General features: G+C 64.3%; 58 protein-coding genes (1 of these 58 running past the window's edge). 28 read left to right on the top strand and 30 right to left on the bottom strand.

The window, feature by feature from the left end; all coding sequences use genetic code 11:
* The first annotated feature begins 69 nt into the window (after positions 1-69).
* Positions 70-627, top strand: a complete 558-nt coding sequence (locus NEK97_RS12475; RefSeq protein WP_257370223.1) for a hypothetical protein — start codon at positions 70-72, stop codon at positions 625-627.
* 4 nt (positions 628-631) lie between these two features.
* Entirely contained in the window at positions 632-1,219 is a 588-nt protein-coding gene (locus NEK97_RS12470; RefSeq protein ID WP_257370222.1) for a TetR/AcrR family transcriptional regulator, read from the top strand.
* An 84-nt stretch (positions 1,220-1,303) separates the two neighbouring features.
* On the opposite strand, the gene NEK97_RS12465 is transcribed toward NEK97_RS12470, so the two are convergent.
* The 6 genes from NEK97_RS12465 to NEK97_RS12440 all read right to left on the bottom strand — a co-directional run bounded on the left by NEK97_RS12465 (position 1,304) and on the right by NEK97_RS12440 (position 6,631).
* On the bottom strand, positions 1,304-1,579 hold the full coding sequence (locus tag NEK97_RS12465) for an HPr family phosphocarrier protein (protein ID WP_257370221.1): 276 nt from the start codon (positions 1,577-1,579) through the stop codon (positions 1,304-1,306).
* Between the two features lie 37 nt (positions 1,580-1,616).
* Positions 1,617-3,692 (bottom strand): fructose-specific PTS transporter subunit EIIC, encoded by a 2,076-nt coding sequence (locus NEK97_RS12460; RefSeq protein ID WP_257370220.1) that lies wholly within the window; start codon positions 3,690-3,692, stop codon positions 1,617-1,619.
* 2 nt (positions 3,693-3,694) lie between these two features.
* Positions 3,695-4,681: a 1-phosphofructokinase family hexose kinase gene (locus tag NEK97_RS12455; protein ID WP_257370219.1), complete on the bottom strand. Its 987-nt coding sequence runs from the start codon at positions 4,679-4,681 to the stop codon at positions 3,695-3,697.
* Complete coding sequence (locus NEK97_RS12450) at positions 4,678-5,469, bottom strand: DeoR/GlpR family DNA-binding transcription regulator (protein WP_235520246.1); 792 nt, start codon at positions 5,467-5,469, stop codon at positions 4,678-4,680. The genes NEK97_RS12455 and NEK97_RS12450 overlap by 4 nt, the downstream gene beginning before the upstream one ends.
* 452 nt (positions 5,470-5,921) lie before the next feature.
* Complete coding sequence (locus NEK97_RS12445) at positions 5,922-6,125, bottom strand: hypothetical protein (RefSeq protein ID WP_257370218.1); 204 nt, start codon at positions 6,123-6,125, stop codon at positions 5,922-5,924.
* A gap of 74 nt (positions 6,126-6,199) precedes the next feature.
* Positions 6,200-6,631 carry a hypothetical protein gene (locus NEK97_RS12440; protein WP_257370217.1) on the bottom strand — a complete coding sequence of 144 codons (432 nt, stop codon included), beginning with the start codon at positions 6,629-6,631 and terminating at the stop codon, positions 6,200-6,202.
* A 177-nt stretch (positions 6,632-6,808) separates the two neighbouring features.
* Between NEK97_RS12440 and NEK97_RS12435 the strand changes: the two genes are divergently transcribed.
* From NEK97_RS12435 to NEK97_RS12425, 3 genes are all read left to right on the top strand, one after another.
* Positions 6,809-7,582, top strand: coding sequence for a GAF and ANTAR domain-containing protein (locus NEK97_RS12435; RefSeq protein WP_257370216.1), 774 nt, complete (start codon positions 6,809-6,811; stop codon positions 7,580-7,582).
* Positions 7,583-7,798: 216 nt separating this feature from the next.
* Complete coding sequence (locus tag NEK97_RS12430; protein WP_235520243.1) at positions 7,799-8,257, top strand: hypothetical protein; 459 nt, start codon at positions 7,799-7,801, stop codon at positions 8,255-8,257.
* Between the two features lie 39 nt (positions 8,258-8,296).
* Entirely contained in the window at positions 8,297-9,436 is a 1,140-nt protein-coding gene (locus tag NEK97_RS12425) for a glutamate--cysteine ligase (RefSeq protein ID WP_257370215.1), read from the top strand.
* Between the two features lie 89 nt (positions 9,437-9,525).
* On the opposite strand, the gene NEK97_RS12420 is transcribed toward NEK97_RS12425, so the two are convergent.
* Both NEK97_RS12420 and NEK97_RS12415 read right to left on the bottom strand, forming a co-directional pair.
* Complete coding sequence (locus NEK97_RS12420) at positions 9,526-9,927, bottom strand: VOC family protein (RefSeq protein ID WP_235520241.1); 402 nt, start codon at positions 9,925-9,927, stop codon at positions 9,526-9,528.
* Positions 9,928-9,946: 19 nt separating this feature from the next.
* Complete coding sequence (locus NEK97_RS12415) at positions 9,947-10,387, bottom strand: helix-turn-helix transcriptional regulator (RefSeq protein ID WP_235520240.1); 441 nt, start codon at positions 10,385-10,387, stop codon at positions 9,947-9,949.
* A gap of 26 nt (positions 10,388-10,413) precedes the next feature.
* On the opposite strand from NEK97_RS12415, the gene NEK97_RS12410 reads away from it, so the two are divergent.
* The 3 genes from NEK97_RS12410 (at position 10,414) to NEK97_RS12400 (ending at position 14,525) form a co-directional block, all read left to right on the top strand.
* On the top strand, positions 10,414-11,031 hold the full coding sequence (locus NEK97_RS12410; protein WP_235520239.1) for an alpha/beta hydrolase: 618 nt from the start codon (positions 10,414-10,416) through the stop codon (positions 11,029-11,031).
* Between the two features lie 383 nt (positions 11,032-11,414).
* Positions 11,415-12,140, top strand: coding sequence for an HAD family hydrolase (locus NEK97_RS12405; RefSeq protein WP_374111530.1), 726 nt, complete (start codon positions 11,415-11,417; stop codon positions 12,138-12,140).
* 30 nt (positions 12,141-12,170) lie between these two features.
* Positions 12,171-14,525 carry a glycoside hydrolase family 65 protein gene (locus tag NEK97_RS12400; RefSeq protein WP_257370213.1) on the top strand — a complete coding sequence of 785 codons (2,355 nt, stop codon included), beginning with the start codon at positions 12,171-12,173 and terminating at the stop codon, positions 14,523-14,525.
* 16 nt (positions 14,526-14,541) lie between these two features.
* Here NEK97_RS12400 and NEK97_RS12395 read toward each other — a convergent pair whose 3' ends face one another.
* A complete protein-coding gene (locus NEK97_RS12395) occupies positions 14,542-16,191 on the bottom strand; it encodes a CdaR family transcriptional regulator (protein ID WP_257370212.1) in 1,650 nt (549 codons plus the stop codon).
* A gap of 128 nt (positions 16,192-16,319) precedes the next feature.
* On the opposite strand from NEK97_RS12395, the gene NEK97_RS12390 reads away from it, so the two are divergent.
* The 5 genes from NEK97_RS12390 to NEK97_RS12370 are packed head-to-tail and all read left to right on the top strand — an operon-like array spanning position 16,320 to position 20,678.
* The gene (locus NEK97_RS12390) at positions 16,320-17,606 is read left to right on the top strand and encodes an alpha-hydroxy acid oxidase (protein WP_257370211.1); all 1,287 of its coding nucleotides are present in this window, start codon (positions 16,320-16,322) and stop codon (positions 17,604-17,606) included.
* Positions 17,607-17,616: 10 nt separating this feature from the next.
* A complete protein-coding gene (locus tag NEK97_RS12385) occupies positions 17,617-18,558 on the top strand; it encodes an ABC transporter substrate-binding protein (protein ID WP_257370210.1) in 942 nt (313 codons plus the stop codon).
* Between the two features lie 26 nt (positions 18,559-18,584).
* A complete protein-coding gene (locus NEK97_RS12380) occupies positions 18,585-19,505 on the top strand; it encodes an amino acid ABC transporter permease (RefSeq protein WP_257370209.1) in 921 nt (306 codons plus the stop codon).
* Positions 19,505-20,269, top strand: a complete 765-nt coding sequence (locus NEK97_RS12375; RefSeq protein WP_305082607.1) for an amino acid ABC transporter ATP-binding protein — start codon at positions 19,505-19,507, stop codon at positions 20,267-20,269. The genes NEK97_RS12380 and NEK97_RS12375 overlap by 1 nt, the downstream gene beginning before the upstream one ends.
* A 28-nt stretch (positions 20,270-20,297) precedes the next feature.
* A complete protein-coding gene (locus NEK97_RS12370) occupies positions 20,298-20,678 on the top strand; it encodes a RidA family protein (protein ID WP_257370208.1) in 381 nt (126 codons plus the stop codon).
* Here NEK97_RS12370 and NEK97_RS12365 read toward each other — a convergent pair whose 3' ends face one another.
* Positions 20,679-21,035, bottom strand: a complete 357-nt coding sequence (locus NEK97_RS12365; protein WP_257370207.1) for a hypothetical protein — start codon at positions 21,033-21,035, stop codon at positions 20,679-20,681. It abuts the gene before it with no gap.
* Positions 21,036-21,371: 336 nt separating this feature from the next.
* On the opposite strand from NEK97_RS12365, the gene NEK97_RS12360 reads away from it, so the two are divergent.
* The gene (locus NEK97_RS12360; RefSeq protein ID WP_257370206.1) at positions 21,372-22,490 is read left to right on the top strand and encodes a hypothetical protein; all 1,119 of its coding nucleotides are present in this window, start codon (positions 21,372-21,374) and stop codon (positions 22,488-22,490) included.
* Here the strand turns inward: NEK97_RS12360 and NEK97_RS12355 are convergent.
* Positions 22,477-23,268, bottom strand: a complete 792-nt coding sequence (locus NEK97_RS12355; RefSeq protein WP_257370205.1) for a tryptophan-rich sensory protein — start codon at positions 23,266-23,268, stop codon at positions 22,477-22,479. The two genes, NEK97_RS12360 and NEK97_RS12355, sit on opposite strands and share 14 nt — an antisense overlap.
* A 111-nt stretch (positions 23,269-23,379) precedes the next feature.
* Here NEK97_RS12355 and NEK97_RS12350 point away from each other — a divergent pair, with 111 nt between their 5' ends.
* Positions 23,380-23,895 (top strand): MarR family winged helix-turn-helix transcriptional regulator, encoded by a 516-nt coding sequence (locus tag NEK97_RS12350; RefSeq protein WP_257370204.1) that lies wholly within the window; start codon positions 23,380-23,382, stop codon positions 23,893-23,895.
* Here NEK97_RS12350 and NEK97_RS12345 read toward each other — a convergent pair.
* Genes NEK97_RS12345 through idi form a run of 6 tightly spaced genes read right to left on the bottom strand, consistent with a single transcriptional unit; the run spans position 23,890 to position 29,653 of the window.
* A complete protein-coding gene (locus NEK97_RS12345) occupies positions 23,890-25,119 on the bottom strand; it encodes a prenyltransferase (protein WP_257370203.1) in 1,230 nt (409 codons plus the stop codon). The two genes, NEK97_RS12350 and NEK97_RS12345, sit on opposite strands and share 6 nt — an antisense overlap.
* Complete coding sequence (locus tag NEK97_RS12340; RefSeq protein WP_257370202.1) at positions 25,116-25,466, bottom strand: lycopene cyclase domain-containing protein; 351 nt, start codon at positions 25,464-25,466, stop codon at positions 25,116-25,118. Before NEK97_RS12340 ends, NEK97_RS12345 begins: the two co-directional genes overlap by 4 nt.
* On the bottom strand, positions 25,466-27,118 hold the full coding sequence (gene crtI, locus NEK97_RS12335) for a phytoene desaturase family protein (protein ID WP_257370201.1): 1,653 nt from the start codon (positions 27,116-27,118) through the stop codon (positions 25,466-25,468). The genes NEK97_RS12340 and crtI overlap by 1 nt, the downstream gene beginning before the upstream one ends.
* Complete coding sequence (locus NEK97_RS12330) at positions 27,115-28,020, bottom strand: squalene/phytoene synthase family protein (protein WP_257370200.1); 906 nt, start codon at positions 28,018-28,020, stop codon at positions 27,115-27,117. The genes crtI and NEK97_RS12330 overlap by 4 nt, the downstream gene beginning before the upstream one ends.
* Complete coding sequence (locus NEK97_RS12325) at positions 28,017-29,102, bottom strand: polyprenyl synthetase family protein (RefSeq protein ID WP_257370199.1); 1,086 nt, start codon at positions 29,100-29,102, stop codon at positions 28,017-28,019. The genes NEK97_RS12330 and NEK97_RS12325 overlap by 4 nt, the downstream gene beginning before the upstream one ends.
* On the bottom strand, positions 29,099-29,653 hold the full coding sequence (idi, locus tag NEK97_RS12320) for an isopentenyl-diphosphate Delta-isomerase (RefSeq protein ID WP_257370198.1): 555 nt from the start codon (positions 29,651-29,653) through the stop codon (positions 29,099-29,101). Before idi ends, NEK97_RS12325 begins: the two co-directional genes overlap by 4 nt.
* Before the next feature lie 95 nt (positions 29,654-29,748).
* Here idi and NEK97_RS12315 point away from each other — a divergent pair, with 95 nt between their 5' ends.
* From NEK97_RS12315 to NEK97_RS12300, 4 genes are all read left to right on the top strand, one after another.
* Entirely contained in the window at positions 29,749-30,312 is a 564-nt protein-coding gene (locus NEK97_RS12315) for a MarR family winged helix-turn-helix transcriptional regulator (RefSeq protein WP_257370197.1), read from the top strand.
* 125 nt (positions 30,313-30,437) lie between these two features.
* Positions 30,438-31,544, top strand: coding sequence for an EAL domain-containing protein (locus NEK97_RS12310; protein WP_257370196.1), 1,107 nt, complete (start codon positions 30,438-30,440; stop codon positions 31,542-31,544).
* Positions 31,545-31,656: 112 nt separating this feature from the next.
* Positions 31,657-32,961, top strand: a complete 1,305-nt coding sequence (locus NEK97_RS12305; RefSeq protein ID WP_257370195.1) for a glycosyltransferase family 87 protein — start codon at positions 31,657-31,659, stop codon at positions 32,959-32,961.
* Between the two features lie 25 nt (positions 32,962-32,986).
* Positions 32,987-34,240 carry a glycosyltransferase 87 family protein gene (locus NEK97_RS12300; protein WP_374111533.1) on the top strand — a complete coding sequence of 418 codons (1,254 nt, stop codon included), beginning with the start codon at positions 32,987-32,989 and terminating at the stop codon, positions 34,238-34,240.
* On the opposite strand, the gene mptB is transcribed toward NEK97_RS12300, so the two are convergent.
* From mptB to NEK97_RS12270, 6 genes are all read right to left on the bottom strand, one after another.
* A complete protein-coding gene (gene mptB, locus NEK97_RS12295) occupies positions 34,237-35,847 on the bottom strand; it encodes a polyprenol phosphomannose-dependent alpha 1,6 mannosyltransferase MptB (RefSeq protein WP_257370193.1) in 1,611 nt (536 codons plus the stop codon). The genes NEK97_RS12300 and mptB overlap by 4 nt on opposite strands.
* Positions 35,848-36,016: 169 nt before the next feature.
* The gene (locus tag NEK97_RS12290; protein ID WP_257370192.1) at positions 36,017-36,913 is read right to left on the bottom strand and encodes an SGNH/GDSL hydrolase family protein; all 897 of its coding nucleotides are present in this window, start codon (positions 36,911-36,913) and stop codon (positions 36,017-36,019) included.
* Positions 36,914-36,967: 54 nt separating this feature from the next.
* Positions 36,968-37,687, bottom strand: a complete 720-nt coding sequence (locus NEK97_RS12285) for a maleylpyruvate isomerase family mycothiol-dependent enzyme (RefSeq protein ID WP_257370191.1) — start codon at positions 37,685-37,687, stop codon at positions 36,968-36,970.
* Positions 37,687-38,523 carry a fumarylacetoacetate hydrolase family protein gene (locus tag NEK97_RS12280; protein ID WP_257370190.1) on the bottom strand — a complete coding sequence of 279 codons (837 nt, stop codon included), beginning with the start codon at positions 38,521-38,523 and terminating at the stop codon, positions 37,687-37,689. Before NEK97_RS12280 ends, NEK97_RS12285 begins: the two co-directional genes overlap by 1 nt.
* The gene (locus NEK97_RS12275; protein ID WP_257370189.1) at positions 38,520-39,659 is read right to left on the bottom strand and encodes a cupin domain-containing protein; all 1,140 of its coding nucleotides are present in this window, start codon (positions 39,657-39,659) and stop codon (positions 38,520-38,522) included. The genes NEK97_RS12280 and NEK97_RS12275 overlap by 4 nt, the downstream gene beginning before the upstream one ends.
* A 189-nt stretch (positions 39,660-39,848) precedes the next feature.
* Entirely contained in the window at positions 39,849-40,670 is an 822-nt protein-coding gene (locus tag NEK97_RS12270) for an IclR family transcriptional regulator (RefSeq protein WP_257370188.1), read from the bottom strand.
* Positions 40,671-40,718: 48 nt separating this feature from the next.
* Between NEK97_RS12270 and NEK97_RS12265 the strand changes: the two genes are divergently transcribed.
* The 3 genes from NEK97_RS12265 (at position 40,719) to NEK97_RS12255 (ending at position 44,309) form a co-directional block, all read left to right on the top strand.
* On the top strand, positions 40,719-42,017 hold the full coding sequence (locus NEK97_RS12265; RefSeq protein ID WP_257370187.1) for an aromatic acid/H+ symport family MFS transporter: 1,299 nt from the start codon (positions 40,719-40,721) through the stop codon (positions 42,015-42,017).
* Positions 42,010-43,260, top strand: coding sequence for an FAD-dependent oxidoreductase (locus NEK97_RS12260; RefSeq protein ID WP_257370186.1), 1,251 nt, complete (start codon positions 42,010-42,012; stop codon positions 43,258-43,260). Before NEK97_RS12265 ends, NEK97_RS12260 begins: the two co-directional genes overlap by 8 nt.
* Positions 43,261-43,358: 98 nt before the next feature.
* Positions 43,359-44,309, top strand: coding sequence for a cation diffusion facilitator family transporter (locus NEK97_RS12255; RefSeq protein ID WP_257370185.1), 951 nt, complete (start codon positions 43,359-43,361; stop codon positions 44,307-44,309).
* On the opposite strand, the gene NEK97_RS12250 is transcribed toward NEK97_RS12255, so the two are convergent.
* Positions 44,304-45,149: a helix-turn-helix transcriptional regulator gene (locus tag NEK97_RS12250; protein WP_235520210.1), complete on the bottom strand. Its 846-nt coding sequence runs from the start codon at positions 45,147-45,149 to the stop codon at positions 44,304-44,306. The genes NEK97_RS12255 and NEK97_RS12250 overlap by 6 nt on opposite strands.
* Positions 45,150-45,235: 86 nt before the next feature.
* Between NEK97_RS12250 and ilvD the strand changes: the two genes are divergently transcribed.
* Both ilvD and NEK97_RS12240 read left to right on the top strand, forming a co-directional pair.
* Positions 45,236-47,098 (top strand): dihydroxy-acid dehydratase, encoded by a 1,863-nt coding sequence (ilvD, locus tag NEK97_RS12245; RefSeq protein ID WP_235520209.1) that lies wholly within the window; start codon positions 45,236-45,238, stop codon positions 47,096-47,098.
* A 350-nt stretch (positions 47,099-47,448) separates the two neighbouring features.
* Complete coding sequence (locus tag NEK97_RS12240) at positions 47,449-47,670, top strand: hypothetical protein (RefSeq protein ID WP_257370184.1); 222 nt, start codon at positions 47,449-47,451, stop codon at positions 47,668-47,670.
* A gap of 87 nt (positions 47,671-47,757) precedes the next feature.
* Here the strand turns inward: NEK97_RS12240 and NEK97_RS12235 are convergent, their stop codons facing one another.
* The 3 genes from NEK97_RS12235 to NEK97_RS12225 form a co-directional block, all read right to left on the bottom strand.
* The gene (locus NEK97_RS12235; protein ID WP_257370183.1) at positions 47,758-48,552 is read right to left on the bottom strand and encodes a TIM barrel protein; all 795 of its coding nucleotides are present in this window, start codon (positions 48,550-48,552) and stop codon (positions 47,758-47,760) included.
* Positions 48,549-49,706, bottom strand: a complete 1,158-nt coding sequence (locus NEK97_RS12230; RefSeq protein WP_257370182.1) for a Gfo/Idh/MocA family oxidoreductase — start codon at positions 49,704-49,706, stop codon at positions 48,549-48,551. Before NEK97_RS12230 ends, NEK97_RS12235 begins: the two co-directional genes overlap by 4 nt.
* Before the next feature lie 79 nt (positions 49,707-49,785).
* A complete protein-coding gene (locus NEK97_RS12225) occupies positions 49,786-50,073 on the bottom strand; it encodes a hypothetical protein (RefSeq protein WP_257370181.1) in 288 nt (95 codons plus the stop codon).
* Between the two features lie 430 nt (positions 50,074-50,503).
* Here NEK97_RS12225 and NEK97_RS12220 point away from each other — a divergent pair, with 430 nt between their 5' ends.
* On the top strand, positions 50,504-51,490 hold the full coding sequence (locus NEK97_RS12220) for a LacI family DNA-binding transcriptional regulator (protein WP_257370180.1): 987 nt from the start codon (positions 50,504-50,506) through the stop codon (positions 51,488-51,490).
* Positions 51,491-51,501: 11 nt separating this feature from the next.
* On the opposite strand, the gene NEK97_RS12215 is transcribed toward NEK97_RS12220, so the two are convergent.
* Both NEK97_RS12215 and NEK97_RS12210 read right to left on the bottom strand, forming a co-directional pair.
* Positions 51,502-51,909, bottom strand: a complete 408-nt coding sequence (locus tag NEK97_RS12215) for a DUF6855 family protein (protein ID WP_257370179.1) — start codon at positions 51,907-51,909, stop codon at positions 51,502-51,504.
* Between the two features lie 84 nt (positions 51,910-51,993).
* Positions 51,994-52,158: a hypothetical protein gene (locus NEK97_RS12210; protein WP_257370178.1), complete on the bottom strand. Its 165-nt coding sequence runs from the start codon at positions 52,156-52,158 to the stop codon at positions 51,994-51,996.
* A gap of 200 nt (positions 52,159-52,358) precedes the next feature.
* Here NEK97_RS12210 and NEK97_RS12205 point away from each other — a divergent pair, with 200 nt between their 5' ends.
* Genes NEK97_RS12205 through NEK97_RS12195 form a run of 3 tightly spaced genes read left to right on the top strand, consistent with a single transcriptional unit; the run spans position 52,359 to position 54,779 of the window.
* Entirely contained in the window at positions 52,359-53,189 is an 831-nt protein-coding gene (locus NEK97_RS12205; RefSeq protein ID WP_257370177.1) for a hypothetical protein, read from the top strand.
* Positions 53,173-53,922 carry a 5-oxoprolinase subunit PxpA gene (locus NEK97_RS12200; protein ID WP_257370176.1) on the top strand — a complete coding sequence of 250 codons (750 nt, stop codon included), beginning with the start codon at positions 53,173-53,175 and terminating at the stop codon, positions 53,920-53,922. The genes NEK97_RS12205 and NEK97_RS12200 overlap by 17 nt, the downstream gene beginning before the upstream one ends.
* Positions 53,923-53,957: 35 nt before the next feature.
* Positions 53,958-54,779 carry a biotin-dependent carboxyltransferase family protein gene (locus NEK97_RS12195; RefSeq protein ID WP_257370175.1) on the top strand — a complete coding sequence of 274 codons (822 nt, stop codon included), beginning with the start codon at positions 53,958-53,960 and terminating at the stop codon, positions 54,777-54,779.
* Here the strand turns inward: NEK97_RS12195 and NEK97_RS12190 are convergent.
* Positions 54,751-55,520, bottom strand: partial view of a DUF445 domain-containing protein gene (locus NEK97_RS12190; protein ID WP_257370174.1) — the 3' portion only. The gene runs 577 nt beyond the window's last position; only the last 770 of its 1,347 coding nucleotides appear in the window; its start codon lies off the right edge, out of view — the gene reads right to left on this strand; its stop codon occupies positions 54,751-54,753. The two genes, NEK97_RS12195 and NEK97_RS12190, sit on opposite strands and share 29 nt — an antisense overlap.

Genomic DNA, 55,520 nt, shown 5'->3' with positions numbered 1-55,520 from the left:
ATGAGTACACTCGTACTAATAAAACGCGAGGGCCACGGCTCTTTGGAGTGCGGCGTTGAGGAGCGGTGAATGATTCTGGTTGCAATCGTGGTCTGCGAAGTGGCTTTCTGGTTGGCGATTCTCGCCGGCCTTACAGCGCGGTATGTGCTGCAGCGCCGCCGCCTGGGCGGAGCCCTCTTGCTCATGGCTCCTTTGATCGATGCCGTCCTGCTGGCTCTGGTGGCCGTCGATCTGTTGGGCGGGGCAACGGCCTCCTGGCACCACGGGCTGGCGGCAATCTACATTGGCGTCTCCATCGCCTACGGCAAACGCATGGTGGCGTGGGCCGACGCGCACTTCCAGCACCGGTTCGCCGGCGGACCCGCTCCGGAACGACTCAGCGGGACCGCCTACACGGTCAAGTGCTGGCGCGACGTACTCCTCACCGCGTTGGCGATGACCATCGCCGCTGCGACGTTGGGGGCGGTCATCCTCCTGGTGAACGATGCAGAACGAACCGCCGCCCTCTCGGAGTTCTTTCGCATCCTGGGCATCATCTTCGCCATCGACTTCCTCTGGGCTGTGAGCTACACGATCTGGCCCAAGAAGCCCGCCAGGGCATTGCCGGCCGCTACTGCCTCGCGCTGAGACCATGCCGCGGAGAATAGACACAGAGGCACGTACCGCCGCGATTGCGGAAGCTTCCCTTCGAGTCCTGGAGCGTGATGGACTGGCCGGCCTGTCCGTGCGCGGGGTCGCGGCGGAAGCCGGCATCGCCGCTGCCTCGCTGCGGAGGGCCTTTGCCACGCAGCATGCCCTTCGGGAGTATTGCCTGCAACTCATCGAGGACCGGGTCACGGCCAGGGTGGCCGCGCTTGAGCTCACCGGGCGGGCCCTTGTTGATGGTTTGCTGATGCAATTGCTCCCCCTCGATAAGGAGCGACGCCTGGAATTGGTGGCGCAAGTACAGCTTGGCGTCCTTTCCCTCACTGACAGCGAACTGCGACCTGCGGCGGTCCGGCTTAGCGGGGCCGTTGATCGCGCATGCCACGCCGCCCTGCAGATCCTGGCGGAAGCAGGGCAACTCCACCGGGACCGCGACCCGGAGTATGAAGCACAGCGGCTGCGCGCGCTGCTGGACGGAATTGCGATGAACGGACTATGGAGCGGGGAGTTGCCGGCGGAAAGTCCCATGCTCAGCATGCTGGCGCGTCACCTCGACACGCTCGCCAAGCCATAGCGGGACGCGAAAAGAGCCTGGTGCCGCCCTCTTCCGGGGTGGCACCAGGCTCTTCTTCAGTATTGGGGAGCTTGCACGTCCCTGCTACGCGTCGTGGTCCGTTTCGAGGATCTTGACCAGGCTGTCCAGGGCTGCGTCAGCGCCCTCGCCCTCGGCGCGCAGGACCACCACGTCGCCGTGGGCTGCACCCAGGCTCATCAGGGACAGGATGCTGGCTGCATCCATGGCGTCGTCGGCCGGATCGCCCTGGCGGGCAATGGTGACATCGAGGTCAAGGTCGCCGGCGGCCTCTGCGAAGATGGCTGCCGGGCGGGCGTGGAGGCCGACGCGGCTTGCGATGGTGGCTGTACGTTCGGGCATTGGTGCTCCTTTAGGTGTGGGTGGCTTTGTGGGAAGTCTAGACGCTGGCGGTGGCGGTAGCGGGGACTGGCTCTGCTTCAACCGGCTTCCGAACGGCCCAACGCTTGAGGGCAATGACCAACAGTGCCGTGATGACTACGCCGACTGCGATCGAGAGGAAGAACAACACGAAGTTGTCGATCGCGAAGAAGACGAAGAGGCCGCCGTGGGGAGCCTTGGACGTGACTCCAAAGGCCATGGACAGGGCGCCGGTTACAGCACCGCCCACCATGCTGGCCGGGATGACCCGCAGGGGATCTGCGGCTGCGAAGGGAATGGCACCTTCGGAGATGAATGAAGCGCCCAAGAGCCACGCGGCCTTGCCGTTTTCACGCTCGGCCAGGGAGAAGAGCTTCTTGTCCAAAACGGTGGCCAGGGCCATTGCCAGCGGGGGAACCATGCCTGCAGCCATGACTGCGGCCATGATCTGCCAAGGAGCCTGGTTGGTAACACTCGCCGCACCGAGGCCCGCAACGGCGAAGGCGTAAGCAACCTTGTTGACGGGACCGCCCAGGTCGAAGCACATCATGAGGCCCAGGATGATGCCCAGGACGACTGCGCCGGCGCCGGTCAGGCTGGAGAGTCCGGTGTTCAGGGCGTTGGTGAGGGCAACGATGGGAGCGCCCAGGATCAGGAACATCAAGCCGGACGCCACCAAGGACGCGATCAGCGGGATGATGACCACTGGCATCAGGCCGCGAAGCCAACGCGGGACATCCAACTTGCCGATTTGGTAGGCAACATAGCCCGCCAGGAGACCGCCGACGATACCGCCAAGGAAGCCTGCGCCCATGAACCCGGACACGGCGCCGGCCACGAAACCGGGGGCGATGCCAGGGCGGTCAGCGATGGCGTAGGCGATATAGCCGGCCAGCGCGGGAACCAGGAACCCGAGGGACAGGGCGCCGATCTTGAACAGCACCGCTCCGATGTAGGCACCCAGCGGCCCCCAGGCATTGTCCGGGAATTCGGTGGGCAGGTTGAAGATGCTGTTTTCGACAACGATCTTGTCCGCGAAGCTGGTGATGAGGTAGCCACCCATGAGGAACCCGAGGGCAATCAGCAGGCCACCACCGGCAACAAACGGGATCATGTAACTGACACCGGTGAGGAGTGCGCGCTTCAGCTTCTGGCCGATGTGCTCGCCCTTCTCCTCCTCGGCACGCTCAGCCTGCTCTTCGGCACCGAAGTGCGGAACGCGGCGTGCATGCGGGTCTTCCGCAGCAGCCAGGGCTTCCTGGACCATCTTGGTGGGTTCGTCGATGCCCCGCTTGACTGGAGCATTGATGACGGGCTTACCGGCAAAGCGCTCCTTGCCGCGAACATCGACATCGACGGCGAAGATGACCGCGTCAGCTGCAGCGATCACGGCCGGGTCCAGCGGCTTGGCGCCGGAGGAACCCTGGGTCTCGACCTGGAGGTCCACGCCCATTTCCTTGGCTGCAGCCACGAGTGAGTCGGCCGCCATGTAAGTGTGCGCAATGCCCGTGGGGCAAGCGGTGACTGCAACGATGCGCTTGGCTGCCGGCGCGTTCGAGGCTTCGCCGGCGATGGGGGTCGTGCCCGCTTCGCGATGCCCAACCACTCCGCGACCCCCATCCCCGGCTTCGCTCGTCTTTGGAGCGTCAGCAATGGCGCCGTCCACCAGCTCCACTATTTCTTCTGGGGAGGAAGCCGCGCGCAGCGCTGCCGTGAAGTCCTTCTTGATGAGTGAGCGGGCCAACTTGGAGAGCAGCTTCAGGTGTTCCTGGTCGGCCCCGTCCGGTGCCGCGATGAAGAAGATCAGGTCCGCCGGACCGTCCTTGGCGCCGAAGTCCACCTTGTGGGACAGGCGCGCCATGGCCAGGGCAGGCTCCGTAACCGCGGCTGAACGGCAGTGCGGGATGGCGATCCCGCCGGGGACGCCGGTGGCGGTCTTCTGCTCGCGGGCAAAGGCATCCGTGAAGAGCCCTTCAACCTCGGAAGCACGGCCGGCCGCGGCGACTTTGCCGGCCAGGACGCGGATGACGTCGGCGGGGGAGTCGCCCAGGTTCTGGTCAAGGGTGACCAATTGGGGTGTGATCAGCTGGGTCACTGTTAGTCCTTCTGGAGGGCCGTGATGGTTACGGCGTCGGGGGTTGTCTGGTGGACTGCCGGGACAGTGGAGCCCGGCAGCGAAGCAGCAGCGGCACCATGTGCCACAGCTTGACGAAGGCAGTCCTGAGCGGAACCACCCTGAGTTGCGGCCAATAGGTAGCCGGCCAAGGATGAATCCCCTGCGCCCACTGTGCTGACGGCCTTGATGGGCGGATGCGTGGCGAACCATGCTCCGTCCGCGGTCACCAGGACTGCGCCCTTGGACCCGAGTGTTGCGAGAACGGCGCCTACACCGCTGGCGACGACGGCGGCAGCAGCTTGGGCGGCTTTGGCCGGGTCTGCTTCCAGTTGCTCAGCTGTGTAGACGTTGGTGAAACCTGCAGCGGCTGCAAGCTCGGCGAGCTCTTCCGCGTTCGGCTTGAGGAGGTCCGGCTTTCCTGCGGCATCACCCACCAGGGCTGCCGCAAGCGGCGCCCCGGAGGAGTCGATGGCGATGCCTGGGGCTACCGTCCCATCTGCGTTCGACCGGAGCCGACGCGCGATTGTGGCGTAGAAATCCGCAGGCACCCCTGGTGGGAGCGAGCCCGCGAGAACCACCCAGCTGGCGCCACGGGAACGGTCCAGCAGCAGCCCGATCAGGGCTTCCTGCTGTTCACCGCTCAGCTCCGGGCCGGGTTCGTTGATCTTGGTAGTGATGCCATCCGGTTCGGTGAGCGTGACATTGCTGCGCAGCGCCTGGCCGATGGGGAGCGCCGCAAACGGCACGCCGCCGTCGTGCAGTCCGGAAAGGACGGGGTCCGAGTCGGCGCCCGGAAGGACGGCCAACGTTTCGAGGCCGGATGCTACAAGGGCCCGGGAGACATTGACGCCCTTGCCGCCGGATTCCTGGTGGACGGCCACGGCGCGCTGGACTTCCCCGCGGGCCAGGGCACCGGGGAGTTCTACTGTCCTGTCCAGGCTGGGGTTCGCTGTCAGTGTGACGATCATGCGATCACCACGTCGACGCCGGCATCGGCCAGGGCGGCCGCGAGTTCCGCGGACGGTTCGTTGTCTGTTATCAAGGTGTCAACATCCTTCAACGTGGCGAACTGGACCAGTGTTTCAGCGTCCAGTTTGGAAGAATCGGCCAGGGCAACAACTCGCCGGGCAGACTTGACGAAGGCGGCCTTGACCGCTGCTTCCTCGGGGTCGGGTGTGCTCAGGCCGAAGTCGGCGTGGATCCCGTTGGTCCCGACAAAAGCGATGTCCGGACGGAGCCGGTACGCGGCCTCAACGGTGGATTGCCCGACCGCCGCCTGGGTCAGGCCGCGGACACGGCCGCCCAGGATCTGGAGCGCAATTCCGGGAGTGGAAGAGAGCTTGCCGGCAATGGGGATGGCATGCGTGATGACGACGAGTTCGTCGCTCCCGTGGGCAGCCGGCGTCCGCTGGGCGAGCAAGTCCGCGAGGGTTTCCGTGGTTGATCCGGCGTCCAGGAGGATGCTGCCGCTGGTGAGTTCCGGAATCAGTGCGAGTGCTGCGTTGGCGATGCGTAGTTTTTGGGACTGGCGCTGAACTGCACGCTCAAGGATGCTCTCTTCCCTGGTGCTCAGCCGGTCCGAAGGAACCGCGCCGCCATGCACCCGCCGCAGGTTTCCGGAAACTTCGAGGGCTGCGAGGTCGCGGCGAATGGTCTCAGTGGTGATGCTGAAACGGTCGGCGAGGTCAGTGACGCTCACCCGTCCGCGCTCGACGACGAGGGCGGAGATCAGTTGTTGGCGCTCTTCTGCGAACACTTACCCTCCATTGCGGTAAAGCCAAGAATTCAGTTCAGCCACGTCCGTGACTGCTGTCACAACGATGTGGAATTGCTTGACTCTATCTTTGTTTATGTGGGTACGTCAAGAGAAAACCAACATAAACAAAGATAGGCGTGTAGGTGCGCCTGGACACGCCAAAGGGCATGCCGCACTCCCTGTAGTGCGGCATGCCCTACTTCGGATCCTGACTGGGGGATTTGCCAAGATCCGTTCTATGGGGTGGAGGTGCCAACGGACCGCTTAGGGTCGGGGCTCGCCTCCCGGTGCAGGCGTCGGCGGTGCGGCCGGCCCCGGCGTGGGTTCCGGAACCGGCGGTGGCCCGGGCTCTGGAAGGGGGACGGGCTCGGGGGTCGGACGCGGTTCGCGACTGGGATCCGTACCGGGACTGCGGCTGGGATCAGGATGCGGTGTGCCCTGCGGATCCATGGTCACACGCTCTTGTGGTGGGCCGCATGCCGGGGACGAAGCGCTGGAGGCACATGGCTGGGGTAGCTGCCCGAATCCCACCCGGAGCCCGGATAATCGATGGGCAGGTTGTCCGGATCCGGCGGATCAGGAAGCTTCCGCTTCTTGCCTTGGCCGCTCTTCCCGCCGGTCACTGCGGACTCTTTTCTGTGTGGTTCTGCGTGCATGGTGTTCCTTCCGGTCGCCAGAGGGCTATGTCGCTCCGGGGCTGTGTTGTGGGGCCGAAGCCAAATGGTCGGGTTCAGTCCGGAATCTCCATGCGGAAGCCGCAGCGACATCCGAGAATCCGGGTGTTGATCAACACCTCGTATATCCGCAGCTGTCCCTTGGGCTTCAACACCAGGGGAGTCTGTATCCTGCGCAATTCGCAGCTCTTGGTCTTCATGGGTTCGCCGCAGTGAAGATACTGGCCGCCGAACTGCAGCACACCCTGGGTGATGCCCGGGCGGTTGAGCACCGCAGCCACTTTCTGGACTGAGGCAGTCTGCGTGTAGGAATATCTGCAACTGCAGCATTCGTACGCGACATCGACCGTATTGGGGGCCGGTGGGTAGTGGGACTGGATGGAATTGACCAGGAGATTCCTGTCCGTGTTGCAGCGCTTGCACCACAGTGGTTCATCAGGAGGTTGGTGGGCTTCGTCCGGGACTCGGGACGCTGGCTGGGCCGACATGGGTCTGTACCTTTGCATCAAAAAATGCGGGACGCCCGTCTGCATGAGCTGGAAAGCCTTCATCCCTCGATGGGGACGTAGCAGAATTGTGCACATAGGTGCACCGCATATGCAAGGATTCTGTTGTCATTCATCAAGGGGTGGCGGTGCAGTACCACCCCGACCCTAAACTAAGGCATGGACGAAATGAACGTAGATCTGGCGCGGCTGGAAGCCGACCCGGCGCCCGACGAAGTTTCGGTCCCCGAGCAGTTGCAGGACCTCGTGATCGACAGCGAGGACGTGGGCGGATTCCTTAATGAACTCGCGGCGTTCTCGGCGTCCGCGGTCTCCCAGGCTGTGGGAGTCGATGTCCTCTGCGGCATCACCTTGAGCCGTCGTCGACGCACCGCCACCGTGGCCGGCAGTACCCACGAGGCGCGCCTGATTGACGAAGTCCAGCAGGCCTATGGCGACGGCCCCTGCCTGGAAGCCATGCGAAGCCACAAGACGGTGCACGTTCCCGACACCTCCACCGAAGAGCGGTGGTCCGAGTACTGCACGGTCATCGCTGAGCGCGGCCACCGTTCAGCCCTTTGCGTGCCGCTCGAACTGGACGAGGGCGCTACCGCGGCACTGAACTTCTTCGCCCCGCAGGCACACGTCTACGATGACGCCACCATCCGCAGTTGCGAGCTCTACGCAAGCCAGGCCGAACGGTCGCTCAGGCTTGCCGTACGGATCGGCGCCAAGCAGCAGCATGCCGAGGACCTCCAGGAAGCAATGCACTCACGTACAGTGATCGACCTCGCCTGTGGCGTCATCATGGGCCAGAACCGCTGCTCGCAGGACGAGGCATTCCAAATCCTCAAGAAGGCATCCAGCACCCGGAACCAGAAGCTCCGGGACGTCGCGGAGTCCTTGGTAAAGTCCGTGGCGAACCATGCGCCCGTGGCCCACTTCGAGCCCTAAGCGCAGGCTGGCAGCCGGTCCTTGGGCTTCCCATCCCTTGTGACCCCCGCCACTGGTGAACTACATTCATACATGGGTTAAGCAGATAGCCCTTGGAGCCTCATGCTAATCGCCATCAAGGATGGTCCAAGAACTGCACTGAAGCCGTGGCCTCTATCGGCCGGCTCTCCGCGTGCATGCATGCAGGCTCCTTGAAGGAGCAAAAGGAGAATGGCAATGACGCTTGGATCCCCGATTCCCGCCCCGAAACCCCTCTCGGGGCCGGTGCCCGCAGTCGCTGATACCGACGCACGCCCATGGTGCACTGTCTGCGACACGGATTCGTACGTTTTCGTCGAAACGGTCGTAGAGTCTGCCCCCAACCAGTCCCAGTTGGTGGACGTCAGCTACACATGCAGCGAGTGCGATACCTTCTACGCCCACACCGTCCGCCTGGACGCGCTGGTGCCGGAGATCCAAAGGGAATTCCTGTCAACGTCCGCCGCTGGGCTCTGGTTCAGCTGCACCCACTGTGGCGAGCCCATGACGTTGGGACGCCCCACGGAGCGCGTGATTGAGGCACCCCGGACCACGGACGGTCCCGGGACCCCCAACCTTCTTGAGGTGTACCTGCAGACCCAGGTGCTCCACTGCCGTTGCGGATTCCAAATGGAGGTTCCGCGGCACGTCGGCTGACCGCCGTTCCTGAATAACTCGTCGTGGGGAGGGGTGGCCATGCGCACCTTTGGTGTCGAGGAAGAGTTGCTGATTGCCGACCCTTCGGATGGGACGCCTTTGGCTTTGGCCGCCGGCATCCTGGATGTGGCAGGCACTCCGGCTGAGGAGGCCGGCGATGACGCACCATCCTTGAAGTCGGAGTTCAAGCAGGAACAGATTGAAGTCAATTCGCTCCCTTGCCGGACAGCGTACGAACTCCGGGCCGAAATCCGCGCGGGCCGGGCCCTCGCGGATAAGGCCGCGAGGGCTGTCGGGGCCAGGGTGGCAGCACTGGCAACGCCGCCGGTCTTCCATGCGACGCCCACCGGGGGCAACCAGCGGTACGCGGCCATGGGCAACGAGTTCGGCCTCATTTCGCGCGAACAGCTGACCTGCGGTTTCCATGTCCATGTTTCCATCGAGTCGCCGGAGGAGGGCGTAGCCGTCCTGGACCGGATGCGGCACTGGCTTCCCGTGCTTCTGGCGCTGAGCGCCAACTCGCCGTTCTGGATGGGCGCCGACACCGGGTTCGCCAGCTATCGAACCCAGATCTGGAACCGTTGGCCTACGGCTGGTCCCATGGATGTCTTCGGATCCGCCGAGGGCTACCAGGCCATGGCCTCAAGCCTCCTCGCCACGGGTGTACCCCTTGATGAGGGCATGATCTATTTTGATGCGCGTCTTTCCAGGGGGCATCCCACCGTTGAGTTCCGGGTTGCCGATGTTTGCCTTTATGCCGAGGATGCGTTGACCATTGCGCTGATCGCGCGGGCCCTGGTGGAGACCTCGGTGGGCGAGTGGCGCGAGGGGGTCCCGCCGTCGGGCGTTTCCACCCCGATCCTGCGAATGGCCAACTGGAAAGCCAGCCGCTTCGGCGTTGACCAGCAGTTGCTGCACCCGCTGGAACAGACGCCCTATCCCGTGGCCGACGTCGTGGCTGCCCTCCTACGGCACGTCCGCCGGGCCCTGGTGGAGGCCGGGGACCTGACCGCTGCACGCGCGGGGGTGGCAAACATCCTCCGCCGCGGAACGGGCGAACGGTTGCAGCGCGAGGCCTACCGTCGTCGGCACCGCTTGTCCGACGTCGTTTCCGCCGCCATCGCCTCCACTCATCAGGACGGCGATTTGTCGGACGCCAAGTACCTGCTTGGCCGCTGACAGGACGCGGTACACAGCAGGAGAAGTACGACGGCGAATGGTCACCGTGGGTGCCCAAGGTGACCTCCCGCCGTCGTACTCCAGGGGCCTTAGCCCTGGTTGATGCGGATCATGTTGCCCGAAGGGTCGCGGAAAGCGCAGTCGCGCGGACCCCATGGCTGGACGATCGGCTCCTGCAGGACCTCGGCACCGGTGGCGCGGAGCTTTTCGAAAGTTTCGTCGAGGTCGTCGGTGCTGAACACGAGCATGGGCATGACGCCCTTGGTGAGGAGTTCCTGGATGGCGTCGCCGTCTGCCTGGGAGCGGCCGGCATGCGGTGGGGACAGGACCAGTTCAAGATCCGGCTGGGCATCGCTGCCGAGCGTGACCCAGCGTTGGCCGTCCGAGCCGACATCGTTACGGACCTGCAAGCCCAGGCCATCACGGTAGAAGGCCAGGGATTCATCGACATCGTTGACAGTGACGTGTGCGTACTTCAGTGAAATGTTCATATCGCCCACGCTATTTCAGCTACGTGGCGGGCGCTTCTTCGATCCTGCTCAGGTTGTTGCCACCCTTGCGGTCGGGGCGGGTGTGCTGCTTGGCGATGCACGTGGGCATGGCTTTCACGGCGTGGTGTTCGCGGGAGCGGTACTCGCTGGGGGTTATGCCCACGATCTCGGTGAAGCGGGAACTGAACGAACCCAACGATGTACAGCCAACCTCCATGCAGGCATCCGTCACGCTGGTTCCTGACCGAAGCAATGCCATGGCCCGCTCGATCCGCCTGGTCATGAGGTAGTTGTAGGGCGATTCGCCATACGCAGCCTTGAATTGCCGGGAGAAGTGCGCCGGGGACATGAGCGCGCCGGCGGCCATGGTGGGAACGTCCAGCGGGCGGGCGTACTCACGGTCAATGAAGTCGCGCGCTCGCCGCAGATGGGCCAGGTTGGCCAGTTCCTGCGGAGTCATGCGGCAAGTCTACTAGTCTCAGTTCCATGGAATCAGTGGTTTGGTCGAAGCCTGAAAACGAGCGAGCAGGCACCCCGTTGCTGGTGATGTTGCACGGTTATGGGACAAGCGAGCAGCGCATGGAGAAGCTGTTCCCGCATTTGCCTGCCGACTTCAGCTGCGCTGCGCTGCGCGGGCCTAAAGTCATTGGCGACGACTACGGTTGGTTCCTGCTGGACTACTTCCTCACCAACGACTTTGCGGATGTCATCGCCTCCACCAACCGGGTGTTCGACTGGATCAACTCCGTCAAAGGGAACCACAGCAGCGTCAGCCTGCTGGGCTACTCCCAGGGCATGGCGATGGCCAGCACGCTCCTGCGGTTGCGTCCCCAGGAGTTTACGGCCACGGTGGGCCTGTCCGGATTCGTGCTGGACAACGACCTCCTTGCCCTCAGCGAGTCCTTCGACAGTCCGCCCCCGTTCTTTTGGGGCAGGGACAAGGCCGATCCGGTCATCAACGAGGACGCGATCGCGCACACCGAGGAGTGGCTGGAGGCGAACGTCGCGCTGACAGCGCGGACCTATCCGGGGATGGGGCACCGGATTGAGCCGCAGGAACTGGTGGATGTCAGCGCGTTCCTTAAGTACTACGTGTTGCGGTAGTTCGCCGGATTAGAAACCATCCAAGGTCCAAAATCAAGACGCCGGTGAGAGTCGCGTCACAATTTCGAGTTCGGCTGTACTCTCTTGAATGACAAAATTGTAAGCGCTTACACTTTGGGCTGGTGGCCGACGTGGGCTTGCGAAATGTTCCGTGGGACAATGGAGGTATCGATGACGAACACGTGGCCTGGCAGGCAACCCAACACCTGCGGCGCCCCGCCCACGGCAGTGTTCGCCCGTAACGACCAAGCGGCTCCGGGGCGTTGGCTACGCTCCGCGACGACGGGCCCGTCTGTCTCCCAGTACGTGGCCGGAACTGGCCCCATACCCAGCTCATCGAACGCAAAACCACGCGCCACAAGCGCTGAAACGGAATGACGCACATGACTGATCTTCGTAATGCCTGGAGCGGCGCCTCGGCGCTGCTGTTCGACCTCGACGGCGTGCTGACGCCAACTGCCGTGGTGCACGAGCATGCGTGGCAGGAACTGTTCGACGACTACCTCGCTCGGACGGGCCATTCCAAGGGCTACCAGGAAAGCGACTACTTCGATCACATCGATGGCAAGCCGCGATTCGATGGAGTCCGGGATTTCCTGGCCTCGCGCGGCATCACCCTGCCTGAAGGTCCTGTCCACGACCACCCGGACAACCAAACCGTGCAGGGCCTGGGCAACAGGAAGAACGCCATCTTCAACGAGATCGTGAACTCCCGTGGCGTCGAGCCCTACCCGGGATCAGTCAAGTTCATCAACGCCGCGGTGGAGCTGGGACTGAAGGTCGCCGTCGTGTCTTCATCCCGCAACGCACCCGCCGTACTCAAGGCCGCCGGCCTTGACCACCACTTCGAGGTGGTGGTGGATGGGCAGGTGGCTGCCGGCGTCGGACTTCCCGGTAAGCCGGACCCGGCAACCTACGTTTACGCGGCAGGCCTGCTGGGCGTGCCGGTTGAGGAATGCATCGTGGTGGAGGACGCCGTTTCCGGCGTGCAGGCCGGCGCGGGGGCCGACTTTTACGCCGTGATCGGCGTGGACCGCGGAGCGGGCCGCCAAACCCTGCTGGACGCCGGGGCCACGCTGGTTGTCGACGACCTCAACGATCTTCTCTGACCCTACTTTTTCGAAGGACCTCTTTAGCCCATGGCACTCATCAGCTCCGATCGGCTGCGCTTCCCCTGCGAGCCCTGGAAGCTCGTGGAAAACATCCACGTCCCCGGCGACGAGGGGACCCTGGAGACACTGTTCGCGCTCGGCAACGGCCACCTGGGCATCCGCGGCTCACATTCAACCGCGGGCGACAGTGAGCTCCCTGGTACGTTCATCAACGGATTCCACGAGATCTGGGACATCAAGCACGCCGAGAATGCCTACGGTTTTGCGCGTACCGGCCAACGGATCGTCTACGTGCCGGACGCCAACAACTTCACTGTTTCCATCGACGGCGAGGCGCTGAGCCTGGCCGAGTCCACGGTGTTGGACTACCACCGTTCCGTGGACTTTTCCACCGGCGTCTACGAGGAAAGCACCACCTACGCCTGCCGCTCCGGCGCTACCGTCACCACGGTGGAGCGCCGCGCAGTGGGGTTCGACAACCGCGGATGCCTTGGCTTGGAGCTGTCCGTTTCGGCTGACCGCGACGTGTCCGCGGACATCATTTCCGGCGTCGTCAACCGCCAGGACCAGCCTGTGGAGGACCACTCGGTCCACGACCCGCGCCGATCCGGCCGGCACGCCGGGCGCGTGCTCCTGCCGCTGCACCTCCAAGGCGCCGACGGATCGCTCCGCATGGCCTGGGAGACTTCCGAATCCCGCCAGCGCGTTGCCATGGCCGTGGACCACTGGATCTCCGCCGAAGGCCAGCCGTTTGAAACGCTGGTGGCGGAAGACGAATCGTCCGTCCGTTACGTTTTGGCGATTCACGCCCGCGAGGCTTTCCGTGTGGAGAAGGCGGTCAGTTACCTGGTGGCCGGTTCCAGCGACGCCGAGGACCGTGGCGAGAGCCTGGCCGCCGACGCCGAAGCCAACCTTGTGTCGTTCTCCGAAATCCTTGCCCAGAGCAAAGCCCACTACGGGCAGTACTGGACCACGGCGGATATCTCGATCGGCGGCCAGCCCGAGATGCAGCAGGCCGTCCGGTGGGGACTCTTCCAGCTGGCGCAAGCCACTGCCCGCGCCGGGGTGGCTGGCATCCCCGCCAAGGGCGTCAGCGGATCCGGTTATGAGGGCCACTATTTCTGGGACCAGGAGATCTACCTCCTGCCGTACCTGACGTACACCAACCCGTGCGGTGCCCGAAAGGTGCTGGAATCCCGCCACGCCATGCTGCCGGATGCCCGTGTCCGGGCAAAGGAGCTCAGCGTTGACGGAGCACTGTTCCCGTGGCGGACCATCAACGGCCTGGAAGCCAGCGCCTACTACGCCGCAGGAACGGCCCAGTTCCACATTGCTGCCGCCATCGCTTTCGCCGCAAACCGCTACCAGTGGGCCAGCGGGGATGACTCGTTCCGGGCAGAACTGGGGGCGGACCTGCTCATTGAAACAGCCCGGATGTGGGCGTCGCTGGGCTTCTTCGGCAAGGACGGCATGTTCCACATCCACGGCGTGACGGGCCCCGACGAGTACACAGCCGTGGTCAACGACAACCTGTACACCAACGTCATGGCGCGCTTCAACCTGCGGGCTGCCGCAGCGCTGGAGCACGAGGGGATCGCCGATACCGAGCGGATGGTGTGGCGGCAGGCAGCTGAGCGCATGTCACTCCCGTACGATCCCCACCTTGAGGTGTTCAGCCAGGACAACGACTTCATGACGCTGGAACCGTGGGACTGGAACACCCCCAAGTCCAAGTACCCGTTGCTGTTGAACTTCCACCCGTTGGTGATCTACCGGCACCAGGTCCTCAAGCAAGCCGATACGGTGCTGGCCATGTTCCTCCAATGGCAGGACTTCACAGCCGAACAGAAGCAGCGGGCGTTCGACTTCTACGACCCCATCACCACCGGCGACTCCACCCTCTCCGCGTGCGTGCAGGGCATCATGGCGGCCGAAGTCGGCTACGGCGATGTTGCGCTGCAACACTTCACCGACGCCCTGTTCATCGACCTGGACAACTCGCACGGCAACACGATCGACGGCGTCCACATCGCCTCCACCGGCGGTATTTGGAGCTCCCTGGTCTGCGGTTTCGCGGGTATGCGCGACCAAGGCGACGTGCTGCGCTTCGACCCGCGCCTGCCTGGCGAATGGGAAAACCTGTCGTTCAAGCTCAAGGTGCAAGGCCGACTCCTGTCCGTAGAGCTCGCGCAGGGCTCCATCGTGTTGGCCCTCGAATCCGGGCCGGATTACAGCGACGAGCCGTTGCGCATCACGGTGCGCGACTACGACGTCACCGTCGGGACGGAAACGATCACGGTGCCGCTGGACAGCGTTCCCGTGCCGCCGCCGTCGATCTTCCCCAGCGTCTTCCCGACGGCGGGCCTTCCCATCATCCGTTAGGTCGCGTTGGGGGGAGCTACTTCGCGGCCAGCTCCATGGTGGTAATCCGCAGCCACAACCACAGCCGTTTCTGTGGGTCCGCCAGGTCGAGGTTGAAGTCCTCGGCCAGGCGGCCCACGCGGTACCGGACGGTGTTGTTGTGCACGTGGAGGTGGGTGGCCATGGCGGAAATGTTGCCATTGAAGGCCAGATAGGCCCGCAGGGTCTCCAGGTACTCCGTTTGCTGCTCGGCGTCCCGGGCCTGGATCCTGGCGATGTCGTCTGTTCCGGCCAGGCCGTTCTCCTCGATGAACTCCCCAATCCTCAGCAGGTTCAGCGGAACCTGGAAGTCCTCGAAGAGCGCAACGCCCGGCACTTTGTTGTTGCCCGGGGACTTGCCCTGGCGTTCCTGCAGGTTCAAAAGATGGTGCAGCGTGCGCATGGCTTCGGACCGGGACCGCGGCAGCTCGTCGATGGTCGCTGCGATTCCACCCACTGTCGCAATGACCGGGAACGAACTGATGGTGTGCGAATAGGCCTCGATCTCCTGGATGATCCGGGCATGCAGGGCCCGCGGGGACGGGCCATTGCCGGGCAGGAGTGCGTAGACCACTGAGCCGATCAGGGCGCTGTGGCCGGAGCCGAACTGGACGTTGCACACGGTGGTCACCAAGTGCAGAAGCCGGTGGATTTCCCGGACGGACTCCAGGCTTCCCGTCTCCGGGCGGACAATCGAGAAGGCTGCCACGGCCAGCCCGTTGGCGGTATCGAGGCCCAGCTGCGCGGCGGCGAAGGAGGCGTGGGGAGTGTCATCCATGAGCGTGCGGATGAGGTCTGCATTTCGTCGCTCCCCGAAGTCTGAGGCCGAGCGGGCATGGAGCATGTGCAGCCCTGCCAGGGGCGCCATCCGATCCAGTGCGTCCAATGCCGTGGCGCGTTTTTCCTCACCCGGGTCGATGATCCAGATGGAACCCAGAAGCTCACCGCCGGCCCTGACGGCCAGCGCGAGGCGGGCCATTCCGTCGTCGAGCGCTGGAACAAGCACAGCCCCCGGTGCAGCGTAAACAGCCTTGAAGTCCTGGTCGAATGCCGGCTGGATGGTTTCCTGCAGGGTCAGCGTAGTGATGCGGCGGAGTTCGTCGATGGGTTGGCCCGGCAGTGTGGAATAGCCCAGGATTCGGCCCAGCGGGTCCACAATGCTGGCGGCGCCGTTGGTGATGGAAGCCGCTGCGTTGGCGAACGCGTAAAGGTCGCCAAGCCGCACACCTGATACCGAGTCCGCAGCGGCGCCCATGACCGATGCCCGCGCCAAAGCCACCAGCTGCGTCCAGTCCGCGTCATCCGGGGCCACCAGGACCGAGAGGGTATGCCGGACCGCCGCGGAGCGCAGTTGCTCCATCCGGGCGCCATGGGCTTTGACGATCACCGCTGCCGCGTTGCTGTTCGCCGCCCGGTGGAGGAGCTGGTCGAAATCCGGTGAACCGTATGTACATCCGACCGCGAGGATGATCCGATCGTCCACGCTGGACCACGTATCCAGGGGGTCGTACATGAGGACGTCCGAGACCGGGTGCCCGAGGTTTTCCGGGGTGGGATTGGCGTGCACCAGGTCGGCCTGCATCAGCTGGATGCAGTCGGAAAGGCGTACTGCCGAGTGCTGCATCCCTGACTGCGTCGCGGTATCCATGGTTGGACGTTATCACAGGGTGCAGACGGATCTTGTGGAGGATCTTACATATAGCACGGGGGAGATCTGCGTCACTATTGGGAGGGACGCCGGGCAGGTGAGCCCGTCAGGAACACAGAGGACACACCATGAAAATCAAGGACATCAGGGCGCTTGCCTCGGTGCAGGGACCAGCCCGATCCACCGCCGAGCGGCTCTCCCGGAAGTGCTACAGCGTTGAGGACATGCGGAAGCTGGCAGCCAAAAGGCTCCCCAAGAGCATTTTCGAATACATCGAAGGCGGCGGTGAGGATGAGGTCTCGCTGCGCCGGAACCGGTCCTCCTTCGATGACTGGTCATTCCTTCCCAAATGGGGATCAGTGGACAACCTGGACCTCAGAACCACCATCCTTGGCGGCCCGTCGGCGATGCCGGTGACGCTCTCGCCGACGGGCGGAACCCGGCTGTTCCACCCCGAGGGTGAGTCCGCCGTCGCCTGCGCAGCGCTCGCCGCCGGTATCCCCTACGGACTGGCGCACCTGAGCACCACCACCATGGAAGCGGTCAGCGCTGCGGCGCCGGGACTTCGCCGCTGGTTCAACCTGGAACCGACCTCGGACAAAGGGCTCCTGCAGGCTGTTCTGGACCGGGTGTCCAAGGCCGGTTACGAAGCCCTCCTGGTCAACGTCGACTGCAGGGCCATCGGGCACCGCGAGCGCGATTACCGCAACGGGTTCACCGCCCCGCCGTCCATCAAGCCAAAGACGGTGGTTGAGGGGATGTTGCACCCGGCATGGGCCCTGGGATTCCTGGCCAACGACGCGATCGCTTTCCCCAACCTCGATGCCCAAATTCCCGATGGTCCGCTGGCCAGCTCGCCCGATATGTGGCGGACGCTGCTGGCCGGTTCCTACGAACCTACCGACTGGGACGACATCCGGGACCTACGGGAACGCTGGAACGGTCCGATCGTGCTGAAGGGCGTGGTGAACGCGAACGACGCCGCGCTGGCAGCTTCCATGGGTATCGATGCGCTCCAGGTCAGCAACCACGGCGGACGGCAGCTGGACCATATGGCGGCACCCCTTGATGTCTTGCCGGAGATCGTTGCGAAGACCGCCGGTCGGATGGAAATCATCGTCGACGGCGGCATCCGCCGGGGTTCCGACGTGGTCAAGGCGCTGGCCCTCGGCGCGGACGCCTGCTCCATCGGACGCCCCTACCTGTACGGCCTTGCTGCCGCCGGCCAAGCCGGCGTGGAGCACGTGCTGAAAATGTTCACAGCCGAAATGACCCGCACCATGATGCTCCTCGGAGTCTCAACCATCGAAGAACTGCGGGCGGAAGGCCGGGACCTGATCCGGCACCGCAACGAAGCATTCGTCCGCAACCAACCAACCCGTATCCCCGAGGCCCCTTTGGCCTTGCAGAAATGAGGAATCCGACATGAACAATCCAACAGCGGTCCTCCGCGCGAAACCCGTCTTATCGGCCGTCGTCGCCACTGCTGCGCTGATGTTGGCGGTGACGGCGTGCAGCCCAACTGGGAACGCATCGGCGTCGAACCCGTCCGGCGACGCTGCCGCAGCGGGAACCGGCGTCCCCGCGCTGGCAGTCAACCAGGCCGCCGTCGACCTTCTGCCCGAATCCATCAAGGCTTCCAAGGTGCTGCGCGTGGCCATCCCCACCAATGAACCTCCTACGCAGTTCTACCGCGAAGGCACGCAGGAAATGACCGGAACCAACCCGGACGTGGCCCGTCTCATCGGTGAGGCATTGGGTGTCAAAGTGGACATCCAGGTGGCCAACTTCGACTCCATCATTCCCGGCCTCGCAGCCAACCGCTACGACATGACCGTCTCCTCAATGACACCCACGCAAAAGCGCATGGAAGTGCTGGACTTCGTGGACTACATGCAGATCGGCAACGCCATTGCCGTCCCCAAGGGAAACCCCGGCGGCATCAAGGACGAGAACGCGCTCTGCGGCAAGAAGGTGGGGCTCCTGACGGGTTCGTACCAGCTGACGGTGAACGTGCCTTCCTATGACGAGGCCTGCACAGCCGCCGGCAAGGAAACCATCCAAAGGAGTGAATTCCAGGACACCCGGCAAGCCATATCCGCGCTGACAAGTGGTCGGTTGGATACCGTGCTGGCTGACTCGCCCATCCTGAACTTCGCGGCTACCCAAAACCCCGGCATCGAGGTGGCCCGGACGTACGAGTTCGCGCCGGTTGGTGTGGGCGTGCCCAAGCAGTCCGGGTTGGTGAAGTCGGTCTCCGCTGCCCTGGACGCTGTAATCAAGAGTGAGTCCTACACCAAGGTCCTCGCGAAGTACGGTCTTGAGACCAGCGCCATCACCGATGCCCGCGTCAACTTCGCCCAGTAATGCATTCGAGTAGAGAGGTGACGGCTGTGCAGAAGCAACCCTCAGTCCCCGGCACCCGGGAGCCGGCCACAGCGTCCGGTGATTCCATTCCCGTGGTACCGCTGAAGCACCCGGTCCGGCTGGTCCTTGCAGTGGTGCTCATCCTGGTAGCACTCAGTGCCGCGTGGGACGTGGCGGTGAACCAGCGCTACCACTGGGATGTTGTGGTGTCCTACCTGTTCGCACCGCAGATCCTGGCCGGCGCGGGTTTGACGCTGGTTTTGACCGTGGTTTCCATGACTGTGGGCATCGCGCTGGGCACACTGCTGGCGATCATGCGGCTCTCCGACAATCCGATCCTCAGCACCATCAGCCGCGCGTACATCTGGTTCTTCCGGGGAACGCCGCTCCTGGTCCAGCTGATCTTTTGGTACAACATTGCTGCGCTCTACCCTGTGATCGCGTTCGGACTGCCCTTTGGTGGACCGTCCGTGGTGCTGGGATCAGCGAATGTGTTGATCTCCCCGCTGGGTGCAGCGCTCCTGGGCTTGTCGCTGAACGAGGCCGCGTACATGGCCGAGATCATCCGTGGTGGCATCGGTTCGGTAGACAAGGGCCAGTACGACGCTGCCCGGGCCCTGGGAATGAGCGGTGGCAAGCTCATGAACCGGGTGATCCTGCCCCAGGCGATGCGCGTGGTTTTGCCGCCCACCGGCAACCAGGTCATTTCGATGCTGAAAGGCACGTCCCTGGTGAGCGTCCTCGCGATCTCGGATCTGCTCTACTCGGCGCAGATCATCTATGCGAACAACTACCAGACCATTCCACTGCTGATTGTGGCCAGCCTCTGGTACCTGCTCATGACCACCGTCCTGAGCTTCTTCCAAAACAAACTCGAACGCCGGTACGGCCGCGGTTTTGACTCAGCGCCGCGACGGACCCGCAAGCCCAAGACAAGGACAGCATGATGACTACTGCCATGGTGGAAGCCCGGGGAGTCCGGAAGAACTTCGGCGTTATCGAAATCCTCAAAGGCATCGACCTCAGGGTTGAGAAGGGTTCCGTGACCTGCCTGATCGGCCCGTCCGGTTCCGGCAAAACCACCTTCCTGCGCTGCATCAACCACTTGGAAAAGGTGGACGCTGGCCGGCTTTACGTGGACGAGCACCTGGTGGGCTATGCCGAACGCAACGGGAAGCTCTATGAAATGAAGGAACGCCAAACAGCACGCTCGCGGCTCAACGCAGGCATGGTGTTCCAACGCTTCAACCTTTTCCCGCACATGACAGTGCTGGAGAACATCATCGAGGCGCCCGTGCATGTGCTCGGCCGGCCCCGGCGTGAGGTGGTGGTGGAAGCGCAGGCACTCCTGGACCGGGTGGGCCTGGGCAACCGCGGACACTCCTACCCCCAGGAGCTCTCGGGCGGGCAGCAGCAGCGCATCGCGATTGCACGGGCGCTGGCCATGAAGCCCAAGCTGATGCTGTTCGATGAGCCCACGTCGGCGTTGGACCCCGAATTGGTGGGTGAAGTCCTGGACGTCATGAAATCCCTCGCAGAAGCGGGGATGACCATGGTGGTGGTGACGCACGAGCTCGGCTTTGCCCGGCAGGTCGCTGACCAGGTGGTGTTCATGGACGGCGGCGTGGTGGTCGAAAGCGGCCCTCCGGAGGACGTCCTGGACAACCCGCAGCAGGAGCGCACAAAAGCTTTCCTCTCCAAGGTCCTCTAGCAATTTCCATCGCAACGAAAGGCATTACATGTCCCGCCAGCAAGTCGTCACCAGCCTCGCCCCCAGCCCGGCCGGTCCCTATTCCCAGGCCATCGTGGCCAACGGGTTCCTCTTCACCGCAGGCCAGACGCCCCACCATCCCGTGACCGATGAACGGGTTGGCATCACCATCGAGGAACAGACCATCCAGGCCATGACCAACCTCGGTGAAGTCCTGGGCGCGCACGGACTGGATTTCTCTCACGTGGTCAAAGCCACCGTCCACCTGCACCACCCCGGGCGCGACTTCGACGGCTTCAACAGCATCTACGAAAAATATGTTGTAGCCCCGTACCCCGCACGAACCACCGTGGGATCGTTCCTGGGCGACTTCCTGGTGGAGATCGATGTGGTTGCGGCTCTCCCGTAGTCAGTTGCTGCTGGCGCTTTCCTGCCCGGATTTTGCCAGTAAACGACGCCGTTCCAACTCGCAGTTGATCAGCTCCAGCAGCGCTTGGGCCGGCTCTGACAGATGGTGGGTGTCCGGGGAGCCCAGCTGATCGCAGTGCAAGAGGACGTGGCGGATCCGTTCCAATTCCCGTGATGGCACCAAAGGCCAGCGGTGGAACAGCTGCCGGACGGCTATCGCTCCAAGCAGGGCGTCGGGTTTGTTGGCCGCGCCGTGCGTGCCATGGTTCGCGGCTGCTCTTCGTCGAGCAACGCTGGCCGCGGAAGGAGGGACACCGTGGGCCATGAGGATCTCGGCCTTCAGCGGATTGGGGGCCATGGGGACCTCCCTGTGTAGAGCAAGGTAAGCCGTCTGCGTGACTTGGAATTCAGCTTACAGAATGTGAGTTATGTCATGTCAATCGATTCGCGAGTAAACCGCCGTCGTGATTAGTAGTCTCGACCCAAAGCGCAAAGGCGCCGTACACCCGCGCGGGTGTGGGGCGCCTTTGCGTCTCCTGTATCCAGGGGTATAGTCGGCCCATGCTCTCCCTGCGTCGATTTACCTGCCCCCGACCGGCCTCCGGTCGCGAGGGCTGTTTGGCGCGCGCCTAGGTCCTGGCACGGAGTGAGTCGGGGGAGGAAACCCACTCATTCCGACCCTTAAGGACCAGCCATGCCCTCTTATCCCAGCCCCGACGAGCTTCACGACGCCCTGACAGTCCGTGACCTGTCCAACCCGGACCACGGTCCCCACGCAATGCAAACACTCCTTCGCGACGTGATGGACGCCCTCCATGCACTGTGGGGAGTGCCCGAACGGACGGTCCGGCACAGTCCTCTGGTGAGTGTCGCTGACAACTACGACCGCCTGGGTTTCAGCGAAATGGACGTCACCCGCGACCAAAAGTACTCCCGCTACGTCAGTCCTACAGTCATGCTGCGCAGCCACACCTCGGCTTCCATCCCGTCACTGTTGCGGAACGTGGTCCCTGGGGAGTCAATGGACGAACTGTGGGCTCTCCCGGGCCTGGTCTACCGACGTGATTCCATCGACCGGACGCACGTGGGGACGCCCCATCAGGTGGACTTGTGGCGGATCAGCTCACGGATATCGCTCGACGCAGGTCATTTGCAGGAAATGATCGGCGTCCTGGTGGCTGCCGTATTGCCTGGTGCTGAGTGGCGGGCGGTGCCTTCAGCACACCCCTATACGCAGGAGGGCTTGCAGATCGATGTCCTCATGGATGGCGAGTGGCTGGAGCTCGCGGAGTGTGGGCTCGTGGCTCCGCACCTGCTGGTGGACGCCGGACTGGACCCCGGGAAGTGGTCGGGCTTGGCGTTGGGGATGGGGCTGGATCGCGCATTGATGCTTCGCAAGGGAATCCCCGACATCAGGTTGCTGCGGTCCTCGGACGCCCGGATCCAGCAACAGATGACCAACCTCGATCCTTGGAAGCCGGTGTCCCAGATGCCACCCATCAGCCGGGACCTCTCGCTTGTGGTTGCAGCAGATATGGATGCTGAATTGCTCGGCGACAAGGTGCGGATGGCACTGGGCGACCGCGCTGAGGACTTGGAAAGCGTGGAGCTGCTCGCCCTCACGCCGGGCGAGTCCCTTCCTCCGGCTGCCCGGCAGCGCCTCCGCATTCTGGCCGGCCAGTCGAACGCCTTGGTTCGTGTGGTGATGCGTCCACTAGCGGAAACCATGACGGACCCCCAGGCCAACAAGGTCCGGGATGACATCTACCTGGCCCTGCACGAAGGCCCGGTGAAGGAGCTCATCGCGGGATAGTCACCAGCCGGACCCGCACCGTGATCGCAGCACCGAGCACCAGGGCAGCAGCAACGGCTGCGGCAATCGCCGTCGGGAAGGACTCGGGTGCGTTGGAGCTGCGGCCGACCGTGATCCAAGCGAGGCCCCATGCGATGGCTGCCGCCAGGGCGAGGCGTCCGCGTCCCTTGATGGCCAACGCGATTCCGACGACGGCCACCACGGCCAGCACCGTGACGGACCAGATCTCGGGTCGCAGCCCCCAGCCCGCAAAGCCTGAGGCCTTGAGGGCCGCGGCGATGTTGGCGCAGACGGCCACGCTGGTCCAGCCCAGGTAGAGCCCCAGCGTTCCATCCACCACCACAGACTCAACCCATGAGCCGGCACGGGTTTGGCTGTAGCGCAGGAACGCCAGTACCAGGGTGGCCAGAAGGGCCAGGATCACCAGAACGCTGACCAGGAGCCAACCGGCCTGAACGGACAGGATCCACGCAGCGTTCAGGACCATGGAGGCGGCGACGATCCAACCAAGCGATCGCTGCCGCTCAGTTGAACGTTGGGAGGGCAGCCACTGCCACACGGTGAAAGCAACCAGCCCGGCGTACACCACGGACCAGATGGAGAAGGCCGGTGTCGCTGGAGCGAGGAGAGTGGAGTCGGCGGCCAAGGCACCGCCGGCGGCCTGCGCGATGGGGGTCCCGCCAAAAACTCCAACGCCGATCATTGACCCCACAATGCATATCACCAGGCTCGCGGTAACGGTCGTCTGCCGGGCCAGGTCTGAGCTTCGAGATGCCATGTTTCGAGCCTCTTTCCTTGGGAAATGTGCGGAGTCCTGCATTCGCGGGTCGGGTGACTTAGTATCAAAATGCTAGTGAAACAAGCTTTACGTTTATCAAAGGAACATCGGATGGACTCGGAAGGCCACGCACACGGCTACTGGTACGGGAAAGACCCGGGGCAGAAGGCCATTGCCGTTGACGTCCTGAACGCGCTGCGGGACTACCGTGCCTCCGAACAAGCGATGCGGCGACGGACCCGTTCGTCCATGGGGATGGGTGAGAAGGACCTGCTGGCCCTCCGGTATTTGTTCGAAGCCGAGGCTGCAGGCAAGTTGATGAAGCCCAAGGACCTTGGCGACAAACTCGGCATAACGTCCGCTTCCATGACCACGCTGATCGACCGTCTGGTGGAGTCCGGCCATATCCGCCGTGAGCCGCACCCCACCGACCGTCGGGCATTGATTTTGAAGGCAACCACCGGTTCAGACCAGGAAGTCCGGCATACCTTGGGCGGAATGCATCGTCGTATGCTCGACGCGGCATGCGCATTGAGCCCGGAAGAGTCGCAGATCGTGGTGAACTTTTTGCAGCACATGCGCGAAGCGCTGGACGCCATCGATGAAGAGGAACCGCCCCACTCATGAGGTGAGGCTCCACTGCAGAATGAAGATGAGCGTCACCAGGAATCCTGAACCGTAGTTGAGCCAGATGAACCGGCGCCACGCAACGTTGGTGCGTGCCGCCGTCGTATCCGTGACGTTCCAGTACGGGGCGCAGTTGATGATGTACGGGACGGCGATGATCGCCGCCAGCGGGCCGGGCCACGGCGTGGCCAGCATAGCGAGCCCGGCAACAAGCCACAGTACGACGGCGAGCCGCACCGTTCGGCGCGCACCGATGACTGTTGCTATGGAGCCGATGCCTGCCTGCCGGTCGGGCTCGATGTCCTGGACGGCGCCGAACGCGTGGGCGGCCATGCCCCATAGGAAGAACGCGGCCAGCAGGATCAGCAGCCCGGGCGTCACGTTTGCGCCGGCCAGCGCCAAACCCACGACGGCGGGACTGACGAAGTGCGTGCTGGAGGTCAGTGAGTCCAAGACAGGGCGTTCTTTGAAGCGGAGTCCGGCCACGGAATAGGCCACGACGGCGAAGGCGCTCACCGCCAGGCTGATCCACGCTGCAGGCCCTCCGGCGAAGGCCAGGATCAGCAGGAATGGCACGTTGGTGATCGCCGCCAGCCACAGCATGGGCCGGTGCAGGTGGGGCTGCAGGAGCGCGCCTTCTATCCCGCCTTTTCGCGGGTTTTTGAGGTCCGATTCGTAGTCGAAGACGTCGTTGATGCCGTACATGGCCAGGTTGTAGGGGATCAGGAAGTAGAAGGTGCCCACGATCAGGACCCAGTCGATCTCGCGGGTTGTCAGGAGCATGGCGGCTGCGAAAGGGTAGGCGGTGTTGATCCAGCTGACCGGTCGGGAGGCGAGCAGCGCTTGTGGGACGAGGCCTTTGAGGTTGGGTTGTGGGGCGCGGCTGCGACGACGCGTCAGCCACACCCACAAGCCGGGGAGTGCCACGACGCCGGCCAACGGGTAGGCGAAGTCCTCAATCGGGGCGAGGCCCACCCTGAGCCCCAAAATGTGCGCGGGATCGTAGTGGAAGAGTTCCAGGCCGATCATGACTGAGTCGAATACTGCCGTCAGCACGGCCAGCGCAGCAAAAGCGAGGCCCACGGCTTTCCAATGCCGTCCTCGCTCGCCGGGCCCGCCACCCTTCCCGGCGAACGCTGCCCGTGCGAAGGCTGCCCGGGTGAACGCTGCTCCGGCGATGACGGCGGCGGCGATGAAGAGGAGCGCGAGCACTAAGTAGGTCACGCGTTCTCCTTCTCCCTCTCGCGCTGCCGGGCGGGGATCCGCTCCAGCATGCGCCTGGCTCCGGTGTAGAGGACCATCGTGCAGAGCACCAGGAAGAGGAGGAACACCGGCTCCTCTATGGGCAACTCGGGAGCGATCAGCAGGCCAGTGGCTATGGTGCCTTCACCGCGCAGGAAAATCCCCAGCCCGATGCCGGCCAGGTCCCAGGCGAGCAGGAACAAAACCCCGACGGCGGTCACTACGGCCGCCGCTGTGGCGTCCCGCCAAAAGAACAGCCGGAAACGGTGGTCGAGCAGGAGCATGCACCCGATGCCAAACAGTAACGAGCCTAAATAGAGGACACCCATCAGCCAATCCTGCTAGCTACTGGTCTCACAGCGGTAGGGCCCGGGCTATGGTCTCCGCGGATCCGCTTCAGCACCAGCTCGGCACTGATGAGGCACATGGGGACACCTACGCCCGGAGCAGTGGTGGCCCCCGCGTAATACAGGCCGCGGACCCGCTTGGAGGCATTCTGGGCCCGGAACATGGCGCTCTGGCGAAGCGTGTGGGCCGGTCCGAGCATGCCGCCGCGCCAGGAGTTGTAGTCGCGGGCGAAGTCGGCCGGACCGATGGTGTGCCGTACGACGATCCGTTCACGGAGGTCGGGGATGTCGGCCCACTGGGCGATCTGGTCGATCGCTGCGTCCGCGGCCCGTTCTATCAGCGCATCCCCCGTGCCTTCCGGCCCCCCTGCCCCGAGCGTGGGATCGGCGGGGACGGGAACCAGGACAAACAGGTTCTCATGGCCTTGCGGGGCCACTCCAGGATCGGTGGCGCTGGGTTTGCAGACGTAGATCGACGCCGGATCCGGAATGCGGGTGTCCGCACCGAAGATCGAGGCGAAGTTTGCCTCCCAATCCCGGGTGAAGAACAAGGAGTGGTGCGGCATCTGTGGCAACGTACCTTTGACACCCAGCATCACCAGGACGGCGCCCGGCCCGCTGGTGCGGCTTTGCCAATACTTGCTGTCGTAGCTTCGGTCCCGGACGCCAAGGAGTTGGGTTTCGGTGTGGTGCAGGTCGGCACCGGAAACAACCTGGTCGGCAACGCTGTAGTGCTCGGCTCCTGAGGCGTCGCGCCATTTCACGCCGGTCACTTCCCGGCTGTCCTTGCCGGTAAAGGGGGCCGGGAGCTTCACTCCGTCGAAGCGGCCCACCTTCTTGGTCCGGGTTGCTTCCCGCGTAGTGATCTTGAGTGCTTCGGCACCCGTATGGATCCGGACCCCGGCCTCGGTGGCCAAGGCTTCAAGGCGCTCCACCAGCTCCCGGAACCCGCCCATGGGGTATTGCACTCCGTCGCCAAGGTCCAGGGCGCTCATCAAGTGGTACATGGCGGGAGCGGCCGAAGGGCTGGTGCCTAGGAACACGGCAGGATAGCCCAGCACCTGCCGCAACACCGGGTGCTGGAACCGTTGGGAAACGTACTTGTCCAACGGCGTCAGGAGGAGCTGCGCCAGCCGGGGAAGGTTCCGGACGACCTCCGGGTGCAGCAACTCTGAGAGCTTGGTGAAGGGGTTGTACAGGAAAAAGCGTTCGGCCATGTCCGTGGTGTGCCGCGCCGAGTCAAGGTAGGCCGACAACTCCCTGGCACTTCCGGGCTCCACCCTTTCGAAAGTGTCCAGAACCTGTTCGCTGCCCAAGGGGACCGTGAGCGGTTCCGGCGTTACGCCGTCGTGGCCTGGTTCGCTGAAGACGCGGTACGCGGGGCTGAGCGTGCGCAGGTCGAGCTGTTCGGCGGCGCTGGTGCCCAGAAGCTTGAAGAAATGATCGAACACGCCGGGCATGAGGTACCAGGAGGGGCCGGTGTCGAAGCGGAATCCGTCCCGTTCCAGGCTTCCTGCCCGGCCACCTACGTGATCTTGCTGCTCAAGGAGCTGGACCTCGTGTCCCTCGTGGGCGAGAAGTGCGGCGGTGGCAAGCCCAGCGATGCCACCGCCGATAACTACCGTGCGGGTCATCGGCGAAGCTCCATCCAGGTTGAGGCGATCGCACGGGCAGCGAGCCCGGCTTTGACGGTGTCCGGCACACGCACCCGTGAACGGTACAGCTCGTCCACTGTTGTCTGCTCGATCCTGTCAGTCAGGGCCGCAAACAGGGCCAGTGCGCTGCGGACAGCGGCCCGGGCGTCCCGTGGCAAAAGGGGAATGGCCGCGTTGGCGTCGGAGAGTTGGCCGCGGATGGTCCGGACCCATTCCATCCGGTCACGGTCCTCGAGATGCTCGGCAGTACCCAGATAGCTGCGGCCAAGACGTTCGGTGTCGTCGGCCAGGTCGCGGAGGAAGTTGATGTTCTGGAACGCAGCCCCCAACTGGCTGGCGCCATGGCGCAGGGCTGAGCGGCCGTCGTCGTCGATGTCCTGCCCGCGCATGAACACCTGCAGGCACATCAAACCCACAACCTCAGCGGAACCGTGGACGTAACCCTGGTGGGCGTCGGCGTCGAACCGCAACGGCACAGCAGGGGCGGCGGCGTGGCCGCCGAGGTCCGTGCGCATGGAGTCGAAGAAGGGGTTGATCAGGGTCGCGTCAATCCCGGCCGCGCGAGCTGTTTGGGCGAACGCGTGGATGATGAGGTCGCTGCTGTAACCGATCTTGATGGCGCGGTGGGTTTCATCGATGAAATGGTCCAGCGCGTCATTCTGCTCCTGGTAACTGAGTCCCGCCTCCGCGGTAACCCCGTCCACCAGCTCATCGGCGACCCGCACCAGGGCATAGATATTGCGGACATGTTGGCGGTGCCGGGAGCCCAGCAACCTGCAGGCGAGGCCAAAGGAAGTGGAGTAGGCGGCGATGACCTGGTTCGCGGCGCGTTCGGCGGTCCGTGTGAACTGGGTAAAGGAAGTGTCCATGGCGACGCTCATGATTGCCGTCCTTCCAGTTGGCCTGCAAGATCCAACAGAACGTCGCGGGCGCCCGGCGGAACCTGGGATTCGGGACTGCTCAGCAGGTGGTTGAAGGACCGCATTTGCTCGCTGATCAGGGATTGGACGAATTGCTCAGCTCCGCAGTCGGTCAGCTGCCTGCGGACATGGTGGGCGTCCGCGCCACTGAGCTCGGGGAGCCCGAAGAAGGGTTCGATGTCCGCCCAGCTGCTGGTGCTGCGGGCGTGGGCGATGATGGCCGTTTGCTTGCCCTCCCGCAGATCCGAAAAAGGATCCTTGCCGTGGCGGCGCGGATCCCCGAAAGTGGACAGGAGGTCGTCCTGCAGCTGGAAGGCGAGTCCCAGGTGCTTGCCTGCCGTGGCGAGCGCAGTTTCCACGCCGAAGTCCGCCCCGGCCAGCGCCGCGGCGGCACGCAACGGCAGCTCGAAGGTGTAGGTGGCCGTCTTGTAGCCGCACATCACCAGGATGGTTTCAAGCTCCGGGGCCACGATGCCATCTCCCAGGCCCACATCAAGCTGCTCGCCTGCCACGGTCTCGTTGATGGTGTGTTCCAGCAGATCCAGCAGGCGAAGGCGCAGTTCGTGCTGCAGCTCGGCGCGGGCGAAGGCCTGGTGGGTGGCTGAGAGCAGCATGTCTCCCATGAGGATGCCACCGGTCTGGGCCCAGTGGAGGGCGCCATCGGGCCTGGGAAGCTCTCCCGCTTCGGCCAGGAGGGATCCGATCAGGTTGGGATGCCCGCGCCGGACCAGGTCGCCGTCGATCACGTCGTCGTGCAACAGGAACGCGTAGTGGAGGAGTTCGATGGCGGCAGCGATGCTGATGGCGGTTTCGCGCTGCCGCGGGTTCCCTTGTTGGAGGGCGTCATAGGTTTCCATGAGGAGGAGCGGCCTGACGAACTTGCCGCCCAGGACGTTCGCACCTGCCAGCGTCCAAAGGTGGGCGAAGTCCGGACCGTAGGCTGTGGCGGCACTGGTCCGCTTGCCGATCAGGCCGGAAAGCTCATTCTCGATGGCGGTGCAGAGATCTGTTCGGCTGCGCACGGTTCCTGAGGTGATGGTCATGCCCCGGCACCTGCTGCGAGAGGGAGGGTCCGGGCCTCGAGAAGCTGCGGGAACTGCATGCCGAGCCAGGGGCTGAAGGCCGCGGGCGTGTGTTCCAGGGCTTCGCTGAGCAAGTCGGGCGATATCCAGGCCCAGTCGGCCACTTCGGCGGGATTGGGTTGGAGGGTGCCGCTGATCCGGGCGGTGTACACGGGGCAGATCTCGTTTTCCACGATCCCTGTAGGGTCGACCGCCCGATAGCGGAAGTGGGGGAGGGCGGGTTCGATCCGGTTGGCGTCCACGCCGAGTTCGAAGCGTGCGCGCCGCATGATGGCCTCCTCGAAGTCTTCGCCCGGTCCCGGGTGGCCGCAGAAACTGTTGGTCCACACGCTTGGCCAGGTCTTCTTCTCGGGCGAGCGCCGGGTGAGGAGGACTTCGCCTGCCTCGTTAAGCAAGTAGCAGGAGAACGCCAGGTGCAGGGGAGTGTCCTGGGTGTGCACTGAGGCTTTGGGGGCCTCTCCGATGGGGTTGCCGGCATCGTCAAGGAGGACGACCATCTCTGTCGCGTTCACTTCTCGCCTTCCCTCGGAACAACTCAACGAACAACATTGCTAGATAAGCTAGAAGAAAGGCTACCATGTAAGAAGTTGGGTGTAACATACTCAACATGTCCAAACCTGAAGAAATCGACGCCTCGGTTTCCTCGGGCATTTACAGCGTGGAATCCAACGATCCCCACCAGGAACTCGTGGACCGCTCCGGCCTCTCCGACTCCGATATCCAGCAGATCAACGAGCTCATGGCCGCCCTGGGGCGGTTGCGCGAGGCTGAGGAGCGACTCTCCGACGCTTCCCGGATCTACATGGGGCTTAACCAGTCGGACATGCGCGCCCTGCACTACCTGATTGTCTGTGCCAACCATGGCGTTATTGCCACCCCCGGCGCAATAGCGGCGCACCTCCACATTTCGACGGCGTCAACCACCAAGCTGCTCGACCGGCTGGAACGTGCAGGCCACATCACCCGCCGCGCGCACCCCTCCGACCGCAGGGCGCTCGCCATTGGAATCACACCCGAAACGCACGACGCCGCCATGCGCACCGTGGGCCGCCAGCAAGCCAAACGCTTCCTCGCCGCAGCACGGCTCACCCCCGCCGAACGGGAGACTGTGATGCGGTTCCTGGACGAGATGGCCAAGGAGATTGAACCCGGCGAATTCTTGCCTGGTTAATGCCAGTAGGGCCTGTAGCAACGTCCTGCGGTTCGTTCTGTTAGATTCGTGACAAGGCCCACATGTTGCGGGTCCGGCAGGTGTCTGGCATAGCCAGCGGGGGATTCACATAAAGGAATATTTCGATGGCTCAAGAAGAGGGCTCCAGCCCACCGGATCGCGGTGCCGATAGCTCGCGCCATGAAAGCTCTGGGGCCGCGCCGCAAAGCAGCGGTGCGACCATGCGCGAGCAGGTGCTGGACATTATCGCTTCCATCCTGGCCGACACCGATCCCGGCAGCGAAGAGGCCCGGAACAGGCTACGCGTGTTGGTGGATGCCCACCCGGACAACCCCGCCGCCGCCCTCCTGGAACACCTGCTGGAGACAAGGAAAACCCCGGCATCGGGGGCTAAGGTCCCTGTCCAGCGTGAGCCCGCCAGCCTGCACCTGGAATCATCTGACATAGCACGGACCGTTTCCGTTCCCGTCAGCCCCGAGATCCGCGAGAGCATCCAGGCGGTCCTCGCAGACAAGCTCCTGTTGACGGCATTCCAACCCGTCCACGCCCTGCCAACAGGCGAGGTGGTGGGCGTCGAAGCATTGACCCGGTTCGTTGGCGAGGACGGTGCCGGCGCCGACGTTTGGTTCAGCGAGGCAGCTGCCGCAGGACTGGGCACCGAACTGGAAATCGCCGCGCTGCACTGCGCATTGACCGCCGCGCACGAGGTCCCGGATGACATGTCCGTGGCGCTGAACCTTACCCCGGCCACGTCGATCGACCCGCGGGTGCGTAACCTGCTGGCCGCAGCTGCCCTGGCGCCCGAGCGCATCATCGTTGAACTGACCGGCAGCCTGGAGGACGCCGGCGGGCACTCCGGTGCCAATGGACTGGGTCCCCTCCGGGCCTTGGGACTCCGGTTGGCGGTCAGCGCTTCGGGTGCTGCCCTGGTTTCCTTGGACAGGGTTGAGCAACTGCGCCCGGACATCATCAAACTCGACCGGCACCTCATCGAAGGCATCGAAGGCAGCGCAGGGCAGAAGATGCGCGCACGGGCCATCGTGGAGCTCGCAAGGGACCTCGGAGCCAGCGTCATCGCGGAAGGCATCGAAACCACGGCCGAACTTGAAGAAGTCACCGCGTTGAACGTCACCGCAGCCCAGGGATACCTGCTGGGGCGTCCTTCCGTGCATCCACTGGACTGGTCGACCTGGAGCATCCGTGCGCAGACCGAAGCGCAGCCCGCCGGCTGACTGCAAGGCTTTTGGGTGACTCGCGTAAAGTAGCACGCGGGGGTTTTGCCGGTCCCAAGAAAACTGGGGACTGCTCAAGCACGGACCCACCTAGCCAGGAAGTTCTACGTTGATGGACAGGTTTTTCAGTATTCTCGCGGATTTTCGCAGCAAAACGCTGCCGGGGAGGTTGCTGGAGCGTCTCAACACGCCGCGGGGCCTGCTGTGGGGCTTCGTAGTTGTCCACCTGGGCTTCCTGATCTTCGCTGCTCTGCTTGCCTTCCGCAACGAGGCTTTCAGCGACACCTTTATCTACCGTGAATGGGCCCTGGCCGGCTTCAACGAAAGCAACCTCTCAGGCGGCCCAAGTCCTTGGGTGTACCCCATCCTGGCCCTTATCCCCATGGGCATCGCCGCCGCTGCGGGCTCCGGGCCTTTCTTCTTCCTCTGGGTCCTGATCACCACCGTCCTCAACGGGTGGGCGATGCTCAAGCTCACCGACCGTGGCCGCCGCGCAGAGGCCATCCCCGCCGGCTGGTGGTGGCTGTCCTTCGTGCTGCTCATGGGTTGGCTCGGCTTCGCACGCGTTGATGGGTTGACTGCCCCCATTGTCCTGGTCGCTTTGGTGTACGGCGTGACGCGGCCATTCATCGCCTCGGTGCTGCTGAGCATTGGCACATGGGCCAAGGTATGGCCCGCTGCTGTGATGCTGGCGCTGTTCGCCGTGGTCAAGAACCGCTTGCTGGTTGTGTTGGCAGGAATTACGACGACGGCGGTTGTGGTGGCACTCGCCGCTACGGTCGGCGCCGTTCCCAAGCTGCTGAACTTCCTGACCCAGCAGGGTGACCGCGGAATGCAGCTCGAAGCCACCTTCACCACGCCCTGGCTCTGGTTGTCCGTGCTGGGCGTGGGCGACTCCCGGATGTACATGAACACCGACATCAACTCCATGCAGGTGGACGGGCCCGGAACGGCCTTCATGTCGGTGCTCATGCAGCCCCTCCTGCTGCTTGCCGCGGCCGCCGTGGCCGGACTGACCTTCTGGGCCCTGCACCAAGGAAAAGTCAGCGGTGGCGTTGACCGCACCGAACTCCTGCTCGCGGGCGCGTTGACCTTGGTAACCGCCTTCATTGTCTTCAACAAGGTGGGATCACCCCAGTTCATGGTGTGGCTTGCCCCCGCCGTGGCCGTCGGATTGGCCCACAACTGGAAGGCCTGGCGCGTCCCGGCCACCATGCTGATAGCCATCGCGGTGGCCACGTTCTTCATCTACCCGTTGTTCTACGATGCGCTGAGCCACAACAACCCACTGATGGCCATGGTGCTGACCATCCGCAACGTGCTCCTGGTGGTCCTCTTCTTCTGGTCCGCGCGCCGCCTCTATTCACTGGGCAGGAAGCCTTCAGTCGTTGCCGAACCAGCGGTCAAGGAGCTCTAAAATTTCTGCCACGTTCTTCGACCGGCTGGTCCGCGTCCGCAGCCGTGTCCTGCCTCCCGCGGTCGTCGCTTGGTTCGCCCGGCCCGGCAGCGTGTGGTGGGGCTTCGCCGTCGTGCATTTCTTCTTCCTGTGCTGGATGGCGTCCTTCTTCCTCAACGGTGACACGTTCAGCGATACCGAGCAGTACCGGCAATGGTCGCTGGAGGGCTACAACCCGGCGAACCCGGGCAAGATCAGTCCCTGGGTCTACCCGGTGCTGGCACAGATTCCCATCTTCCTTGCCGGAATAGCCGGCCCGGACCTGTACCTGCTGATGTGGTTCCTGATCATCACGGCGCTCAACGCCGTGGGTCTCTGGTACCTGACCAGGGGCCCGCGCAAGGTCAGCGGAATCGCGCCTGCCTGGTGGTGGCTGTTCTTCACGGTCTTCATGGGCTACCTCAGCTTTGCCCGCGTTGAGGGCATCACGGCCCCGATCGTGCTCATTGCGTTGCTGTGCGCTGCGCGGAGGCCGGTAGTTGCCGCGGTGCTGCTCAGTATCGCGACGTGGATCAAAGTCTGGCCCGCGGCGGTGCTCGCTCCAATGATCATTGCCAGCCGCTCGCGGCTGCAGATGGTCGCAGCGGGCGCGGCCGTCACCGCCGTCGTGGGTCTGGGAACCTACCTGACTGGCGGCTTCAAGCACATCCTGGACTTCCTGATCAACCAGGGTGAGCGCGGCATGCAGTTGGAAGCCACCTTCTCCACGCCCTGGGTGTGGCTCAGTGTCTTCAACATCGCCGGCTCCAAAATGGCGGACAACACGGCCATCAACTCCACCGAGGTCTACGGGCCCGGGGCCGACGCAGCCGCTTTCCTGATGCAGCCGTTGCTGATTGTCGCCGCGGTCGCCGGGGCGATCCTCCTGATCCGCGCCCTCAAACGCGGTGCCGAGCGCGAGGAGCTGTTCCTTGAAGGTGCGCTGATGATGACCACCGCGTTCATCGTTTTCAATAAGGTGGGCTCGCCGCAGTTCATCATCTGGCTGGCGCCGGTGATCGTGGCCGGCCTGACGCACGACTGGAACCGTTGGAAGGTGCCTGCCGCGTTGCTGATGGCCATCGCCATGACGACGTTCGTGATCTACCCGCTGTTCTACACGCCGCTCATTCACGCCCACCCGGTCATGGCCACGGTCCTCACCATCAGGAACGTGCTGCTGGTAGTGCTGTTGTGGTGGTCGGTTCAGCGGACCGTGGAACTGGGACGGCGGAGCCAGGTCCGGCAGGTAACGCTCTAGCGGATGGTGGGTGGCCGGTGGAGCAGCCGCCGGTCGTTCTGGCCCACCCAGCGCGATAACCTGCCTTGGACCAGGAGCCTGCGCGTATGGATGTCCAGGAACACCAGGTAGAAGGCAAAGAGCAGCGCGATCGCGAAGGCCAGCGAGGAAAGGTCTACTGAGACCTCCACGAAGGACCACACGGACAGCTGGTCCTGCGCCCCGAAGACCACAAAGAAGGTCACTCCGACGTAGAGACTGCGCATCTGCCAGTCGTCCCTGATGCCCGTCACGGCCAGGAACGGTACGAACCAGAGGATGTACCAGGGCTGGATGATGGGTGACAGCAGCACCAAAGCCGCGAACGCGAGGGCCATGCGCCGCACCACCCGGGAGTGGTCTCCACGGAACATCAGCAGCAGGACCAGCCCCACGCCGCCCCATTTCATGACGGAGCGCAGGATGTCGGCCATGGCGTTGCCCGGGAGCCCAAGGGCGTTTCCAAGGAACTCGATTTGCTGGCCAAGGAACCCCGACGGCGAGTAGCCGGTGAAGCCGGGCGTGGGATCGGTGATGGCCCACACCCATCCCATGCCGAGGCCGTGGGGGATTCCGCTGAGGAACAACACGCCGAAACTGATCCCCGCTGTTGCTGCCCAGATCCCGAATTTCCGGGGCCACGATGCTCCGGCGCCGGCCCACATCAGTCCGATGAAGGGGAGCAACAACACGGTGATCGGCTTGATGCCAATGGACGCAGTGACCAGCAGGATGCCGATCAGCGGGCGCTTGGTGGCGGCGAAGTACGTGCCGGCCACTGCCAGGCCCACCATGATGGCGTCGTTGTGTGCACTGGCCACGAAGCTTATGAGGAACAGGGGGTTGGCCACCGCGATCCACAGTGCCCGGGCGCCGTTGATGCCGTGGAGGGCAGCAAGCTTGGGTACGTACACCACGCAGAGCAGCACGCCGCCGGCAGCCAGGAGCCTGAACAGCAGGACGGACACATCCGGTTGGGCGCCCGTGATGGCGACAACCATGTGCTCCATCCACAGGAAGTACGGCCCATAGGGCGTCCTGGCTTCAGCCCACGCAGGATCGGCGCCCAGGGAGAACCAGTTGCTAAGAGTTGAGATGCCTACCGTGTAGGGATTCTGGCCCTCCATCATCAGGCGGCCCTGGCCTATGTAGGCATACACGTCGCGTGAGTAGACGGGCACAGCAAAGAGCAACGGCAGGGACCAGGCGGTGATGGCCCAAATAATGGGCCGCAGGGAGTTACCCTCCCACGTACCCATCCGTTGGCCGAGCCTGAGCCAGGAGCGCACCAACAGCATGGCGCCCACAGTCAGCAACACCGCCGAGGTGGTGACGCCCCATCCTTCTGTGCGGAGGGCAATGACTATGGGATGCCGGATCATGGGGGATCCGTTGGCGATCCATCCAATACCGATCGACCCGGCAAACATGAACAGCGAACCAAGGAACCCCTGCCAGATGGCAGGGTACGCCACGGGCTTACCAGCAGCCGGGGACGACGGCTGGGGTTGAAGGGTATGGCTGACGGGAGGAACGTTTTTCACCGAAGAAGATCCGGGCTGGGGGTTGGGGGTACTGCCTGTCGTCATGACTGGTCGTTTTCCCCCACTCACGGTATGGCACTCCGAGGAAAGAGCGCGGTTGATGCCGAAGAGCTTGTACATGCGGCAAGTGAAATTTTAGCGTTGATCCTGTCGAAGCCACCACAGGCGCGGCAAAGGGTGATGGAATGCATACCCCGCGGTTTCCCGCCCACGTTTACTGGCGGTCCTCCCGCGCGGTGAGGTTACGGGGATCGGTGCCCACAAAGGACCCCGGTGGCATGGCAGCGCCGAAAACCGGGCCGGGTTGGGGCCGCTTGGGGTGTCGGCCTTGGGCGGGATTCCTTTGCCTGAGGCGGCGCAGCACCCACGGAACCAAGTATTCCCGCGCCCAGATGGCGTCGTCCGCCCGCGCTTCGCGCCAACTGCGTTCCGGGAGGGGCTTCGGCGCCAGGGGTTCCAGGGAGTGCGGGACGTTGAGGGCATCCAGGACCATGATGGCGATGGTGTGCTGGCCCAGCGGGGAGAAATGCAGGCGGTCCGGGTCCCACATTTGGGGATTGGTGAGTTGGCGGAGGGCCCATAGGTCTGCGATCACGGCATCATGCCTGGCTGCGACAATGCGGATATTTTCGTTGAAGATGGCCACCTTCCCGCGGGTGCGCCCCAGCACGGGCGTGGCGCCCCAGTCCGGGCCCGTGAACAGCAGGATGGACGCTCCTGTGGTGGCCAGTGCTTCCACCCCCGCGTCCAGCTCAAGGGCCAGCGAATCGGGATCTGTCCGGTGGAAGAGCAGGTCGTTGCCGCCGGCGTTGAGGGTGATCAGGTCTGGCCGGAGGGCCAGCGCCGGTCCCACCTGTTCGTCCAGGATCTGGCGGAGCAGCTTTCCACTGACTGCCAGGTTCGCGTAGGCGAAGTCCGGATGTCCGTTGCTGAGCTCCTCCGCTACCCGGTCCGCCCAGCCCCGCAAGCCCCCGGGGCTGCGCGGCTCCGGATCTCCTACTCCCTCGGTGAACGAGTCGCCCAAAGCCACGTAGCGGCTCCACGGGTGCAGGCGGGGCACCCTGCCGTTGGAGCCTCCCTCCACCGGGCCGTTCGGGCTGGTGGCGTTCATCTCCCCATAGTGCGCTGAATTATCGGGTTTTTGTACAGTACGTGTTCAAAACTCTCAGATCCAAGGGGGTGGGACGGGTTTCGCGCCGTCCCTGCTGCGGCCGGCGGCCCACTCGACGACGGCGGGCAGCGGCCCGGTGACGATCGTCGGGTTCGTGGCACTGGTGTCGCCGAACGCCTGGCCGGTTTCGTCCACCGTGATGAGGAGTCCAGTATCGGTACCGCGGGTTTTCCAAGCGCCGGTGATGTCTTTGAGGAGCCGTTCCAGAACAGGGATGGGGATGTCGTCGAACGCGGCGCCGTTGTCGAGGTCCACGGCATGCATCCACACTTCCCGGGTCCGCATCCACACGGTTTCCGACGCCGGAACGGTCCGGCCTTGTGCGGTGCGGACCTCGTGGGTCCAGTGCGTGTCCGGGAGGTCGCGCCATTCGACGGACAAGTGCACGGCGGAATGGTCGAAGAGGTTCCGCAACGCGATGGGGGACAACGTGGCGCCGAAGTTGATTTCCCGGTTCCGGGCCTCGGGCGAGGGATACATGGGTGTTTCAACCCCGGTGGCAGCCCACTCCACCAACCGTGCGATCGCGCGGGCGTTGTACCCGACGTGGGCCACGACGTAGCGGCGGGTCCAGTGCGGAAGGCGGGTCCCGCCGTCGAGCTCTGCGTCGGAAAGTTCGTTGAGTTTGCGGGCAAAGAACGCGGTGCCCCGCCGCGCCTGCAGGAGTTCTTCCTGCAGGCGCGGGTCGGTGGCGAGGTCGTGGCGCGCGACCATCAGGCTTCCTTGACCACGCGGTTGCTCAGCTGGCCCAGGCCCTCGATGGTGGTGACCAGGAGCTGGCCTTCCTGCAGGTACCGCTTGGGGTCCTGGGCGTGGCCGACGCCGCCTGGGGTGCCGGTGGCGATGACGTCGCCCGGGTTCAGGGTGATGATGGTGGAGATGTAGGAGACCAGGAATTCGGGAGTGAACACGAGGTCGCCGGTGGGAGTGGACTGTTGGATTTCTCCGTCCACTGCAGAGGTCATGAGCGGTCCGGCGCTGAACTCGTCCTTGGTGACCAGGGCGGGCCCAAACGGGGTGGAGTTCTCCCAGGTCTTGCCCTGGAGCCACTGGATGGTGCGGAACTGGTAGTCGCGCATGCTGACGTCGTTCAGGACCGCGTAACCGGCGATGTGCTCCGCCGCCTCGGACTCGGGGATGCGGCGGCCCTTCTTGCCGATGATGACGGCGAGTTCGGCTTCCCAATCCACGGTGTCCGATTCCTGCGGCAGGGCGAGGTCGTCGTTCGGGCCGATCAGCGATTCGGTGTACTTCGCGAACAGGGTGGGGTGCTCGGGGATGTCCCGGCCCATTTCCTTGATGTGGTTGCGGTAGTTGTGGCCAACACAGATGATCTTCCCCGGTGAGGGCACGACGGCGGCGAGGTCGGCGCCGTCGAGCGCGTGCGTTGCGCCGATGGCTGCCTTCGCCGTGGTTTCCCAGGCGGGATCGGCCAGGAGTGCCCCGACGTCGGCAAACCCGTCGATTTCAGTGAGGGTGTCGCCGTCCTGGCGGACGGCGACGGTGCCTTTGCCGGTGGCGGTTTCGGTGCGGAGGGTGAGCAGTCTCATTTACTTGGTCCTTCGGTGTAGCTGCGGTTGAAGTTCAGTCGTTCAAAGATGGGGGCGTCGCTGAAACGGAAAAGATCAAAGCCGGGCTGATCGGCGTCCGCCGTAAGGGACCATTCCTGCCAGGACGGGACCACGAACAGGTCGCCCTTGGCCAGGGCCTTGGTTTCACCGTTGAGGATGGCGGTGCCGGTGCCTTCGAAGACCTGCCAGACACTGGAGCCGACCTCGCGGAGCGGTTCGGTGGAGGCGCCGGCGCGGAGGCGGTGGAACTCGGCACGGATGGTGGGCATGACGTCCCCTCCCGTGGTCGGGTTGGAATACCGGATCGCGGCATGGCCCTGGGACACTGTGGCCGGATGGCCCTCGTCCTCGAGGAGGAGCTGCTCACGGAGGGCCGCGTCGGTGTGTTCCCACCGGTATGCCGCGATGGGGGAGTTGGTGGTGTCCTGCAATCCGGACAGGGGCCGGAGGCCGGGGTGGGCCCAAAGCCTTTCCGAGCGGGAGATGTCCGGGGTTGCTTCATCGGTGACGCGTTCGGTGCCGAACTCGAAGAACCCGGCGTCGGCGTAGTGCACGAACGGAATGTCCAAACCGTCGATCCACGCCATCGGCTGGTCGGTGTCGTTGTGGTGGCCGTGGAAATTCCAGCCCGGTGTGAGCAGGAAATCTCCGCGGCGCATCGCCACGGGGTCCCCGTTGACCACAGTCCAGACGCCCTCGCCCTCCACCACGAAACGGAAGGCGTTCTGCGAGTGCCGGTGTTCAGGGGCTACCTCGTGCGGGCCCAAGTACTGGATCGCGGCCCACAACGTGGGGGTCGCATACGGGGTACCAGCGAGGCCGGGGTTCGCGAGGGCTATGGCCCGCCGCTCGCCACCCCGGCCCACCGGAACCAGGTCGCCGGCCCGGGCGGCCAGCGGGTACAGGTCATCCCAGCGCCAGACATGCGGCACAGCCTTCGGGGTGGGGACCATCGGCATCAGGTCACCGATTTCCGTCCACAAAGGCACCATGTTCCCGGCAGCGAAATCCTTGTACAACTGCTCCAACTGGGCAGCCTCCTCCGGAGTGGGCTCCGGCAGGGCGTGGCTGGCGGCCACGGATTCGTGGGTCGTGTTCTCGGCGCTGATGGACACGTAGGCCTCCTCGATAGGTCCGAACAGTTCTTGGCGTAGTTCGACCCTACGGACGGTGGTACCTGGGGTTCGAGAAAATTCTGCTGTACAGAACTAGTTCCTGCGTTGTGGGGCCTACTCTGCGTGGTTTGGGGCGTGTTTGGGGCGCAGAGTGGGCCTCGCAACGTAGGGTGAAGGCCGTGGCTCTGCTTAGTCCTCGTCCGCAGGGTTGGCGGCGATGTCGATTTCGAGTTGCCGGCACGTCTCACGCAGGGCGGCGACCAATCCGGCGTCGAACACTTTGCGGAACCGGGTGGCAGGTGTGGCGACGCTCAACGCTCCCACTACTTGGCCATGCCGGTTGTGCACGGCCATTCCGAGCGCACTGACGCCCTCTTCGGTTCCCTCGAAATTTGCGGCAAAACCGTTGCCGCGGATCATCTCTAGTTCCCGGAGGAAGGAGGGATAGCTGTCGTCCGGGATGGTGTCGCCGCCAATTCCGGCGTTCTGGCTGCGGAACAGCTGGTCGATCATGGCCGGCTCAAGCTCGGCCAGCATGACTTTGCCGCCGGACGTTTTGTCTGCAGGCATGACCGTGCCTTGGCGGTCACCAATGCGCAGGACGTTGCTGCCCTCAACCGTTGCGAGGAAGCGGACCTTGGTGCCTACCCGAACCATCAGGTTGACCGTTTCGTCGAGCCGGGCCGACAGGAGTTCCATGTGTGGCAGCGCGAGGTCGCGCAAGGGCCTGGTCCAGCCCAGTCCCGCGGGACCCACGCCCATCGCCGGCCCGGGCACGTATCGCCGGTTTTCGTCCTGGACCGCGAATCCGCGGTAGACCAGCATGGCCAGCAGCCGGTGGGCGGTGGACGGGGCAACGCCCAACTCGGCGGCGGCGTCCTTGAGCCTGAGGGCGCCACCATCGCGGAGCAGCTGGAGGAGCTGAAGGGCGTTGTCCACGGCCTCAATGGAATAGGTGGGCCGCTTCTGCAGCGGCTTCCGGGTAGACGGGTGAGGTGAATTATTCTGCACAACAGAATTGTATGGTGCTGCTGCTGCGACCGGCAGGACAGTGGTGGGATGAATCACACACTTCCCGCTGCAGCGTCGCATGGGCCAACCTCCGGAGCCGTCACCGCTGACGCTCCCGGCACCGCGCCGCGCTTTTCCAAAGGCTCAGCGCTGGCCGTCCTTGTTTGCTGGCTGCTTGTGGTCTTCGACGGTTACGACCTCATCGTCTACGGCACCGTCCAGTCATCCCTGATTTCCGAAACAGGCTGGGGGCTGACTAAAGCCACCGCAGGGACCATCGGCTCCATGGCATTCCTCGGCATGATGATCGGCGCCATCTTCGCCGGAAGAATGGCCGACTCGTGGGGCAGACGAAAAACCATCATCGGTTGTGCGATTGTCTTCTCGGTCTTCACCATCCTGTGTGCCCTTGCCCCCAACGCGGCCGTTTTCGGCATTCTTCGCCTCCTCGCCGGCATAGGACTGGGTGGGCTTGTCCCCTCCGCCAACGCGCTGGTGGCCGAGTTGGTCCCCACCAAATGGCGGTCCACCATCGCCACGCTCATGATGTCCGGGGTGCCGATCGGTGGCTCCATCGCAGCACTGGTGGGCATCCCGTTGATTCCCGCTTTCGGCTGGCAAGCCATGTTCCTCGTGGCAGCACTGGCCTTGGTGATCGTGGTACCGCTGGGCCTCAAGTTCATCCCGGAGACCCTGGCACCGGGGAAGGGCGCAAGCACTGACGCCAACAAGAAGGCAGGGTTCGGTTCCCTCCTCCGTGCGCCGTACCTCGGTGTCAGCGTGCTGTTCGCCTTGGCCACCATCGCAACCCTGTTCGCCTGGTACGGCCTCGGTACCTGGCTGCCTAACCTGATGCAGTTGGCCGGATACAACCTCGGGTCCGCCCTGACGTTCGCCTTGGCCCTGAACCTTGGTGCCGTGGCCGGCTCGGTCCTTACCGCCTGGGCGGGCACCCGTTTCGGTCCGATTCCGACGGCGATAGCGGCCGCCGCCGTCGCCGCCGTCGGGCTTGCTGCCCTCCTGGCCAGCCCGCCCGTGGCGGTGGTGTATCTGGCGCTGGTGCTGGCCGGCGTCGGGACCCATGGCACGCAGTGCCTCATCATCGCAGCAGTGGCGAGCTACTACCCCGACCATCTGCGGGGAACCGCGCTCGGCTGGGCGCTGGGCACGGGCCGCATCGGTGCCGTCGTGGCGCCGCAGGTGGGTGGGCTGCTGCTCGCCGCCGGGCTGGGCGTCAACTCAAACTTCCTCGCGTTCGCCGGTGCCGCCGCTGTCGCAGCGGTCCTGTTGGCCGCCGTCGGACTCAACATCAAGAACAAGATCTCCCAAGGAGCAAACAATGCCTGAGTACACCCCGTCCACCGATGTCTTGGTTGTGGGAGGAGGAATGGCCGGCCTGGCCGGTGCCCTGGCCCTCCGCCAGAACGGCGCCAACGTCACGCTCGTGGAGCGTGCCCCCGAATTCGGCGAGGTTGGCGCAGGCTTGCAGATGGCCCCGAACGCCTCCCGCGTCCTGAAGCGTTGGGGTTTGCTGGAGAAGGCCCTGGAGATCGGCGTCCAGCCGAAGCACCTTGTGTTCCGCGACGCCGTCACCGGTGAAGAGCTGACCCGACAGTCGTTGCGCGGGGAATTCGAGGAACGCTACGGCGCCCCCTACGTGGTCATCCACCGCAGCGACCTGCACCGCGTACTCCTCGAAGGATGTGAAGCGGCAGGTGTGAAGCTGGTCAACGACGTCATGGTGGACAGCGTGGAAACCGTGAACGGACGGGGCATCGTTCACACTGCGGCCGGTGTCGATTATGAAGCTGACGTAGTGATTGGCGCTGACGGACTGAAGTCCACGCTGCGTACCCTGGTTGCCTCCGATGAACCCGTTTCCTCGGCCTACGTCGCATACCGCGGTACGGTTCCCATTACCGCGGAGACCCCCGCCACCGACCTTGAGGACGTGGTGGTCTATCTCGGACCGGACTGCCACCTGGTGCAGTACCCCCTACGTAAGGGCGAACTGCTGAACACTGTGGCTGTCTTCAAATCCCCCTCCTTTGAGCGCGGTGAAGAACAGTACGGGGGAGTGGACGAGCTCCAGGCCGCCTACAAGGACTGTGTCCCCGCCGTCCAGGCCGCCCTCGCGAATCTTGGCACCAGCATCCGGTGGCCCATGTACGATCGCGACCCCATCGAAAACTGGGTTGCCGGCCGCATGGTCCTCATGGGCGACGCCGCCCACCCGATGCTCCAGTACCTCGCCCAGGGCGCATGCCAGGCACTCGAAGACGCCGCCGTGCTGCAGGACGTCAGCGCCGGCACCGTCTTCACCTCCGACGGCGCCAACCCGTCCGCGTGGGACGACGCCATTGCGGAATTCAACAAGGTCCGCGCAGCCCGCACCGCCCGGGTCCAGCGCACGGCCCGCGTCTGGGGTGAGTCCTGGCACGTCTCCGGACTGGGGCGGACGCTCCGAAACCTGCTGTTCAAGAGCCGCAAGGACAACGACTTCCAGTACAACGACTGGCTGTACGGCCAGGCCGGCGAGGGACTGCCGGCAGCGGAAGCCCCGAAGGTAGCCAGCCACCTTCCCGCCTGAGGCTGAACGCGCTAGCCGCCTGCCGTCGTCGTGCTTTTACTCAAGCACGACGACGGTGGGCGGCTTTTGTTTTCCCTGCATTTGGATACGGTATCCCCATGGCCGCATCCCAGAAGCGAGACAAGTCCGGTTCCACGCTGCTGACCGTCATCATCGCTTTCGCGGCGAACACCCTGGTCGCGGCCGCCAAGTCGGTGGCTGCGGCGCTCACGGGATCTGCATCGATGACCGCAGAAGCAGCGCATTCCTGGGCGGATACCGGAAACCAGGTGTTCCTGTTCCTGGCCGAACGGCGATCCCAGCGCCCGCGGGACAAGGACCACCCGATGGGTTACGGCCGGGAAGCCTACGTGTGGTCGATGTTCGCCGCTTTCGGGCTCTTCACGGCCGGGGCCGTGGTGTCCATCATGCACGGCATCCAGGAGCTCATCACTCCTGAGCCTGCGTCGGACTTCCTGGTGGCATACGTGGTTTTGGCCTTGGCCTTTGTCCTTGAAGGCTTCTCCTTTGTCCAGGCGTTCCGGCAGACCAGGAAGGCAGCCAGGGAGCTGGAACGCCACACGTTGGAGCAGGTCCTGATCAGCTCTGATCCCACCTTGCGGGCCGTCTTCGCTGAGGATGCTGCCGCCTTGGTTGGCCTGGTTGTTGCTTTTGCCGGGGTGTTCCTGCATCAAGTCACCGGATCGCCGGTGCCGGACGCCGTGGGCTCGATCGTGGTGGGCATCCTGCTGGCCGTCGTCGCTGTGGTGCTGATCGACCGTAACCGGAGGTTCCTTGTGGGCCAGGGCGTCACCCCGGACATTGAACGCTCCATGGCCCGGCGGGTGCTTGACCATCCGGACATCGCCCGGCTCACGTACCTCCACTTGGAATTCGTGGGCCCCCGCAAGCTGTACCTCGTTGCGGCCGTGGACCTGGTGGGGGATCACCCCGAACACGAAGAAGCCGTGGTCCTGCGCCGGCTGGAGCGCGAGTTGGAAGACCACGAGACAGTGGAGGAGGCCGTCCTGACTCTGGCCACCCCGGACGAGGCGGCGTTGACCTTATAGGGCGATCTGCTTGCCCTTACCCATGAGCCGTTCCATCTGTTCGCCGGCATCGCTTCCAGGAGCGGGCGTGTACACCACAATGTGCAGGTCCGGCCGGTCCGAGGGCGAGACCTGGTGGTGCTCCATTTGAAGGACTCCCACTGCCGGGTGGTGGAACAGCCGCTCCCGTGACTGGAAACCCAGGATGTCGTAACGGTCCCAGCTTTCCTGGAATTCGGGGCTTGCTTCCTTCAACCGTTCCACTTGGTACGCGACATCCGGATCGCCCAGCCGTTGCCCCGTTTCAGCCCTGAACTCGGCGAGGAACCTTTTGCTGGTGATATCCCAATCCGGCAGCAGGTCGCGGACATAGGGGTCGGTGAAAACCAGCCACAAGAGGTTCCTGTCGGCGGCGTCGAAAGTCCCGATGTTCGGATACAGCGCTTCGTAGCCGCGGTTCCAACCGGCCACGCCCCAATCCGGGGACAAGGCATAGGCCGGGTTGGGATCAAGGGCCTCCAAAAGGCGTTGCACGTGAGCGGGCGCGTCCGCTGCGACCGGGCCCTTCGGAGGCGCAGATGAATAACCACCCAGGGAAAGGACGTAGCCCAGCCCGGTATCGGACAAATGCAGGGCACGCGCAATCGATTCAAGGACCTGCCGTGAGGGGCTGATGTCCCGGCCTTGTTCAAGCCAGGTGTACCAGGTGACGCTCACTCCGGAGAGGAACGCAATCTCTTCCCTTCTGAGGCCGCGCTCGCGGGACCTGCCCACCGGAGGCAGGCCATAATCCGACCGCAAGGCCTGGGTGCGGCGGGTCCGGAGGAAGAGGCCCAGTTCCTTGCGCTGTTCATTGCTCACGCCCTCAAGACTATTACTCTGTTACTTTCAGTACTAGTAGCAGCACCGTCTTCCGCCTGCCGTAGAAAATCAGCAGGATGGTACCTATGCCTGCACTACGCTCAAGAACTGTCACCCACGGCCGCAACATGGCTGGAGCCCGCGCACTGCTGCGTGCCTCCGGTGTTGCCAACACGGACATCGGCAAGCCGATCATCGCGGTGGCCAACTCCTTCACCGAGTTCGTCCCCGGCCACACCCACCTGGCGCCCGTGGGCCGGATCGTGTCTGACGCGATCCTCGCCGCCGGTGCCGTGCCGCGCGAATTCAACACCATCGCCGTGGATGACGGAATCGCCATGGGCCACTCCGGCATGCTCTACTCCCTGCCGTCCCGGGATCTCATTGCCGATTCCGTGGAGTACATGGTCAACGCCCACTGCGCCGACGCCCTGGTGTGCATTTCCAACTGCGACAAGATCACGCCGGGCATGCTCATGGCAGCACTGCGCTTGAACATCCCCGTGGTGTTTGTTTCCGGCGGTCCCATGGAGGCCGGCCGCGTGACCCTGACCGACGGCTCCGTGCGCTCCCTTGACCTGGTGAACGCCATCTCCGACGCCGTGGACGAGTCCATCTCCGATGAGGACATCAACCTGATCGAAGAGAATGCCTGCCCCACCTGCGGTTCCTGCTCCGGCATGTTCACTGCGAACTCCATGAACTGCCTGGCCGAGGCCATCGGGCTGGCCCTCCCGGGCAACGGCTCCGTGCTGGCAACCCACACGGCACGCAAGGCGCTGTATGAGAAGGCCGGTTCCACGATTGTTGAGCTGGTGAAGCGCTACTACGACGGCGACGACGAGTCCGTGCTGCCGCGCAGCATCGCCACCGCTGAAGCCTTCGACAACGCCATGGCCCTGGACATCTCCATGGGCGGCTCCACCAACACCATCCTCCACCTGCTGGCCGCTGCCCAGGAAGCGGGCGTGGACTACGGCCTGGCCGAGATGGACGCCAAGTCCCGCCAGGTTCCCTGCCTGGCCAAGGTTGCCCCGAACGTTGCCGGGAACAAGACGTACTACATGGAAGACGTGCACCGCGCCGGCGGCATCCCTGCGCTGCTGGGCGAGCTGAACCGCGGCGGCCTCCTGCACAAGAACGTCCACTCCGTGCACTCCAACGACCTCGACGGTTGGCTGGACGATTGGGATGTCCGCGGCGGCAAGGCAACGGAAGAAGCCAAGGCCCTGTGGCACGCGGCGCCAGGTGGCGTCCGCTCCTCCTTGGCTTTCTCGCAGTCGAACGTGTGGACCTCCCTGGACACGGACGCCGAAGGTGGCTGCATCCGGTCGGTGGAGCACGCCTTCTCCAAGGACGGTGGCCTGGCAGTGCTGCGCGGCAACATTGCCGTGGACGGTGCCGTGGTGAAGACCGCAGGCGTGGACGAGTCCATCTGGAAGTTCGAGGGACCCGCGATCGTCTGCGAATCACAGGACGAAGCCGTGGAAATGATCCTGAACAAGTCGGTCAAGGAAGGCGACGTGGTGGTGATCCGCTACGAAGGCCCCCGCGGTGGTCCGGGCATGCAGGAAATGCTCTACCCGACCTCCTTCCTCAAGGGCCGCGGCCTGGGCAAGAAGTGCGCACTCATCACTGACGGCCGCTTCTCCGGCGGAACCTCCGGTTTGTCCATCGGGCACATTTCCCCCGAGGCCGCCTCCGGTGGCGACATCGCGCTGGTGGAAAACGGCGACATCATCAGCATCGACATCACGCAGCGTTCCCTCCAGCTGAAGGTCTCCGATGAGATCCTGGCCGAGCGCCGCGAAAAGCTCCTGGTCAACGGCGGCTTCAAGCCCAAGAACAGGGACCGCCAGGTCTCGCCGGCCTTGCGGGCCTACGCAGCCATGGCGCTTTCGGCAGACAAGGGAGCCGTCCGCGACGTCTCGCTGATCGAGAACCTCTAAAGCGACGTACCGCGCCCGGGCCGCCCGCCGTCGTCGTACTTCACTGAAAGTACGACGACGGCGGGCGGCTTTCGTTAAGCGGGAACGTTTCAGGGGACGAACCTGTAGCCCATGCCCGGCTCAACTACCTTCCCGTCCAGCCGGCGGAGTGCACCCATGAAGCCTATATTAAGCATCCTTACTGATTTGCCGTCAGAAAGGGTGTCCCAATTGTCGCCATTGTGGGCTATCTTGATCTTGAGCAGCCCGACTAATTGTTTTGTGATGGCAATAATCAAAGGTTGCTTAGTTGTGTGTCATGGCTGCACGGCACGTTTGCGTTATTTTCCGTATCAATGAAAGGAAATACGTTGGCTGTTTCTGTTGAATTGGGCAAAGCACTCGATAAGGCCTACGAGAATTCCACCCTGGACGAAATCCTTGCCGCTCCGCCGTCCGCACTCGCCGGCCTTACAGATAAACACGACGAGTTGCTCGCCCAGCTGGGAATCAAGACTGTTCGTGACCTTGGCAGCAACAAATTCTTCGCCACCGCCGGTGTGCTCGTTGCGCTGTCCGGGAAGGCCGGCTGATTACCGCGCCTATGGGTAGTGGTTCCCGCCAAGGCGAGTAACAGTTCAGGTCGTTTTGAGGCATTTCAAAACGACCTGAACTGAGGCTCAGTTGGGAGTGAATGCTGCGCGGAAGGCGGCCAGTGCAGTATCCCCGGCTTCGATCGATTGACCGCCAACAGCCCCCGCTTCCAGCCCGATCACCCCGTTGTATCCGACGTCCGCCAGTGCCCTGGCAACAGCGGAGTAGTTGATCTCGCCGGTGCCCGGTTCGAAGCGCCCGGGTACATCGGCCACCTGGATTTCGCCCGTGAACGGCTGGGCCGCGCGGACGAGCTCGATCAGGTTACCCTCGCCAATCTGTGCGTGGTAGAGGTCCAGCATCATCCTCACGTTGGGGTGGTCGACGGCCTGGACCAGTGCCAGGGTGTCCTTCGCGCGGGCCAAGGGAATGCCCGGGTGGTCGAGGATGGTGTTCAGGTTCTCCAGCGCGAAGACGATCCCATGCTGGGCACCCAGATGCCCCAACTGTTCCAAGGTGCGGAGTCCGGTCAACCACATCCCGCCCGTAGCCCGATGTGTCGGCCTCACCGCACGACCACCCTCACCAAGCTCCGCGGGATGGACCACCATCCGCTCAACACCAAGTTCCAAGGCTGTGGGGATCAGCTTCTCAGCCGACGCAAGGACCTCGTGTGCAGTGGCGGAGTCGGTCAGGCTGCCGCCGAAATAGCCGCTCATGGACGAGAACCTTGCTCCGGTGGCGGCGAGGGCCGCGATGTCCCTGCCGCGGGTGTCCCAGAGCTCAACCTCGAAGCCCTGATCGTGGATGCGGCGAACACGTTCGATCAACGGCAGTTCGCCGTAGACCATCTCTGCGCAGACGGCCAGCCGGAAGGTCACGCTCCGACCTCCTGCACCACGGCCGCACCCCGGGGCTCCGCCTCGGCCGGGCGAAGCTCCGCGATGTCTGCCACCGCTACCGGCAACCCCGACTCTGAGGACTTGAACGCGGCCAATGCCACAGCCAGGGCGTTCCGGGCGTCTGCTCCACCCGGCGCGGCAACAGCGGTACGCGGCGGGGCCGCCGTCGGACGTTTGTCTGTGGAACCGCGACGCGCGGCGACGTCGTCGGCGAAGTGTGCAAGCTCCTCCGTGTAGGCGTCATGGAAGAGGTCGATGTTCAAGCGGGTGGTTTCCGAGGTGATGCCCGCCGCCGTGTAGCTCGTGGCATTGGTGGACTGCGGGCTGCCTGCCGTGACCATGCCCGCCGAGCCGAAAACTTCGCCGCGGACGTCATAGCCGTACAGCGCGTTGAAGTTGGCCTCGGCCACCGCGATGGCACCGTTGCTGTAGGTTACGGTCACTACGGCGGTATCCAGGAGGCCGCCGGCTTTGGCCTCGGGGGCTACCAGGGCGTCTGCGACCGCGTGGACCTTGACTGGAACGGCGCCGGGGTTCAGCCAGTTCAGGGTGTCGAAGTCGTGGATCAGCGTCTCAAGGAAGATGGTGCCGGGCGCGATTCGCTCCGGGTTGCCGATTCCGGCTTCGGTCCCGGGGTCGCGGGTGAGGGAGCGGAGAAGCTGCGGCACGCCGACGATGCCCTGGTCGATGAGCTTCCGCGCTGCCGCAAAGTCGGCAGAGTAGCGGCGGTTGAAGCCAAAGCGGAGGACGACGCCGGCCTCTTCCGCTGCTGCGATGGCGGCGTCGAGTTCCTCAATGGTCCGGCCGCCCGGCTTCTCGCAGAAGACATCCTTGCCTGCCTTGGCCGCTGCGGTGATCAGTTCCGAGTGGAAGCGGAGGGGCGCAGCGATCAGGACCGCGTCCACGTCGGGGTCGTTCAGGACATCAGATGCATCGGTGCTGATTTTCGCCACGCCGAGCCGGCTCGCGAGGGCCTCCAGGGCGGGCTGTACGGGATCGGCGATGGCTTCCAGCCGGGCGTTGGGGAGGCGGACTGCAATGGATTCAGCGTGGAAGTTGCCGATCCACCCCGCCCCGATGACTGCGATGCGGACGGGCCGGTCATCGGCGACCGGGTGCTGAAGGTACGTCATTGGGGCTCCTTGAATGGATGTCTAGATCGTTCTAGTACGCCCATGATGGCACGCCTTCGGCCTGCTCGTCTAGATCGTTCTAGTTCAAGGGTCTTGGGCTGTCCAGCGGAATCTGCGCCGGGTTGTGCGGGACACCAGCCTGGAGTCCCGGCGTCGAGAGCTTCGGCTCGGGGGCGACCTGGCGCGATGGGCGGATGTGGTCCAGCGCCAGCTTCGCCAGGGGTGCCATCAGCAGGAGCAGCAGCATGGTGCACCCTCCGGCCAGCCCGGCCAACAGGACCAGTGCCGCCATGAACAGCAGGTGGATGTCCGGCGCGTCCGCAAACGAGGGGACGAATGGTACGGCCAGCCCTTTGGTTGATTTCACATCTTGCTCCTGCGTGGTGGTTGCTCATTATCCGGGTACTTAGGAGTGCTCCGGCGAAGCGAAAAGTGATGCCCCTTTTGGGGGACCTTTGGCTCGGGGACCGGGCAATGCCATGCCCCGAGCGACGTTCAAAAAACTTCTTGGCAACCCTGCGTCACGTTTCCGCAGGTCAGGGCACATATCCAGTGCCCATGTCTTTGAGCTGTGTACTGCGCCGTTGCCCTTTTCGGCCGCGTCGCGGTTCATTGACGAGTTGGCAGCGATGGGTGTGGTGGGTTCTGGGGCCCACCCGGGGCGCCGTCGCTGCATGAAACCGGGCTAGTGCGGTCGGTCGTCTGAGTCGCGGCCGGCCGCACGACCGGATTTGTGAGCGCACACATCTATTCGCCTGTAGAACGTTCTATAGACTGGCTCCGAGCAGAGGAGAGTCATGACCGGGAAACGTCCCACCTTGATGGACGTGGCTGAAGCCGCAGGTGTATCCAGGGCCTTGGTTTCCATCGTCATGCGGGACGCCCCGGGTGCTTCTGAAGCGACCCGGCTGAAAGTCCAAGCGGCCGCAAGGGAACTCGGCTACCGGCCCGACAGCCGCGCCCGACTCCTCCGAAGCAGCCGCACCAGGCTCCTTGGCCTCAGCTTTTCCACCGCACAGGCCTTCCATGCCGAGATTGTGGACGCCGCCTACGCCGGAGCGACGATACGCGGATACGACATCGCGCTCAGCGCAGTGGCCAATGGCCGACCGGAAGCGCGGGCAGTGGAATCCCTGCTGGACCTGGGCTGCGAGGCACTGATCATGATTTCCCCGTCCCTCCCGCCGGAGGAACTGGCCGGATACGCAGCCCGCTTGCCCGTCATCAGCCTTCTCCGCGACGACGTTGGCGACTCCTTGGACTCAGTGAGCAGCGATGACCATGCCGGGATCCACCTGGCCGTGGAGCACCTGGTTTCGCTGGGGCATCGGCGGATCGCACACGTGGATGGCGGCCAGGCAGTGTCCAGCGCACAACGACGGGCGGCATTCCAGGCAGAGATGACTTCACGTGGCTTGGATGCGCGCGTCGTCGCCGGGGGACCCACCGAAGAAGACGGTTTGCGCGCCGGCCGTGAGCTGCAGCAGGACTTGCCCACCGCCGTCGTTGCTTTCAATGACCGGTGTGCGCTGGGTGTCTGGGAGAGTTTCCGCGCCGCTGGCCTCCGGGTGCCGGACGACGTCTCCGTCCTCGGCTACGACGACAGCCAATTCGCCCGGCTCAGCTATGTCCAGTTGTCCTCGATCAGCCAGGACGCGCCTTTGTTGGCCCGCGCAGCCGTCGACCGCGCGGTGGACCGTTTGGAGGGTACGACGTCGGCAGCCCACCTGGTGCGGACACCGCACCTTGTGGTGAGGGAGACTACGGGCAGGGTGCCCGGCTGACCGCAGTCCGGTTACGTGGAGATCGCCCGCATGGCGTTGTTCCGCTTTTCATGGGTAAGCTCGGCCAATCCCAGCGCTTCCAGCAGGGGTGGCATGTACATGCCGAACCGGCCCCGGTACCCCTTCCGGAGACCGTACCAGCCGCCCACCGGGTTGCTTTCGCTGCGACCCCACGCCTCTACCGTTCCCTCGGCGGCGTCCTTGCCTTCGTCGGCGGCGCCCAGCGGGACCCAGTCGCCCTGTTCCACGAGCCACGCGTGCAGGTCCTCGATGGCGCGGAGCTGGTACAGCAACTTGGTAGAGCCCACTTGGCAGACGATTGCCGGGGGGTCCGCGGACTCATCCTTGTACATGACGTAGTCGGACGAGCCCGGGGGAGTGGTCAGCTGCCACGGATCGTCCTTGGTTCCAGCGGCCATTCAGGGGTCCTTTCTGCGGTTGTGGTCAGCTTACGCAGGGCGGCATAAAGCACCCGGCATGCCCGGTTCGCAAAGGAACCTCATTTACGGGGAACCCTCCGCGGGGGCGTCGTCCTCGAAGTCGGGACCTTCCGCCGGTTCCTGGCTGTGGAGGCCGGTGTCATGCGGGACCCAGCCTTCCGTCTCGCCCTCTGCCGGAGCGTCGGTGTGGTGCCGGATGACATGTTCGGTCTCATCTGATGGCTTCATGACGGATACTTCCTGTCCTTGGCTGGGACTGCTTCCGTGAGTGCCCCCAGTCTACGCCTGGGTGTGGTCCGCTGCGGCGTCCGCCCTCCGCGGAATCCTGTCCACATAGCACTGATCAGGGACCTTGTGATCCAAAGGTGTGGCATAGGCTGAACCCAGCAGTTCCCCGTGAAACAACAGACTGCCAAGGAGAGGTAAAGATGCCCAAGCGCCCCAACCCGGCGGTGAAAATCGCCCAGGAAACAGCACACAACGCCGTTTTCGACGCCCAAGGCAAACCCAAGCCCGGTGTCCACAATGTCCTGCTTAAAGCCGTAGAGGTCCAGCGGCCACTGGTCCTGGCCAACCTTCGACGCTTGCAACGCCGGCACCCCCATGATTCTCCAGCGCAGCTTGCGGCAAAACTGGAGCACCATTACCTGCTCGTCATCTCAGGCGGGGGTGCCGCCGTAGGTGCGACCGCCGTCGTGCCGGGTATTGGTACCGCGGCATCGCTGGGCCTTTCCGCGCTGGCAACCGTTGGGTTCCTGGAGACCACGGCCCTGTACGCGTCGTCCCTGGCCGAACTCCACGGCATCAGGCTCACCGACCCGGAACGTTCCCGGACCATGGTCATGGCCATCATGCTGGGTGAGGAAGGCACGTCCCTGCTGGGCGCACTGAGCGGGCAGTCGCTGGGCCGCGGTAAAGGCGTCACTAATGCCTGGGGCAAGTCCCTGACCAAGAAGATTCCGGGCAGCGGATTCGGAGTCATCCGTGACACCATTCAGCGCGCCTTCCTGAAGAACCTCCTGAAGAAACAAGGCGGCGCTTTCATTGGACGCGCCCTGCCCTTCGGTATCGGGGCCGTGGTTGGCGGTGCCGGCAACCTGATGATGGGCCGTGCCGTGGTCTCCAGTGCCAAGGAAGCCTTCGGCGCGATGCCCGATACAGTGCCGGGTGAACTTCTGCCCAACGCACCCAAAAACGTGACTGTAAACGCAACCGAAAACCCGACGCTGGAAGGCGGTAACAGTGGATCTGAACGCTGACCTGGGAGAGTCCTTTGGCTCCTGGACCATGGGCGATGACGCCTCGATGTTCCGTATCGTGAGCAGCGCCAACGTGGCGTGCGGCTTCCACGCCGGGGATCCGCTGACCATGCTGGACAGCTGCCGCGCAGCATTTGAATTGGACGTTCGTGTAGGCGCGCATGTGGGTTACCGGGACCTGGCTGGGTTCGGACGTCGTTCCTTGGACATGACCTTTGATGAGCTCTTCGGGGACGTCCTCTACCAACTCGGCGCCCTGGACGGGATGGCCCACGCCGTGGGCGCTTCGGTGGACTACGTCAAACCGCACGGCGCCCTCTACAACAGGATTGTTCAGGATCCCGAGCAGGCAGAGGCCGTGGTGGCTGCTGTTCATGCCTACGATCCCGGCCTTCCCGTGTTGGGACTGCCGGGGTCGGCATGGTTGAAACTGGCTGATGAGGCCGGTCACCCGGTCTTCCGCGAAGCGTTCGTGGACCGGGCCTACCTGCCGGACGGCACCTTGGTGCCGCGCACCCAGGAGGGCGCCGTCCTCCACGACCCCGCCGCAGTGGTGGCTCAGGCCGTGCGCTTGGCGACGCGCAAGGAAGTACTGGCCATCGACGGTTCCGTCGTCCCCGTGCAGGCGGATTCGCTGTGTATCCACGGAGACACGCCAGGGGCCGTCAGCATGGCCGCTGCCGTTCGAGAGGGACTGGAGCAAGCCGGCGTGCAGGTCGAGGCGTTCGCCTGATCCTGCGGTGCGGTTCTTTTTAGGGGAGTGCATTAATGGGTGCGGTAGTAGTTGACCCTGGGACCTTGACCTCGGCCCTGGAGCCGGAGCAGGCCTTGGACCGCGCATCGATGCATCTGGCCAATGCCCTCCTGGGCAACTGCGCCGACGCCGGGGGCCTGGAGGTCCTGCTCGGTGGCCTCCGGCTCCGCTTCGTCACGGCCTCCGCAGTGTCAGTCACGGGCGCCGAAGGCATCGTCACCCTCAACGGCTCCGAGCTGCCACTTAACAAAGCGGTGCGGGTGGCTCCGGGATCGGTCCTTGAGGTAGGGCCCGCGCTCTTCGGAATCCGATATTACGTGGCAGTACCCGGCGGCATTCCGCCTCAGGCCGAGCCGTTGCGCGCTGGCGGTGCCCTGACCTTTGGCCGTCCGAACAGCCAGACCTATCCGGACATGCAACAACCCCCGCGCCGTGCGCTTCATCCCGAACGTCCGGTGGTCGCCAGGGTTTTCCGCGGCCCGCAGACCCCTGATTTCGGCGCTGATTCGTGGCTGAGGTTAACCACCGAACCGTGGATTCTCTCGCCGGAGTCGGACAGGGCCGGGGCGCGGCTGGTGGGGCGACCACTCGAGGCGGCCCCAACTCCAGCACGCCAACCTCAGCCGCTGCGGACCGGCTCGGTCCTGCTGCCGCCGTCGGGCCTTCCCGTGATCGCCCTGGCCGGCCACCCGGCAACGGCAAAATCGCCCGTGATCGCGCTGGTCCGGGACGAGGACCTGGACCTGCTCGGCCAGGCAAGGCCGGGCCAGATGGTGCACTTATTGGGGACGGGTGAGGCCCCTCGTCCTATCCGAACAGCAGGTGCGCAACCGTGAAGATAGCCAGGCCCGCCAGCGCGCCGACCACGGTTCCGTTGATGCGGATGTACTGAAGGTCCTTGCCCACCTGGAGCTCGATCTTCTGGGACGTTTCGTCTGCGTCCCAACGCGCCACCGTGTCCGAGATGACGCCGGCGATGTCCGAGCGGTAGGTGTTCACCAGGTATCCGGCCGCGTCGCCAATCCAGGCGTTGACCTTGCCGGCCAGTTCCTCATCCTTGACCAGGCGTGTGCCGAAGTCCCGGACGGCTCCTTTGAATCGCAGGCTCAGTTCGCTGTCGGGGTCATCGACGGCGTTGAGCAGTGCGGTCTTCACCGTTCCCCAGGTGCGTGAGGCGAGTTCGCGGACCTCGGGATCGCCGAGTATCTGCGCCTTGATGGTTTCGGCGCGCTCAATCATGGCCGGATCGTGCTGCAGGTCCTGGGCGAGCTCGGTGAGGTAGGCGTCGATGGATTGGCGCACTTGGTGGTTCTGGTCGGACTGGACGGCGCGCATGAACTTGGACAGTTCCACGTGCACGCGGTCGCCAACCAGGCCGTCCACGAATGTTGGCACCCAGAGCGGCGAGCGGTCCGAAACGAGCCGGTTCACCGTTGCATGGTTGTCGTCTACCCAGTCGGCTGCGCGGTCCACCAGCAGGTCCACCAACTTGTGGTGGTGGCCGTCCGCGAAGATCCGCTCCGCCATCCGGCCCACCGGCGGCCCCCATGGCGGGGTGAGCAGGTGCTTGCGGACCA

The organism is Paenarthrobacter sp. UW852 (assembly GCF_024608385.1).
In the GTDB taxonomy this organism is placed as follows: domain Bacteria; phylum Actinomycetota; class Actinomycetes; order Actinomycetales; family Micrococcaceae; genus Arthrobacter.
Note: the sequence above shows the minus strand (reverse complement) of the source record. Positions and strands in the feature narration are given on the sequence as shown.

Coding starts and splice junctions, on each gene's coding strand:
- NEK97_RS12475 (WP_257370223.1), top strand. CDS start 70: ATGATTCTGGTTGCAATCGTGGTCTGCGAAGTGGCTTTCTGGTTGGCG.
- NEK97_RS12470 (WP_257370222.1), top strand. CDS start 632: ATGCCGCGGAGAATAGACACAGAGGCACGTACCGCCGCGATTGCGGAA.
- NEK97_RS12465 (WP_257370221.1), bottom strand. CDS start 1,579: ATGCCCGAACGTACAGCCACCATCGCAAGCCGCGTCGGCCTCCACGCC.
- NEK97_RS12455 (WP_257370219.1), bottom strand. CDS start 4,681: ATGATCGTCACACTGACAGCGAACCCCAGCCTGGACAGGACAGTAGAA.
- NEK97_RS12445 (WP_257370218.1), bottom strand. CDS start 6,125: ATGCACGCAGAACCACACAGAAAAGAGTCCGCAGTGACCGGCGGGAAG.
- NEK97_RS12440 (WP_257370217.1), bottom strand. CDS start 6,631: ATGTCGGCCCAGCCAGCGTCCCGAGTCCCGGACGAAGCCCACCAACCT.
- NEK97_RS12435 (WP_257370216.1), top strand. CDS start 6,809: ATGGACGAAATGAACGTAGATCTGGCGCGGCTGGAAGCCGACCCGGCG.
- NEK97_RS12430 (WP_235520243.1), top strand. CDS start 7,799: ATGACGCTTGGATCCCCGATTCCCGCCCCGAAACCCCTCTCGGGGCCG.
- NEK97_RS12425 (WP_257370215.1), top strand. CDS start 8,297: ATGCGCACCTTTGGTGTCGAGGAAGAGTTGCTGATTGCCGACCCTTCG.
- NEK97_RS12420 (WP_235520241.1), bottom strand. CDS start 9,927: ATGAACATTTCACTGAAGTACGCACACGTCACTGTCAACGATGTCGAT.
- NEK97_RS12415 (WP_235520240.1), bottom strand. CDS start 10,387: ATGACTCCGCAGGAACTGGCCAACCTGGCCCATCTGCGGCGAGCGCGC.
- NEK97_RS12410 (WP_235520239.1), top strand. CDS start 10,414: ATGGAATCAGTGGTTTGGTCGAAGCCTGAAAACGAGCGAGCAGGCACC.
- NEK97_RS12405 (WP_374111530.1), top strand. CDS start 11,415: ATGACTGATCTTCGTAATGCCTGGAGCGGCGCCTCGGCGCTGCTGTTC.
- NEK97_RS12400 (WP_257370213.1), top strand. CDS start 12,171: ATGGCACTCATCAGCTCCGATCGGCTGCGCTTCCCCTGCGAGCCCTGG.
- NEK97_RS12395 (WP_257370212.1), bottom strand. CDS start 16,191: ATGGATACCGCGACGCAGTCAGGGATGCAGCACTCGGCAGTACGCCTT.
- NEK97_RS12390 (WP_257370211.1), top strand. CDS start 16,320: ATGAAAATCAAGGACATCAGGGCGCTTGCCTCGGTGCAGGGACCAGCC.
- NEK97_RS12385 (WP_257370210.1), top strand. CDS start 17,617: ATGAACAATCCAACAGCGGTCCTCCGCGCGAAACCCGTCTTATCGGCC.
- NEK97_RS12375 (WP_305082607.1), top strand. CDS start 19,505: ATGACTACTGCCATGGTGGAAGCCCGGGGAGTCCGGAAGAACTTCGGC.
- NEK97_RS12370 (WP_257370208.1), top strand. CDS start 20,298: ATGTCCCGCCAGCAAGTCGTCACCAGCCTCGCCCCCAGCCCGGCCGGT.
- NEK97_RS12365 (WP_257370207.1), bottom strand. CDS start 21,035: ATGGCCCCCAATCCGCTGAAGGCCGAGATCCTCATGGCCCACGGTGTC.
- NEK97_RS12360 (WP_257370206.1), top strand. CDS start 21,372: ATGCCCTCTTATCCCAGCCCCGACGAGCTTCACGACGCCCTGACAGTC.
- NEK97_RS12355 (WP_257370205.1), bottom strand. CDS start 23,268: ATGGCATCTCGAAGCTCAGACCTGGCCCGGCAGACGACCGTTACCGCG.
- NEK97_RS12350 (WP_257370204.1), top strand. CDS start 23,380: ATGGACTCGGAAGGCCACGCACACGGCTACTGGTACGGGAAAGACCCG.
- NEK97_RS12340 (WP_257370202.1), bottom strand. CDS start 25,466: ATGGGTGTCCTCTATTTAGGCTCGTTACTGTTTGGCATCGGGTGCATG.
- crtI (WP_257370201.1), bottom strand. CDS start 27,118: ATGACCCGCACGGTAGTTATCGGCGGTGGCATCGCTGGGCTTGCCACC.
- NEK97_RS12330 (WP_257370200.1), bottom strand. CDS start 28,020: ATGAGCGTCGCCATGGACACTTCCTTTACCCAGTTCACACGGACCGCC.
- NEK97_RS12325 (WP_257370199.1), bottom strand. CDS start 29,102: ATGACCATCACCTCAGGAACCGTGCGCAGCCGAACAGATCTCTGCACC.
- NEK97_RS12315 (WP_257370197.1), top strand. CDS start 29,749: ATGTCCAAACCTGAAGAAATCGACGCCTCGGTTTCCTCGGGCATTTAC.
- NEK97_RS12310 (WP_257370196.1), top strand. CDS start 30,438: ATGGCTCAAGAAGAGGGCTCCAGCCCACCGGATCGCGGTGCCGATAGC.
- NEK97_RS12305 (WP_257370195.1), top strand. CDS start 31,657: ATGGACAGGTTTTTCAGTATTCTCGCGGATTTTCGCAGCAAAACGCTG.
- mptB (WP_257370193.1), bottom strand. CDS start 35,847: ATGACGACAGGCAGTACCCCCAACCCCCAGCCCGGATCTTCTTCGGTG.
- NEK97_RS12290 (WP_257370192.1), bottom strand. CDS start 36,913: ATGAACGCCACCAGCCCGAACGGCCCGGTGGAGGGAGGCTCCAACGGC.
- NEK97_RS12285 (WP_257370191.1), bottom strand. CDS start 37,687: ATGGTCGCGCGCCACGACCTCGCCACCGACCCGCGCCTGCAGGAAGAA.
- NEK97_RS12280 (WP_257370190.1), bottom strand. CDS start 38,523: ATGAGACTGCTCACCCTCCGCACCGAAACCGCCACCGGCAAAGGCACC.
- NEK97_RS12265 (WP_257370187.1), top strand. CDS start 40,719: ATGAATCACACACTTCCCGCTGCAGCGTCGCATGGGCCAACCTCCGGA.
- NEK97_RS12260 (WP_257370186.1), top strand. CDS start 42,010: ATGCCTGAGTACACCCCGTCCACCGATGTCTTGGTTGTGGGAGGAGGA.
- NEK97_RS12255 (WP_257370185.1), top strand. CDS start 43,359: ATGGCCGCATCCCAGAAGCGAGACAAGTCCGGTTCCACGCTGCTGACC.
- ilvD (WP_235520209.1), top strand. CDS start 45,236: ATGCCTGCACTACGCTCAAGAACTGTCACCCACGGCCGCAACATGGCT.
- NEK97_RS12230 (WP_257370182.1), bottom strand. CDS start 49,706: ATGACGTACCTTCAGCACCCGGTCGCCGATGACCGGCCCGTCCGCATC.
- NEK97_RS12220 (WP_257370180.1), top strand. CDS start 50,504: ATGACCGGGAAACGTCCCACCTTGATGGACGTGGCTGAAGCCGCAGGT.
- NEK97_RS12215 (WP_257370179.1), bottom strand. CDS start 51,909: ATGGCCGCTGGAACCAAGGACGATCCGTGGCAGCTGACCACTCCCCCG.
- NEK97_RS12210 (WP_257370178.1), bottom strand. CDS start 52,158: ATGAAGCCATCAGATGAGACCGAACATGTCATCCGGCACCACACCGAC.
- NEK97_RS12205 (WP_257370177.1), top strand. CDS start 52,359: ATGCCCAAGCGCCCCAACCCGGCGGTGAAAATCGCCCAGGAAACAGCA.
- NEK97_RS12195 (WP_257370175.1), top strand. CDS start 53,958: ATGGGTGCGGTAGTAGTTGACCCTGGGACCTTGACCTCGGCCCTGGAG.